Source organism: Streptomyces sp. NPDC104831, from assembly GCF_055583025.1.
Genome location: NZ_JBVJOT010000028.1, coordinates 5,605 through 61,873, shown reverse-complemented (window position 1 = coordinate 61,873; position 56,269 = coordinate 5,605). Strand labels below are relative to the sequence as shown.

At 73.8% G+C, this 56,269-nt stretch carries 49 protein-coding genes, 1 pseudogene and 1 riboswitch (1 of these 51 cut by a window edge); of the genes and pseudogenes, 25 read left to right on the top strand and 25 right to left on the bottom strand.

Annotated elements, in window-relative coordinates; all coding sequences use genetic code 11:
- The 3 genes from ACZ63H_RS20365 to ACZ63H_RS20355 form a co-directional block, all read left to right on the top strand.
- Positions 1–143, top strand: partial view of an alpha/beta fold hydrolase gene (locus tag ACZ63H_RS20365; RefSeq protein ID WP_469866900.1) — the end only. 925 nt of this gene lie to the left of the window's left edge; only the last 143 of its 1,068 coding nucleotides appear in the window; its start codon lies beyond the left edge, outside the window; it ends in the stop codon at positions 141–143.
- A gap of 347 nt (positions 144–490) precedes the next feature.
- On the top strand, positions 491–1,357 hold the full coding sequence (locus ACZ63H_RS20360) for a helix-turn-helix domain-containing protein (protein ID WP_469866898.1): 867 nt from the start codon (positions 491–493) through the stop codon (positions 1,355–1,357).
- Between the two features lie 382 nt (positions 1,358–1,739).
- Complete coding sequence (locus ACZ63H_RS20355) at positions 1,740–2,270, top strand: hypothetical protein (protein WP_469866896.1); 531 nt, start codon at positions 1,740–1,742, stop codon at positions 2,268–2,270.
- A gap of 213 nt (positions 2,271–2,483) precedes the next feature.
- Here the strand turns inward: ACZ63H_RS20355 and ACZ63H_RS20350 are convergent, their stop codons facing one another.
- Complete coding sequence (locus tag ACZ63H_RS20350; protein WP_469866894.1) at positions 2,484–3,428, bottom strand: alpha/beta hydrolase; 945 nt, start codon at positions 3,426–3,428, stop codon at positions 2,484–2,486.
- Between the two features lie 434 nt (positions 3,429–3,862).
- Here ACZ63H_RS20350 and ACZ63H_RS20345 point away from each other — a divergent pair, with 434 nt between their 5' ends.
- The 4 genes from ACZ63H_RS20345 (at position 3,863) to ACZ63H_RS20330 (ending at position 8,609) form a co-directional block, all read left to right on the top strand.
- Positions 3,863–6,655, top strand: a complete 2,793-nt coding sequence (locus ACZ63H_RS20345) for a helix-turn-helix transcriptional regulator (RefSeq protein ID WP_469866892.1) — start codon at positions 3,863–3,865, stop codon at positions 6,653–6,655.
- Positions 6,656–6,816: 161 nt separating this feature from the next.
- Positions 6,817–7,290, top strand: coding sequence for an SRPBCC family protein (locus tag ACZ63H_RS20340; RefSeq protein ID WP_469866890.1), 474 nt, complete (start codon positions 6,817–6,819; stop codon positions 7,288–7,290).
- Positions 7,291–7,508: 218 nt separating this feature from the next.
- Positions 7,509–7,997 carry a TetR/AcrR family transcriptional regulator gene (locus ACZ63H_RS20335; protein ID WP_469866971.1) on the top strand — a complete coding sequence of 163 codons (489 nt, stop codon included), beginning with the start codon at positions 7,509–7,511 and terminating at the stop codon, positions 7,995–7,997.
- Between the two features lie 138 nt (positions 7,998–8,135).
- Positions 8,136–8,609: an SsgA family sporulation/cell division regulator gene (locus tag ACZ63H_RS20330; protein ID WP_469866889.1), complete on the top strand. Its 474-nt coding sequence runs from the start codon at positions 8,136–8,138 to the stop codon at positions 8,607–8,609.
- A gap of 99 nt (positions 8,610–8,708) precedes the next feature.
- Here the strand turns inward: ACZ63H_RS20330 and ACZ63H_RS20325 are convergent, their stop codons facing one another.
- Together ACZ63H_RS20325 and ACZ63H_RS20320 are read right to left on the bottom strand one after the other, a co-directional pair.
- Positions 8,709–9,089, bottom strand: a complete 381-nt coding sequence (locus tag ACZ63H_RS20325; RefSeq protein ID WP_469866887.1) for a (2Fe-2S) ferredoxin domain-containing protein — start codon at positions 9,087–9,089, stop codon at positions 8,709–8,711.
- A gap of 64 nt (positions 9,090–9,153) precedes the next feature.
- A riboswitch (cobalamin riboswitch) is annotated at positions 9,154–9,341 on the bottom strand.
- Positions 9,342–9,579: 238 nt separating this feature from the next.
- Positions 9,580–10,278 carry a haloacid dehalogenase type II gene (locus tag ACZ63H_RS20320; RefSeq protein ID WP_469866885.1) on the bottom strand — a complete coding sequence of 233 codons (699 nt, stop codon included), beginning with the start codon at positions 10,276–10,278 and terminating at the stop codon, positions 9,580–9,582.
- Positions 10,279–10,556: 278 nt separating this feature from the next.
- Here ACZ63H_RS20320 and ACZ63H_RS20315 point away from each other — a divergent pair, with 278 nt between their 5' ends.
- Complete coding sequence (locus tag ACZ63H_RS20315) at positions 10,557–11,180, top strand: TetR/AcrR family transcriptional regulator (RefSeq protein ID WP_469866883.1); 624 nt, start codon at positions 10,557–10,559, stop codon at positions 11,178–11,180.
- A gap of 118 nt (positions 11,181–11,298) precedes the next feature.
- On the opposite strand, the gene ACZ63H_RS20310 is transcribed toward ACZ63H_RS20315, so the two are convergent.
- From ACZ63H_RS20310 to ACZ63H_RS20300, 3 genes are all read right to left on the bottom strand, one after another.
- Complete coding sequence (locus ACZ63H_RS20310; protein ID WP_469866881.1) at positions 11,299–12,624, bottom strand: helix-turn-helix domain-containing protein; 1,326 nt, start codon at positions 12,622–12,624, stop codon at positions 11,299–11,301.
- Positions 12,625–12,865: 241 nt separating this feature from the next.
- Positions 12,866–13,423 (bottom strand): cupin, encoded by a 558-nt coding sequence (locus ACZ63H_RS20305; protein WP_469866879.1) that lies wholly within the window; start codon positions 13,421–13,423, stop codon positions 12,866–12,868.
- Positions 13,420–14,061, bottom strand: coding sequence for a class II aldolase/adducin family protein (locus ACZ63H_RS20300; RefSeq protein WP_469866877.1), 642 nt, complete (start codon positions 14,059–14,061; stop codon positions 13,420–13,422). Before ACZ63H_RS20300 ends, ACZ63H_RS20305 begins: the two co-directional genes overlap by 4 nt.
- Positions 14,062–14,636: 575 nt before the next feature.
- Between ACZ63H_RS20300 and ACZ63H_RS20295 the strand changes: the two genes are divergently transcribed.
- The 6 genes from ACZ63H_RS20295 (at position 14,637) to ACZ63H_RS20270 (ending at position 20,895) form a co-directional block, all read left to right on the top strand.
- Positions 14,637–15,623: a class I SAM-dependent methyltransferase gene (locus ACZ63H_RS20295; RefSeq protein WP_469866875.1), complete on the top strand. Its 987-nt coding sequence runs from the start codon at positions 14,637–14,639 to the stop codon at positions 15,621–15,623.
- Between the two features lie 100 nt (positions 15,624–15,723).
- On the top strand, positions 15,724–16,716 hold the full coding sequence (locus ACZ63H_RS20290) for a PLP-dependent cysteine synthase family protein (protein ID WP_469866873.1): 993 nt from the start codon (positions 15,724–15,726) through the stop codon (positions 16,714–16,716).
- The gene (locus ACZ63H_RS20285) at positions 16,716–17,708 is read left to right on the top strand and encodes a DMT family transporter (protein WP_469866871.1); all 993 of its coding nucleotides are present in this window, start codon (positions 16,716–16,718) and stop codon (positions 17,706–17,708) included. Before ACZ63H_RS20290 ends, ACZ63H_RS20285 begins: the two co-directional genes overlap by 1 nt.
- 71 nt (positions 17,709–17,779) lie before the next feature.
- Positions 17,780–18,421, top strand: coding sequence for a class I SAM-dependent DNA methyltransferase (locus tag ACZ63H_RS20280; RefSeq protein ID WP_469866869.1), 642 nt, complete (start codon positions 17,780–17,782; stop codon positions 18,419–18,421).
- A 157-nt stretch (positions 18,422–18,578) separates the two neighbouring features.
- The gene (gene metK / locus ACZ63H_RS20275) at positions 18,579–19,802 is read left to right on the top strand and encodes a methionine adenosyltransferase (RefSeq protein WP_469866867.1); all 1,224 of its coding nucleotides are present in this window, start codon (positions 18,579–18,581) and stop codon (positions 19,800–19,802) included.
- Between the two features lie 109 nt (positions 19,803–19,911).
- Complete coding sequence (locus tag ACZ63H_RS20270) at positions 19,912–20,895, top strand: carbohydrate kinase family protein (RefSeq protein WP_469866865.1); 984 nt, start codon at positions 19,912–19,914, stop codon at positions 20,893–20,895.
- Between the two features lie 113 nt (positions 20,896–21,008).
- Here ACZ63H_RS20270 and lanL read toward each other — a convergent pair whose 3' ends face one another.
- Both lanL and ACZ63H_RS20260 read right to left on the bottom strand, forming a co-directional pair.
- The gene (lanL, locus tag ACZ63H_RS20265) at positions 21,009–23,552 is read right to left on the bottom strand and encodes a class IV lanthionine synthetase LanL (RefSeq protein ID WP_469866863.1); all 2,544 of its coding nucleotides are present in this window, start codon (positions 23,550–23,552) and stop codon (positions 21,009–21,011) included.
- A gap of 2 nt (positions 23,553–23,554) precedes the next feature.
- On the bottom strand, positions 23,555–23,725 hold the full coding sequence (locus ACZ63H_RS20260) for an SflA family class IV lanthipeptide (protein ID WP_469866861.1): 171 nt from the start codon (positions 23,723–23,725) through the stop codon (positions 23,555–23,557).
- Between the two features lie 388 nt (positions 23,726–24,113).
- On the opposite strand from ACZ63H_RS20260, the gene ACZ63H_RS20255 reads away from it, so the two are divergent.
- On the top strand, positions 24,114–25,568 hold the full coding sequence (locus tag ACZ63H_RS20255) for an alpha/beta hydrolase family protein (protein ID WP_469866859.1): 1,455 nt from the start codon (positions 24,114–24,116) through the stop codon (positions 25,566–25,568).
- A gap of 14 nt (positions 25,569–25,582) precedes the next feature.
- Here the strand turns inward: ACZ63H_RS20255 and ACZ63H_RS20250 are convergent, their stop codons facing one another.
- The 3 genes from ACZ63H_RS20250 to ACZ63H_RS20240 form a co-directional block, all read right to left on the bottom strand.
- Positions 25,583–26,491: a glyoxalase gene (locus tag ACZ63H_RS20250; RefSeq protein ID WP_469866857.1), complete on the bottom strand. Its 909-nt coding sequence runs from the start codon at positions 26,489–26,491 to the stop codon at positions 25,583–25,585.
- A 227-nt stretch (positions 26,492–26,718) separates the two neighbouring features.
- A complete protein-coding gene (locus ACZ63H_RS20245; RefSeq protein ID WP_469866855.1) occupies positions 26,719–27,792 on the bottom strand; it encodes a fatty acid desaturase family protein in 1,074 nt (357 codons plus the stop codon).
- A gap of 316 nt (positions 27,793–28,108) precedes the next feature.
- Positions 28,109–28,867: a DeoR/GlpR family DNA-binding transcription regulator gene (locus ACZ63H_RS20240; protein WP_469866853.1), complete on the bottom strand. Its 759-nt coding sequence runs from the start codon at positions 28,865–28,867 to the stop codon at positions 28,109–28,111.
- Between the two features lie 48 nt (positions 28,868–28,915).
- On the opposite strand from ACZ63H_RS20240, the gene ACZ63H_RS20235 reads away from it, so the two are divergent.
- Positions 28,916–29,299 carry a DUF4406 domain-containing protein gene (locus ACZ63H_RS20235; RefSeq protein ID WP_469866851.1) on the top strand — a complete coding sequence of 128 codons (384 nt, stop codon included), beginning with the start codon at positions 28,916–28,918 and terminating at the stop codon, positions 29,297–29,299.
- The gene (locus tag ACZ63H_RS20230) at positions 29,296–29,976 is read left to right on the top strand and encodes an NUDIX domain-containing protein (RefSeq protein WP_469866849.1); all 681 of its coding nucleotides are present in this window, start codon (positions 29,296–29,298) and stop codon (positions 29,974–29,976) included. Before ACZ63H_RS20235 ends, ACZ63H_RS20230 begins: the two co-directional genes overlap by 4 nt.
- Positions 29,977–30,135: 159 nt before the next feature.
- Here the strand turns inward: ACZ63H_RS20230 and ACZ63H_RS20225 are convergent, their stop codons facing one another.
- The 4 genes from ACZ63H_RS20225 to ACZ63H_RS20210 all read right to left on the bottom strand — a co-directional run bounded on the left by ACZ63H_RS20225 (position 30,136) and on the right by ACZ63H_RS20210 (position 33,895).
- Complete coding sequence (locus ACZ63H_RS20225; protein ID WP_469866847.1) at positions 30,136–30,684, bottom strand: cysteine hydrolase family protein; 549 nt, start codon at positions 30,682–30,684, stop codon at positions 30,136–30,138.
- 66 nt (positions 30,685–30,750) lie between these two features.
- Positions 30,751–31,143 (bottom strand): STAS domain-containing protein, encoded by a 393-nt coding sequence (locus tag ACZ63H_RS20220; protein ID WP_469866845.1) that lies wholly within the window; start codon positions 31,141–31,143, stop codon positions 30,751–30,753.
- Complete coding sequence (locus tag ACZ63H_RS20215; RefSeq protein ID WP_469866843.1) at positions 31,140–32,222, bottom strand: cobalamin B12-binding domain-containing protein; 1,083 nt, start codon at positions 32,220–32,222, stop codon at positions 31,140–31,142. The genes ACZ63H_RS20220 and ACZ63H_RS20215 overlap by 4 nt, the downstream gene beginning before the upstream one ends.
- Entirely contained in the window at positions 32,219–33,895 is a 1,677-nt protein-coding gene (locus ACZ63H_RS20210) for a PP2C family protein-serine/threonine phosphatase (protein ID WP_469866841.1), read from the bottom strand. Before ACZ63H_RS20210 ends, ACZ63H_RS20215 begins: the two co-directional genes overlap by 4 nt.
- Positions 33,896–34,111: 216 nt before the next feature.
- On the opposite strand from ACZ63H_RS20210, the gene ACZ63H_RS20205 reads away from it, so the two are divergent.
- Positions 34,112–34,441, top strand: coding sequence for an STAS domain-containing protein (locus ACZ63H_RS20205; protein WP_469866839.1), 330 nt, complete (start codon positions 34,112–34,114; stop codon positions 34,439–34,441).
- 68 nt (positions 34,442–34,509) lie between these two features.
- Here ACZ63H_RS20205 and ACZ63H_RS20200 read toward each other — a convergent pair whose 3' ends face one another.
- Positions 34,510–34,908, bottom strand: coding sequence for an STAS domain-containing protein (locus ACZ63H_RS20200; protein ID WP_469866837.1), 399 nt, complete (start codon positions 34,906–34,908; stop codon positions 34,510–34,512).
- 440 nt (positions 34,909–35,348) lie between these two features.
- Here ACZ63H_RS20200 and ACZ63H_RS20195 point away from each other — a divergent pair, with 440 nt between their 5' ends.
- A complete protein-coding gene (locus ACZ63H_RS20195; protein WP_469866835.1) occupies positions 35,349–38,168 on the top strand; it encodes a M4 family metallopeptidase in 2,820 nt (939 codons plus the stop codon).
- A gap of 206 nt (positions 38,169–38,374) precedes the next feature.
- Positions 38,375–39,817 (top strand): eCIS core domain-containing protein, encoded by a 1,443-nt coding sequence (locus tag ACZ63H_RS20190; protein WP_469866833.1) that lies wholly within the window; start codon positions 38,375–38,377, stop codon positions 39,815–39,817.
- Between the two features lie 11 nt (positions 39,818–39,828).
- Here the strand turns inward: ACZ63H_RS20190 and ACZ63H_RS20185 are convergent, their stop codons facing one another.
- The 3 genes from ACZ63H_RS20185 to ACZ63H_RS20175 form a co-directional block, all read right to left on the bottom strand.
- Complete coding sequence (locus tag ACZ63H_RS20185; RefSeq protein ID WP_469866969.1) at positions 39,829–41,034, bottom strand: vWA domain-containing protein; 1,206 nt, start codon at positions 41,032–41,034, stop codon at positions 39,829–39,831.
- A 155-nt stretch (positions 41,035–41,189) separates the two neighbouring features.
- Positions 41,190–42,473 carry an AAA family ATPase gene (locus ACZ63H_RS20180; RefSeq protein WP_469866831.1) on the bottom strand — a complete coding sequence of 428 codons (1,284 nt, stop codon included), beginning with the start codon at positions 42,471–42,473 and terminating at the stop codon, positions 41,190–41,192.
- Positions 42,474–42,583: 110 nt separating this feature from the next.
- Entirely contained in the window at positions 42,584–44,077 is a 1,494-nt protein-coding gene (locus ACZ63H_RS20175) for a hypothetical protein (RefSeq protein WP_469866829.1), read from the bottom strand.
- Between the two features lie 233 nt (positions 44,078–44,310).
- Between ACZ63H_RS20175 and ACZ63H_RS20170 the strand changes: the two genes are divergently transcribed.
- From ACZ63H_RS20170 to ACZ63H_RS20155, 4 genes and pseudogenes are all read left to right on the top strand, one after another.
- Positions 44,311–45,636 carry a cytochrome P450 gene (locus tag ACZ63H_RS20170; RefSeq protein WP_469866828.1) on the top strand — a complete coding sequence of 442 codons (1,326 nt, stop codon included), beginning with the start codon at positions 44,311–44,313 and terminating at the stop codon, positions 45,634–45,636.
- A gap of 12 nt (positions 45,637–45,648) precedes the next feature.
- Positions 45,649–46,755, top strand: coding sequence for a hypothetical protein (locus ACZ63H_RS20165; protein WP_469866826.1), 1,107 nt, complete (start codon positions 45,649–45,651; stop codon positions 46,753–46,755).
- Between the two features lie 152 nt (positions 46,756–46,907).
- Positions 46,908–47,315: pseudogene (locus tag ACZ63H_RS20160) on the top strand (methyltransferase type 11); the annotation flags it as partial.
- 228 nt (positions 47,316–47,543) lie between these two features.
- Positions 47,544–48,506 carry a S1 family peptidase gene (locus ACZ63H_RS20155; RefSeq protein ID WP_469866824.1) on the top strand — a complete coding sequence of 321 codons (963 nt, stop codon included), beginning with the start codon at positions 47,544–47,546 and terminating at the stop codon, positions 48,504–48,506.
- Positions 48,507–48,631: 125 nt separating this feature from the next.
- Here ACZ63H_RS20155 and ACZ63H_RS20150 read toward each other — a convergent pair whose 3' ends face one another.
- The 6 genes from ACZ63H_RS20150 to ACZ63H_RS20125 form a co-directional block, all read right to left on the bottom strand.
- On the bottom strand, positions 48,632–49,933 hold the full coding sequence (locus ACZ63H_RS20150; protein WP_469866822.1) for an MFS transporter: 1,302 nt from the start codon (positions 49,931–49,933) through the stop codon (positions 48,632–48,634).
- Positions 49,930–51,072 carry a PLP-dependent cysteine synthase family protein gene (locus tag ACZ63H_RS20145; RefSeq protein WP_469866820.1) on the bottom strand — a complete coding sequence of 381 codons (1,143 nt, stop codon included), beginning with the start codon at positions 51,070–51,072 and terminating at the stop codon, positions 49,930–49,932. Before ACZ63H_RS20145 ends, ACZ63H_RS20150 begins: the two co-directional genes overlap by 4 nt.
- Positions 51,073–51,211: 139 nt before the next feature.
- Positions 51,212–51,643 carry a hypothetical protein gene (locus ACZ63H_RS20140; RefSeq protein ID WP_469866818.1) on the bottom strand — a complete coding sequence of 144 codons (432 nt, stop codon included), beginning with the start codon at positions 51,641–51,643 and terminating at the stop codon, positions 51,212–51,214.
- A 732-nt stretch (positions 51,644–52,375) separates the two neighbouring features.
- Positions 52,376–53,452 (bottom strand): DUF5995 family protein, encoded by a 1,077-nt coding sequence (locus ACZ63H_RS20135; protein WP_469866816.1) that lies wholly within the window; start codon positions 53,450–53,452, stop codon positions 52,376–52,378.
- A gap of 184 nt (positions 53,453–53,636) precedes the next feature.
- Positions 53,637–54,107, bottom strand: a complete 471-nt coding sequence (locus tag ACZ63H_RS20130) for an ATP-binding protein (protein WP_469866814.1) — start codon at positions 54,105–54,107, stop codon at positions 53,637–53,639.
- A 172-nt stretch (positions 54,108–54,279) separates the two neighbouring features.
- Entirely contained in the window at positions 54,280–54,933 is a 654-nt protein-coding gene (locus tag ACZ63H_RS20125) for a TetR/AcrR family transcriptional regulator (protein WP_469866812.1), read from the bottom strand.
- A gap of 128 nt (positions 54,934–55,061) precedes the next feature.
- Between ACZ63H_RS20125 and ACZ63H_RS20120 the strand changes: the two genes are divergently transcribed.
- Positions 55,062–56,024 (top strand): alpha/beta hydrolase, encoded by a 963-nt coding sequence (locus ACZ63H_RS20120; protein WP_469866810.1) that lies wholly within the window; start codon positions 55,062–55,064, stop codon positions 56,022–56,024.
- Positions 56,025–56,269 lie beyond the last annotated feature (245 nt).

Genomic DNA, 56,269 nt, shown 5'->3' with positions numbered 1-56,269 from the left:
CCCCGGCGGGCGACGGCACCGGCTACCGTGACCACTTCACCGGCAGGTACGAGCACCGCACCATCGCGGACATCGGCCACAACCTGCCGCAGGAGGCGCCCACGGTCTTCGCCCAGGCCGTCGTCGACGCCGACCACCTCTGAGCCGCGGGCGCGGCACACGCCACCCCGGGGCTCGACGTCCCAGCCGCCGTGCCCGCGCCCCACGGCCGACCGCGCCCACGCCCACACCACCGAGGTGGCCGCCTCCGCCCGGCACGACGAAGCCCGGAAGGCGATCCCACCGGTAACCGGCCCCCGCCGCTCCGGCGGTCGCCGACGGTCTCCGTCCACCCCTACCGGTGGCGATCAGAGGCATCGGACGAGGCGGGGTGAAGGGCCTAGACGGGCCGCGTGCCGCGCTGCGGGGCCCCGCCGGGACCGCCGCTGCGGCATCGCCGACGAGGCGAGAACCCCGCGGCATCCGCGTATCCGACCGACGAAGGGACGACATGGCCGCCCACTTCGGCCCGCGTGCACTGGGAGACTTCCTCAGGGCCCGTCGGGCACAGCTGACGCCACGGGAATGCGGCCTGCCCGGGACGGATGCCGCGCGCCGGGTCGTGGGGCTGCGCCGCGAGGAGGTCGCCCGGCTCGCCTCGATCAGCGTCGACTACTACACCCGCCTCGAACAGGGCCGCGTGCGGGCCTCGGCCGCCGTGCTCGCCACCCTGGCAGGTGCCCTGCGCCTCGACGACGACCAGCAGCACTACCTCTACGAGCTGGCCGGCCGCGGCGACGACCGACCGCGCCGCCGGACCGCCCAACGTCCGCGTCCCGCCATGCGCCGCCTGCTCGACCAGCTCGTCCACACCCCCGCGCTCGTGCTCGGCAAGCGCCTGGACATCCTCGCCTGGAACCCGGCCGCCGTCGCGCTCTACACCGACTTCGGTGCCGTGGCGGCCGACCGGCGCAACTACGTCCGCCTGCTGTTCACCGCCTCCCGGATCCGGGAGATGCACCCGGAGTGGAGACACGACGCCCGTGACGCCGTCGCCGCCCTGCGCATGGAGGCCGCGGCCGGCCCGGACGACCCCGCACTCACCCGCCTCGTGGGGGAACTGTCCTCCCAGGACCCGGACTTCCGCACCTGGTGGGCCGAACACCACGTCACCAACGCCGGCTCCGGCACCAAGCGCTACCACCACCCCGTGGTCGGCGACCTCACCCTCGACTGCGACACGTGGGCCGACCCCGAAGGCTCCGGACAGCGCCTGATGGTGCTGACCGCCGAACCGGGCACCCCCTCCCACGACGCCCTGCGCATCCTCACCTCCTGGGCGGCCGCGGAGCCCGGTACGCACCGGACGGAGCCCTGACCCGATGACCGCCCGGACACCCGAGCCGGGCACATCCGCCGCCGCCCCAGGACCACGCCCTCGTCCCGACCGCCGGCACCTCACTTCGGTGGCTGCACACCCCACGCCGTGATCAGCGGGCGGCACACTCACGGGGCGGTCTGTCCGCAGGGAGCCCCGTGCGGGCCGTGGTCACATGCCGGAGGCCACGGCGGGAAACCGCGCTCTCACATGCGCCGGCGGGAGGCACCCGCCGGAGGGCGAACATGTCCGGTGAACGGTCAGGCGTCCACACTTGTCTGCACGACGGCCCTCGGCGTGGGTAGCATGCGCGACATCATCCACATCGAGGGAGTGAACGGTTGTGACCAGCCAATCAGCCGCGACGCTCCGATCGCGGTACATGGAACAAGCCGCGTCGGACTTGGCGGAGAACCGTCGGCGACAGCAGGAGCTGGAGGAGGCGATCAGGGTGCTCAAGCAGGAGGAGGCCCTCCTGGCGGACATCCTGAGCCTCGCCGAGCGGTACGAAGGCTTCGCGGACCCGTCGCGCCTGCCCGAGCAGTTGCAGGACGAACCCGTCGCCGGGAAGACGAAGGCGGCTTCCGGATCCGTCTCCCGGCGTGCGGCACCAGCCGCGTCCGCCGCGAAGGGCGGGACGGCGAAGGGCGGCGCGAAGGGGAAGTCGCGTCGGCCCCTGCTCGGCGACCTGCTGACGGATCTGCTCGCCCGGCACGACGAGCCGCGCCTGGCGAAGGAGCTGCGGGACGAGCTGCTGGAGAGGTTCCCGGACCGCGACCCCACACCGCAGGTGGTGCGGAACACCCTCGAGGCGCTGGTCGCCAAGGGGCGCATCCGGCGGCACAAGCAGCAGCGCTCCGTCATGTACACCCTCGCGGAGGCGTCGCCGGACACGACGGGTGACGCGGGCTGACACCTGTCCCGCTCGTCCCCGTGGGTGCCGGCCCCGGACGCGGTCACCGGTACGTGTGACCGGCGGTGCGCGGTGCGGCCGGGAAGCGGGCCCCGTGCCGGGGAAGAGCACGGGACCCGCGGTCGAGGGAATCGGACGACGCGCAGGGCCGAAAGCCCGGAAGGCGACCGCCACGGACACGTGTGTTCCCGGCCGCCGCCCGATCCCGCCGGATCACCGTGCCGTCTCCGGGTGGGCCGTGGCGGTGAGGTGGGTGGTGAAGAAGTCGGTGAGTTTGTCGACGGCGGGGTCGACGTATTGCCTCCTGTCGTAGAGGTCGACGTGGCTGGCACCCTTGATGCGGTGCAGTTCCCTGGGGCCGGTGGCACGCTGGTGCGCTTCGACGGCCATCCAGGCGGTGACGGCGCGTTCGCCGATGATCTGGAGCATCGGGCGGGGAGCGATGAGGGGGACGGCGAAGAAGGCGTCGTACGAGGCGAGACTGTCGATGCTCTGCCAGGCGAGGAACTTCGCGGAACGCTCGTGTGCGCCGCGCGGGGTGCAGTAGTACTCGTAGCCCTCGGCGCCGTGTTCGCCACCGAGCGCGCCCGCCTCCTCGGCCGTCCGCGGGAACATGGTCATCACCCCGGGATCCAGGCCGCGAGCGGCGGCGGTGCGGGCCCGGGCGGCGGCGTCCAGCAGCCTCCGGAACACGGCGGGGTCCTGGGTGCCGTCGGCGCCGAGGCGGAACTGGCGGGAGGGGTCGGCCGTGCACACGGTGGCCACGGCCCTGACCCGCGGGTCGCCGCCGGTGGCGGCCAGTGAGTAACCGCCGGAGGCGCAGATGCCGAGCAGACCGATCCGACCGGGATCGACCTCCTCCCGGGTGGTCAGGTAGGAGACGGCGGCCTTGAAATCCTCCACGCGCTGCGCGGGGTCCTCCAGACCACGCGGCAGACCGCCGGAGGCGCCCTGGTGGGCGGCGTCGAAGGCGAGGCTTACGAAACCGCGTTCGGCCATCCGCCGCGCGTAGGTGCCGGCCGTCTGCTCCTTCACCCCCGTCCCCGGATGACCGACCACCAGTGCCGGGCGGAGAGCCGGTGCCGGGGCGTCGGGAGTGTGGAGGTGGGCGGCGATCTCGATGCCGGCGCTGTCGAAGGTCACGGTGGTCCGGGCCATGGGGGCACTCCTGCCAAGACGGGTCGAACGGGGTGGCTGACGCACCGGACGGCCGGTCCTGTAGGCCGTGTCCCGCCGGGCACACCACCACACTCCGCCGGGTCGCGCGGCGGCGGAAGGGGCAGGTTCCTGCCTGGGAAGGAACCTTCCCCCCTTTCGTTCCGTCGGGCGTGCCCGGCGCGGGAGTTCGCGGGCGCGGGGACATCACGGCCCGTGCACTCCAAAAGACCGGGCGGGGGCTCCCCCGGGCCCGGTGCCGCGGCCCGGCGCGCCGTCCGGACCGCGCGCTCCCGGGTGAACGTTCTCCGCAACTGCCGCCTGGGCACGTCCTTTAGACTGCCGTGATCGCATGGGTCGCACGGAACCGGGGCCAGGCACCACCACACCAACAGGGGATACCGGGCATCCAGACGTCGGCCGTTGGAGGCAGCCCGATGAAAGACCTGGATTCGACCGTCCACCCGGCCTCGACAGGTCTGGTCGGACGCGACGCGGAACTCTCGTTCATCGAGTCCTTCTTCGGCAACCACGAGGTCCACGGCGCGGCTCTGCTGCTGTCGGGCGAGGCCGGAGTGGGCAAGAGCGCGCTGCTCGACGCGGTGGCGAAGGGCGCCGCGCACAACGGCGTCCGGGTCCTGCGCGCGGCCGGCGTGCAGTTCGAGGCGGACATCGGCTACGCGGGTCTCAACCAGCTCCTCGTCCCCCTCTTCGACGAGTTCGACGCCTTGGACAACCCGCACCGCGACGCCCTGCGGGTCGCGGTGGGCATCGGCGGCGGGCCGGCTCCCGACCGTCTGCTGACCTCCACCGCGGTACTGCTGTTGCTGCGTCGGATATCCGTCGAACAGCCGGTCCTGCTCGTCGTCGACGACCTGCCGTGGCTGGACCGGGCGACCAACGCCGTGCTCGGTTTCGTGGCCCGGCGGCTGGTCGGCAGCCGTATCGGCTTCCTGGCGGCCTTCCGGGAGGGCTCCGAGAGCTTCTTCGAGTCGAGCGGCCTGACCGAGTACCGGCTCAAGCCGCTGGACGACGCGTCGTCGGCGGAGTTGCTGGACCTGGCCCACCCCGACGTCTCACCCGCGGTACGACGCCGTATCCGCGCCGAGGCACGCGGCAACCCGCTGGCGCTGGTGGAGTTGCCGGTGGCGCTCTCCAGCGAGCAGCGCGCGACCCTGGCGGCGGTACCCACCGTGCTGCCCCTGACGGAGCGCCTGCAGGGCTTGTTCGCCTCGCGCGTGGCCGAGCTGCCCGACAGCAGCCGGGAACTCCTTCTGATCGCCGCCCTCGACGGCACCGGCGACCTGGCCTCGGTCACGGCGGCGGCGGCCGGCCGGGCCACCATCGACGACCTCGCTCCCGCCGAACGCGCCCGGCTGGTGACGATCTCCGCGGACAACCGGCGGCTGGCCTTCCGGCACCCGCTGATCGGCTCCGCGGTGGTGGAGCCGGCGACCGCCGCGGAGCGCAGACGGGCCCACCAAGCGCTCGCCGGCGTCCTCGGCGGCGAGTTGGAGCGCCGCGCCTGGCACCTCGGTGAGGCTGCCGTGGGTCCGGACGAGACCGTCGCGGCCCTCCTGGAGGAGGCCGCGCGGCGTCGGCTGCGGCGCGGGGACGCGCTCGGCGCGGTGACGGCGCTGACCCGGGCCGCCGGGCTCAGCCCGGCCGCGGCCGACGAGAGCCGGCGGCTGGCCGAGGCGGCCTACGTCGGCGTGGACTCCGGCGGTGAACTGGAGGACGCCTCGCGGCTCCTCGCCGGGGCCCGGCTCGTCCATCCCGGCACGGAGCGGCACTCCCTGCACGCGGCGGCGGCGTCCGCGTTCCTGCTGATCAACAGGGACGGTGACATCCAGACCGCGTACCGGCTGCTGGTCGGGGCGATCGAAGCAGGAGAGCACGGCTACGACGCCTCCGACGCCGCTCTCGTCGAGGCCCTGCACCTTCTGGTGCTGCTGTGCTGGTACGGCGGCGCCCCCGAGCTGTGGCAGCCGCTGTTCGCGTTCCTGGACCGGCTGACACCCGAACCTCCCGAGCTGCTGTGGGTCATCGCCCGGACCTTCGCCGACCCGGCGCGCACCGGTCCGTCGGCGCTGCCCCGCCTGACGAAGCTGATCTCCTCCGTGGGTGAGGACCCCACCCGCGTGGTACGCGTCGGCACCGCCTCGGTGTTCCCCGATCTGCTCGGGGAGTTCCGGGGCGCGACGCGCCGGCTGATCGAGCAGGGCCGCGCCGGGGCCGCGCCCGTCCGCCGGCACCTGGGGGCGCTGATGCACCTGGGCCTGGACTACTACCACCTGGGCCGCTGGGACGACGCGGCGGAACTGGCCGCCGAGGGGCTCCTGCTGTGTGCCAACCACGACTACCGCTTCTTCGCCTGGTACTTCCAGTACGTGCGGGCGGCCGTGGCCGCGGCGCGGGGCGACGCGGAGACCGCTGCCGCGCTGACCGAGGAGATCGTCCGGTGGGCAACGCCCCGCGGAGCCCACGGCGCGCGGTTCTTCGCCTGCCACGCGAGAACGCTGGCCGCGCTCGGCGCCGGCGACTTCGAGACCGCCTACCGGCACGCCCGCACGCTCAGCCCGCCCGGAACCGTGGCCCCCTACGTACCGATCGCCATGTGGGGCACGATGGACCTGGTCGAGGCGGCCCTGCGAACCGGCCGGGAGGAGGAGGCCGCGGCCCACTCGGCGGCGATGCGCGCGTCGGCGATGGCCGAGCTGTCGCCCCGGCTGAAGCTGCTGGTCCTGGCCTGCGAGGCACTGACCACGCCCGGCGAGGCATCCGTCGCCCTGTTCGACCGGGCCCTGTCGCTGCCCGGAGCGGAACGCTGGCCCTTCGACGCCGCGCGCGTGCGCCTCTTCCACGGTGAACGCCTCAGACGCCTGCGTGCCACGACAGAGGCCAGGGAGCAGCTGACCTTGGCGCTGGAGGTCTTCCAGCGGCTGGGCGCCGCGCCCTGGACGGCGCGTACGACGGCCGAGCTGCGCGCGAGCGGCCTGTCCACGCCGACCGCCGCGGGGCCGGGAAGCGTGACGCTGACCGCTCAGGAACTGCAGATCGCCCGGCTGGCGGCGACGGGGCTGACCAACAAGCAGATCGCCGAGCGGCTCTTCCTGTCCCATCGCACCATCGGTACGCACCTGTACCAGATCTATCCGAAACTGGGCATCGCTTCGCGTACCGCGCTCAGGGAGGCACTGTCCGGGCTCGGCCTCGACCGGGACGGCTGAGCCGGCCGGCACGGGCCGGCCACCGGCCCCGTCCGCTCAGTCATTTGACGTATGCGGGGCCGCGGAGCCCCGCGCACAGTGGACGCGGGAACGGCCCTGGCGGGGCCTTTCCCTCCGGCGGCCGTGCGTGAGGGCGTCGGGGCCACTGAGAGGGGAGCCGGATGCGCGGTGCCTCGGACAGCCATCCGGACATGCACTGGCCCTCGGGCTTCTCGCCCGACCAGGCCCACGGTTACTGCCAGGCACAGGCCGTCGTGCACGCCTCGCCCGGCACGGTGTTCGCCCTGCTCACCGATGTGGCGCGGTGGCCGCAGTGGGTGCCGGGCATCACCGAGGTGCGGGCCGCGCCGATCACGAGGGCCTTCGAAGTACTGTTCCTCGGGCAGCGTTTCGAGATTTTCATGGGAGAGCACATCCCGCCCCGCCGGCTCGGCTGGTCGGGTGTCGGCACCGGTGTGCAGTCGTACCAGGCCTGGCTGTTCACCGCGGTCGCGGGCGGCACCCACGTGGTGACCGCGACCGTCGCCCGCGGTCCCGCCGCCCGGTCCCTGGACGCCTCGTGTCCCCTGTGGGCCCGGCACCTGACGACCCTGTGGATCGCGCAGCTCGGGCGGCTCTCCGAGAGCGCCCCGTGAGAGGGGTGCGCGCGGCCGGTGCGGTGCGGTGCGGGACGGCCGCCCGGCCGGAGCCGCCATGAGGCGTATTCGCCTCTTTGGCGTGGCAGTTGATTGCAATTCCTACTCGCTACAGAGACAGAAGACCTCTTATCCAGCACAGTCGGTCCGCTAGACTCGGTGCGGTGAGAGCCGACGCAGCACGCAACCTGGAAGCCGTCCTGACCACCGGAGCGCGCATGCTCGCCGCCGACCCCGGTGCGAGCATCGCGAGCATCGCGGCCGAGGCGGGCGTGGACCGGCGCACCGTCTACCGGCGCTTCGCCGGCCGTGAGGAACTCCTCGCCGCCATCTACGCCTGCCGGCTCTCGGCCATCGAAGAGGCCATCGAGGACGCCCGGCTGCGCGAGGCACCCGTCGCCGTCGCCCTGCACCGCTACGTCGAGAACATCATCACCGTCAACCGGACCTGGCCCGTCGACCTGGCCCGCATGCTCGCCGACGAGGCCGTCCGCGCGCGCCGTGACGCGTCCGTCCGCGAGGTCGACGCCTTCCTCGAACGCGCGATCGACGAGGGCTTGTTGCGCCCCGGCCTCCCGCGGGGGTGGGCGAGCGCGTTGCTGCCCCAGCTCATGCACCTGGTGTCCCGGCAACTGCCCGAGCTGAGTCCCGGGCAGGCGGCGGACGTGGTCGTCGACACCCTGCTCAACGGCCTCGGTGCCACCTGATACTCCGGCGAGGCCCCGACCAGGCCGAGCACTGTCGCGGCAGCCGGCGTCCGACGGTCAAGTTACTTATGTACGGCGAGCACCGAAGAGCAAGAGTAGGTCGTGTCAGCTTCCGCCTCAGGGAAGGATCCCTCCGTCATGAGCGGCTACCAGCCAGGTGTGGACGCCGGCCGAACGGCACCGCGCGGTCGTCCTGAGCTGACCTTGGACATCGAGCGCGTGCTGGACCTCTCGGCACGGCAGACGATCCGGGCCGCGTTCCGGTACGACCCCGAACTGCCCTTGACCGTGTGCGTGGAGTTCCTCATCGAGGGCGGCGGCTCGCGTGTCGTGTGGCGGATCGGGCGGGATCTGCTGCACCAGGGGCTGTACTCGGCGAGCGGCGCCGGCGACGTCCGGATGTGGCCCTCGCACCCGGAGGAACGGGACACCGCATGGCTCCAACTGGCCTCCGGTGACATGGCCGCGCTGTTCGAACTGCCCATACCACCGCTCGCGGAGTGGCTGGAGCACACCTACGCACTCGTTCCCGCCGGTGGCGAGTTCGCCGCGGTGGACTGGGACGCCACGACCGAGGAGCTGCTCCGCGGGCCCGGGAAGGAGTCCGACTGACCCCGCGGCGCCGCTTCGGCGGGGTTCGCACACGGCTCCGCCGCGCCCGCACCGTCCGCCCTCCCTCGCCGCATGTCCGGCCGTGGCGGTCCCCGCCGCTCAGGAAGCCGTGCGGCGGCCCCGTGGGGTGAACGCGTACAGGTCGAGGATCTCCGGCCGGGGGGCGATGCCGGGGCCGCCCGCCCGTATCCAGGCGGCGATGTCCTCCGTCGCGGCCGGGTCGTTGACCAGCCCCAGCCACACCGGCCGGGCTCCGGCCGCCCGCCCGGCGGCGGAGGGCTGCACGACGACCACGTTGGCCTGGTCGCACACGTCGAGGCAGGCGGAGATGCGTACGGGCGCCTCGGCACGCAGGCGCGCGGCCTGTGCGGCGTGGTCGACACCGGTCACCTTCGGACTGCCGCAGCAGCAGTCCCGGCACACGACGACCCGGCACGGCGCGCCACCGGCCGGTCGCGCGGCCACCTCCGCGCCGGACACTTCCCCGTCCCTTGTCCCGGACACGCCCCACACCCCTGTCTCCGGGGAGATCCGCCCCGGGGTCCTTCGAGGAGGCGACGACGTGAGTCTCCTGGCTCTCGGGTCACGGTTCGTCCCGGCCTTCCCACCCGTCGGGGGCAGTGGCCGTACGGGACTCACTCACCGATCACAGTGGCGGGACCGCGCCGGATTCACACCGGCTTCCTCGTTCCGCCGTCGCCCTGTCGCCGGTCATCATGCCACCCTGCGAGGGGATCCGCCGACCCCGCCGGAACCGGGCCCGCCCCGCCGGATGCCAGCCGGTTCGGGTGGTGCGGTGCTCCCCCGCACTCCACTGCCGCCGGGCGCGGGCAACAGCGACCGCGCCCAGGAGCCCTTCACTTGGGAGGGGACGCCGGCCTTCCCCGCAGCCGCGGCGCTCGGCCGGACCCGCGCCCGTGGAGGGCGGCACCGTGTCACCGAGGCAGCGCGGCCTGCGGGCCGCGGTCGGTCAGGAGTGGGGCGCGGGGAGCGCGTCGGCCAGTTCCGCCAGGCTCTCCACCCGCCAGTCGAAGGTGTCGCCGTCGGCGGGCGGGTCCCCCACCGGACGGCGCACGTAGGCGGTCCGCATGCCCACCGCCTGGGCCCCGCGCAGGTCCCAGGCGTGGGCGGCGACCATCAGCACCTGTTCGGGCGGGCAGCCCGCCGCGTCGAGCGCGAGCCGGTACACGTCCGGCGCGGGCTTGTAGGCGCGGGCGTCCTCGGCGGACAGGACCTGGTGCCAGCGCAGTCCGGCGTGGGCGTTGAGACGCAGCAACGCCGTCCGGGCGGCGTTGCTCAGTCCGAGGACGGGGCGGCGTCCGGCGCAGCGCGCCAGACCGGCGGGCGCGTCCTCCCACGGGCTCAGGCGACGGCCGGCCGTCGCCAGTCGTGCCACGGCCGCCGGGTCGCCGATCCCGGCGAGAGCGGCCACCCGCTCGGCCGCCTCCCGGTCGATCACCTCGGAGTTGGCATAGGGGCGCCGCTGCTCGGTGACGCGACGCTGTTCGTGTTCGACGTGCCGCTGCCACTCGGTCAGCAGGCGTCCGGCGAGGGCGTCGTCGGCCGCGGGCACCGCCTCACGCAGCGCGGCCCGCAGTCCGCCGGGCTCGTCGACCATCGTGCCGAGCACGTCGAAGACGACGACCTCGATGCCGCTCGCCCCGGCCATCGCGTCCTCCCCTCACCGGCGTTCGGGTACCGGCCCCGAAACGGTTGCCTGTACGGGCGGGTGGCCGATCGCGTGGGGAGGTCCGTCGCACCGTCCGTTCCCGGCTCGATCGCCGTCACCCGGGACAGCGTGGCCCGGGGGCAGGGCCCGGCACCCCTTCTGCGCCGACGGTGGGCGTGTCGAGCCCGCCCGGAGCGGGCACCGCACTCGACACGGCGGAACGATGACGTCCGATTGTGAACCTTCTCTAACCATACCGATGGGTGTAGTGTCGGGGCGTGACTGTCAAGGACGAGACGATCACCGGCCGCAGCCGCAGGTCGCGTGGGGGGCGGCACCTGACCCCGGCCGGAGTGAAGATCCTCGAGACCGCGTCCCGGCTCTTCTACGAGCAGGGCATCCGCGCCGTCGGCGTGGAGGCGATCGCCGAGGCGGCGGAGGTCACCAAGAAGACCCTCTACGACCGCTTCGGCTCGAAGGACGATCTGATCGTCGCCTATCTGCGGGCCCGTGACGGTCTGTGGCGTTCGACTCTGGTGAAGCACGTGAACAGCCACGACGGTCCGCCCGGCGAGAAGATCCTGGCCACGTTCGGCGCGCTGCGCGACTGGATGCGCGAGCGCAGTCAGCTCAGGGGCTGTGCGTTCATCAACGCCGCCGTGGAACTGCCCGAGAACCACCCGGGCCGCGAGGTGGCCCGCGATCAGAAGGCGTGGCTCCTCGCGTACCTGGAGGACCTGGCGACCGAGGCCGACGTCGAGGACCCTGCGGCACTGGCCGCACAGGTCCTGATCCTGCACGAGGGCGCGTGCGTCACCCAGTCCATGCGGTCGGTGGAACAGGCGATCGACCGCGCCGAACAGGTGGCCGCCGTCCTGCTGGAGCGATCGCTCACCCGGTGACGCCCCCTGGCGGGCGGTGACGGCTCGGCCCGCCCGGACCGGGTGCTCCCGGCCCGGTGAAACGGCAGGACCGGCTCCTCTTCGCCGCTGGTCGTTCCGGTCGCGTCCCGGGGCGGGCTCAGGCGACCAGCGACGAGAAGGAGCGCGTGGACGGCGCCGGGCGGGGGCCGTCCACCGCGCACGGCACCGTGCGCTCCGGCTCCCCGTCCAGTCTCCGCGACAGGTCGGCGGCGTAGGCGCGCAGCAGGCCGGGCAGGTGGTAGTGGCGCTCGTCGCGGTGCCGGATGAGGTGCGCGCCGGCGAGGCCGCGCAGCACGCGCATGGCCTCGTCCTTGCTGACGCCCGCCGTCGCCGCGGTGTCCGCCGCGTCGAACCGGCCGGCGGGGAGACGGCCGAGCAGCCGGAACACCCGCGCACTCGACTCGTCCAGCGCCCGGTACGAGGCGTCGAACGCGTCCCGCAGTGTCATGTCACCGGCGGCCAGGTTCAACCGGGCACGCTCGGACTCCAGTTCGGCGGCGAGGGCGCGGGCGCTCGCGTCCTGCCGGCTGACGACGTGTTCGGTGGCCAGCGCGAGCGCCAGGGGCAGGTGCCCGCAACGCTCGGCCAGGACGTCCACCGCGTCGGGGGCCGCGTCGGCACGCACCTCGCCGATGGCCGACCGGATCAGCGAGGCGGACTCGGCCGGGCGCAACTCCGTCACGGGCAGGGAGACGGCGTCCACCCGGGACATGAGGCCGGGCAGGGCCGACCGGCTGGTCACCACCACGGCGCACCCCGGGGAGGCGGGGAGCAGGGGGAGCACCTGCCGGGCGTCCGCGGCGTTGTCCAGCACCAGCAGCATCGAGCGGCCGTGCAGGTAGGAACGGAAGGTGGCGGCTCGCTGGCTCAGACCCGCCGGTATGCGCTCGGCGGGCACGCCGACGGCCAGGAGCAGGTCTCCGAGGACGTCGACGGGAGCGGCCGCGGTACCGGACCCGATGCCCTGGAGGTCGGCGAAGAGCTGTCCGTCCGCGAAGTGGCCGTCGCTGACCGCCTGGTGTGCCCAGTGGACCGCCAGCGTGCTCTTGCCCACGCCCGGCGGGCCGTGGACCACCGCGACGGGTACCGCGAGGGACCGTTCGTGGCCCCGACGCAGTTCGTCCAGCCGGTCCATGAGGTCCCGGCGGCCCACGAAGATCCGCTTGGCCACCGGGAGCTGGGCGGGCCGGACCCAGCCCTGCCGCTGGCGGGCGGCCGCTTCGAGGGCCGACGCGATGGTGGTGAACGTGTCGCCCGTGCCGAGCGCCCGGTCGCAGGCCTCGGCGAAACCCACCGAGGGCGGGCGTTTGCCGGTCTCGATCCGGCTGAGGTGGCCTCGGTGGAAGTGCACCCGCTCGGCCAGTTGGGCGAGTGACAGCCCGCGCCGCGTGCGGTGGCACCGGAGCAACTGCCCGAACGCCATGGGAGCGACGGCACCCGGAGCGCGGTCGGGTCCGTCGTGGGAGGAGTGGACGGCTGTCAAGCCCTGTGCTGGTTGCCGTAACACGGTCAAGCCCCCAGAAGAATTCACTCGGATCGTCTACGTGGCCTCGCGGAGGCGGGCCGGTGCGGGTGGCTCGGCACCGGCCGCCCGGCGGGCGTGGGCGCCGCGGCGGGCCGCTCCGCCTGTCGCCGCCGCCCGCGCTGCCGGGCGGCGGTACCGCTCACGGGGTGGCGAGGAGGTCGTCGAACGAAGGGAAGCGGGCGGCGATGCCGTCCGGGAGGAGGAAGGACTCGCCGCCGGTGCGGTCGGCGAGGAAGCGGATCGCGGTGTAGTGCGGGCGGGTCCCGGCGTCGAACCAGTGGGCGGTGCGGGCGGGTACGGACAACAGGTCCCCGGCGGTGCACAGCACCGCGTGCACCAGACCCGCGACGTGGAGGTAGAAGCAGCCGGCGCCCGCCACGACGAAGCGCACCAGGTCCTCGTCGTGGCGGTGCTCCGCGCGCGGTGTCACGTCCGGGGCCGCGTCCGCCGAGGACGCGGTCATGCGTGCGACGTCGACGGCCCAGCGGCCGCCTTCCGCCCTGATGTGGGCGATGTGGTGCCGGTAGGCGTGCAGGATGGCGGCGTCCGCGGCGTCGGCCGGCACCCGGCGGGCGGCGTGCCAGCGGGCGAGGCGGACGCCGATCCCGAGCAGTCGGGCGCGGATGACGTCGGCGTCGTCGGTGCGCAGGCGCACGGTCTCCGGGTGGTCCTCCGGCATGATCTGCAACAGCGTCATGACGTGCCCCTCCGGGCGGGCCCGGGGGTGCCGCCGAGTGCCGCGACCCGCTCCAGCCGCTCGCGGGCCTCGGCGACGTCCCGGCCCCAGACGATTACGCCGCCCCGCTCGACGAGCAGCGCCGGCGGAGCGTCGGCGCGGGGCACGTCGAGCACGCCCATCACGTCGTCGGCCGTGTGTGCGGCGCTGGACCGGTGCGGGAGGACGGGCGGCACGGCCGGCGTGGCGCGGTCCCCGCGGAGCACGTCGTCACCGGGGACCATGCGGCCGGCACGCTCCCGGTCAGGGCCCCTGGCCGGGCCGCCCGGGGCCGTGGCGCACGGTGCCGGGGCGTGGATCACCGCCCCGCAGCCGGGCAGTCGCCGGTAGACCGCGAGGTGCACCGGTGTCCCGGCGGATGGCCATGCCGTCTCCCCGAGCAGCGGCAGTCCCCGGAAGGGGTCGACGAGAACCGTGTCGTGACGGGACGTCGTCTCCGTGCAGGCCCGGTCCGTCGTGATCAGGACCGCCTCGTCCGAGGCCACCGAGACGCTGCCGGACGTCCCCGGCAGCCGGCCGTCGCGGCTCAGTGACCGGACGGCCGCCGCGAGCAGGTCGCGTAGCGCCTCGACGTCCGTGCCGGTGCGGACCGGCCTCACGACCCGGCTCCCCGCCCGGGGGGCGGGGAGCTTCTCGCGTGCCCGGCGTCCCACGGGTGTTGCCGTAGCCCTTCGGCGCGTGCGGCGGGAGCACGGCGGGCACCGTCAACTGATGCGTCGGACGGACGGAGCGACACGCGGACATCTCCTTAGGGGGAGGGAGAGTCAACAAGGTATACCTACCGGTATAGATACATGCTAGGGAGCGGTTTTTCGGCATGTCAACGGCCGGGAGGCGAAAGGGACGCGTTCAAGCCATCCGGCCACCGAGCACCGGCACGGGAGAGGGCTCCTTGCGCCGTCGCCGTGCCCGGGCCGAGGACGGCTCGGCGGCCACTGTCGCCGCCGTTGCCTCACAGGTGACAACAGTGCACCCCTTGAACGGCTGCGCCGGAGGTGTCGATAGTGAAGGCACTTCCCCAGCAGGGCGCTGTTCCCCGCGAAGGACGCGGCCCGGTGCCGCCGTTCCCGCCACCGCGGTTCCCCACCACGGGGCCCGCCGGCCGCACGCCGGCGCGGCGCGAGCCGGGGGTTCCCGTAGCAGCAGCGCGCCACCACGCCGAAGGAGATCCGTGATGGGTGTACACGTCGACCAGGCCGAACTGGTGGTTTCGCCGCGCGAGTTCTTCCAGCTCGCGCGGACGGACCGCATCAGCTCGTCGATCGGACTCGGGCTCTCGGACCACTCGTACCTCCCGAAGGCGGACGACCCGCGCGCCGACTGGGTCGCGAGCGTCGCCGTGCCCGCGTTCAAGACACTGGCGCACATGGGCTTCCTCGCCCCGCGGTTCTGCACCATAGGTACGGGTGCCGGCCTGGACGTCCTGGCGGCCGTGGAGATCCTGCGCTCCCGGACCGTCGGTTTCACGGACCTCCACGAGGACGTGCTCGGCCACGCGCGGGACAACATCCGCCGCAATCTGCTGGACCAGGACGTCGAGTTGGTCGGGGGCGCCGGCGACCTCCTCGCCCCGGTGGCCGGAAGGCTGTCGGAGGTCGACGTGATCTACGAGAACCTCCCCAACATCCCGATGGGCGGCGTCGGTGACCTCGCCGACGGCCAGACCAGTTCGACCTTCATCACCGAGCGCAACGAGGAGATCCCCGGTTTCGCCGAGAAGAACCTCGTCACCCTGCACTACCTGGCGCTGCAACAGGCGCACGCGCTGCTGCGGGTCGGGGGACGCACGCTGTCCTCGATCGGCGCGCGCGTCCCGCTCTCCGAGATCCTCGCCCTCTCCGGGGCGGCCGGTTACAACGGCAGCATCCTGACCTACACCTGGAAGGTGCAGTCCGAGCCGCACGAGGTCGTCGGCGGGTACGCCCGTTGGGAGCGGGAGGGCCTGGGGCCGTTCCACTTCTACCCGGTGGGCGTGCTGCGCGAGGCCTTCGACGGTGTGTCGGCCGCGGCGGCCGGTGCGCGGGCGCTGCGGATGGAGCGGGAGCTGGCGCCCCACGAGATCTCCGCCCGGGACGCCCTGGCGCTCGTCGAGAAGGGCGAGAGGGTCGGGCACACGGTGGCGGTCCTCGACTCGGTCAAGATCCCCGACTCCGCCCTCTGACGCCGGTCCGCGGGCCGGGACGCCGGGTCGCTCCCCGGTCCGCCCCGGACCCGCGTCCGGTCCCGTTCCGCAGTACCCCGGTTAAGGAGCCGGCATGAACATGCATGCGTTCGTTGGCACGACCCCCCTCGTCGAACTGCAGACCTTCGACGTGCCGGCCGATGTTCGGATCTTCGCCAAGGTCGAGTACATGAATCCCGGGGGGAGCATCAAGGACCGGATCGTCCGGTACATCCTGGACGACGCGGAGCGGCGCGGCCTGCTCCGGCCGGGCGCGACGATCGTCGAGAACACCTCCGGCAACACGGGGGCGGCCATCGCGATGATCGCGGCCGCGCGCGGCTACCGGGCGGTCCTGACGATGCCGGACAAGGTGAGCAAGGAGAAGCAGGACACCCTGCGCGCGATGGGGGCCGAGGTCCACGTCTGCCCGACCTCGGCGCCGCCCGACTCGCCGAAGCACTACGTGGCGTACGCCAGGCGCATCCACGCCGAGACGCCGGGCTCCTTCATGCTCGACCAGTACGACAACCCGCTCAACGCGGAGGCGCACTACCGGTCGACCGGCCCGGAGATCTGGGAGGCGCTCGGGCCGTCGGTGACGGCGTTCGTCGCGTCCGGCAGCACCGGTGGCACCATCTCCGGGACCTCACGGTTCCTCAAGCGGCACAACCCGTCCGTGACCTCCGTCCTGCTGGACCCGGTCGGCTCCGTCTACCACCGGTACTTCCACGAAGGGGTCGTCGATCACGGGCAGATCGCGCCGTACTTCGTGGAGGGGGCGGGCGAGGACCACCTGGCGAAGTGCATGGACTTCTCGGTCGTCGACGACGTCCTGCGGTTCACCGACGCCGACGCCTTCGCCACCTGCCACCACCTGGCGCGGCGCGAGGGGCTCCTGTGCGGCGGCACCTCCGGGGCGAACGTGTGGGGCGCCGTGCAGGTGGCCCGCTCGCTCACGGGGCCGGCCACGGTCGTCACCGTCCTGCCGGACAGCGGCACGAGGTACATCTCGAAGATCTACAACCCGGACTGGCTGGCGCAGAACGGTTTCGGCGGCGGTGCGGTCCGCACACGGGAACGGGCACGCTGATGGGCAGCACACAGAAGAACGTCGCCGCCGCGCTGACGGCCGCGCTGCTGTGGGCGTTCGCCTTCGTCGCCCCGGCCGCCGTCCGGCCCGCGAGCGAACTCCTCCTGGTGACCGGCCGCTACTCCCTGTTCGGCCTGTGCGGTCTCTACGTCCTGTGCCGCGGCCGGCGCAAGCTGAAGCTCATGCCCCTGCGCAGGATCCTGTTCGGCCTGTACATCGGCTTCGTCGGGTACTTCGTCTTCTACATCTGCGTCTCGTACTCCGCGACCACGGGCAGCGGCTTCATCACCGCGGTCGTCGTGGGCTCGTCGCCCATCACGATCGCGGTGGCCGGGAACTTCGCCGAGAAACGCATGTCCTGGGGAGAACTCGTCGCACCGGTCGTCCTCATCCTCACCGGCATCACCCTGCTGAGCGTGTCCGACCTCATCGAGGGGAAGGGCGCCGGCACCGCCGCCGACTCCGTCCTCGGCATCGGCCTGGCCCTCGGCGCCATGCTCACCTGGTCGTACTTCGTGGTGCGCAACGCCCAGTCGCAGCGCACCTGGGAGCGGAAGCCCGACCCCACCATCTGGGCGGCCCTGGTGGCGATGGGCGCGGGCGGCGCCTCGATGGTGCTGCTCCCCTTCGCCATCGCCACCACACCGGAGGAGACCTTCGCCCCGTACCCACTGTTCAAGATCATCGCCTGGTGCGTGTTCCTCGGGGTCATCGGTTCCTGGTGGGGCACCTACATCTGGGTCAAGGCGGCGCAGGGCATCCCGGTACCGCTGGTCGGTCCGCTGCTCGCCACGGAGACGATCTTCGGGGCGATCCTGAGCCTGCCGGTGGAGCGGCGGGTGCCCACCTGGACGGAGGTCGGCGGGGCCATGTTCATCCTCGTCGGCATCACCGTCTACCTGGTCTTCGACGTCAGGAACGCCCGGCTGCGCGTCGGCCGCGACCGGCCCGGCCAGGACGCCTCGGACGTTCCCGCGGTGTCCCGGCAGTGAGCCGGCGGTGAGCCGGCGAGGCGCAGAAGCACGGTCATGATCACTGGTTCCGTCCGACAGGAGGCACTTCCATGAGCAACTCCTTCACCAACGTCAAGCAGTCCCACGTCTTCTTCGACGACGCGCCCGGACTCAAGAACTACTACGAGGACTGGGCGTCCCGGTACGACGTGGACCTGGCCGACCAGCAGTGGGTGGCACCGCGGATCGCGGCCAACCTCGTACACCTGCTCGCCTCCGCCTACGGCGCACCGGAGACGACCGTGTTCGACGCCGGCTGCGGCACCGGCCTGGTCGGCGCGTTCCTGAGCCGGCTCGGCACCTACGTCGTCGACGGCGTCGACCTGTCGGAGAACATGGCCGCCGAGGCCGTCAGGACCCGCGCGTACCGGAAGGTGTACGGCGGCGTGGACCTCTCGGTGCCGCGGCGCGACGACCGCCTGGGCCAGTACGACATCGTGGTCAGCAGCGGTGTCTTCACCCTCGGGCACGTGCGTCCGACGGCACTGCTCACGCTCCTCGAGTACGCCCGGCCCGGCGGGCTGATCGTGGTCACCACCCGCGCCAGTTACGCCGAGGAGACGGGCTTCGCGGACTTCGCCCTGTCCCCCGAGATCCGGGAACGGGCCCACCTGGACTTCCGGCTGGCGAACGCCCACTACATCGCCGAAGAGCCCGCCGACTACTGGGTCTTCCGCACGACGGCGCGCTGACCGGGCCACCGGCCCGGCACCCCACGGGCGGGGCGCACCCGCCGTCACCGGACACGCCCCGCCCGGCGCGCCACACGCCCCACCCGTTCCGCCCGAAGGACGCACCGCTCCGTCACGGCACGCCCGCCGCGCGCCCACCCACCAGACCTGGAGTGCCATGTCCCGCACCCTGTTCACCTCGGAGTCCGTGACCGAGGGACACCCCGACAAGATCGCCGACCAGATCAGCGACACCATCCTCGACGCGCTGCTGCGCGAGGACCCCGCCTCGCGCGTCGCCGTCGAGACGCTGATCACGACCGGCCAGGTACACATCGCCGGCGAGGTGACCACCTCCGCCTACGCCGACATCGCCTCCCTGGTGCGCCACAAGATCCTCGACATCGGCTACGACTCCTCGGCCAAGGGGTTCGACGGCGCCTCCTGCGGCGTCTCGGTGTCCATCGGCGCCCAGTCCCCGGACATCGCCCAGGGCGTCGACCGGGCCTGGGAGACCCGGCTCCGGGACGCGGGCGGGACACCGGCCGACGAACTGGACCTGCAGGGCGCGGGCGACCAGGGCCTGATGTTCGGTTACGCGACGACCGAGACGCCCGGCCTGATGCCGTTGCCGATCGAACTGGCCCACCGCCTGTCGCGACGGCTCACCGAGGTCCGCAAGAACGGCACCGTGCCCTACCTGCGTCCCGACGGCAAGACCCAGGTCACCATCGAGTACCTCGGCAGCCAGCCGGTGCGCCTGGACACGGTCGTCGTGTCCACCCAGCATGCCGGGGACGTCGACCTGGACGGGCTGCTCACCCCCGACATCCGGCTGCACGTCGTCGAGCACGTCCTCGCGGGGCTCGCCGACGACGGGATCAAGCTGGACACCGGGGGCCACCGGCTGCTCGTGAACCCCACCGGCCGCTTCGAGATCGGCGGCCCGATGGGCGACGCCGGCCTGACCGGCCGCAAGATCATCATCGACACGTACGGCGGCATGGCCCGCCACGGTGGCGGCGCCTTCTCGGGCAAGGACCCCTCCAAGGTGGACCGCTCGGCCGCGTACGCGATGCGCTGGGTCGCCAAGAACGTCGTGGCGGCCGAACTCGCCCAGCGCTGCGAGGTCCAGGTGGCGTACGCCATCGGCAAGGCCGAGCCGGTGGGCCTGCTCGTCGAGACCTTCGGCACCCACGCGGTCGCCGTCGAGCGGATCGAGGCCGCCATCACCCGGGTGTTCGACCTCCGTCCGGCCGCGATCGTCCGGGACCTCGACCTGCTCAGGCCAATCTACGCCCAGACCGCGGCCTACGGCCACTTCGGCCGCGAGCTGCCGGACTTCACCTGGGAGCGCACCGACCGGGCCGACGCCCTGCGCAAGGCGGTGGCGGCGGGCTGACGGCCGAGCGCCGGCCCGCCCCCGGCACCACGGCCGGCGGCGCGCGCCGCGCGCCGCCGGCCGTCCCCTTCTTCCACGTCCCGGGCCCCGGGTCCAAGGAGTGCTGCCCATGCGTATCGCCGTGACCGGCTCGATAGCCACCGACCACCTCATGGAGTTCCCCGGCCGCTTCGCCGAGCAGTTGCTGACCGAGCAGTTGGAACACGTCTCCCTGTCCTTCCTCGCCGACCGGCTGGAGGTGCGCCGGGGCGGCGTCGGCGCCAACATCGCCTTCGGCCTCGGGCTGCTGGGCCTCCACCCGCTGCTCGTCGGCGCGGCCGGTGCCGACTTCGCCGAGTACGGCGCCTGGCTGCGGACCCACGGCGTCGACACGTCCGGGGTCCGCATCGACGAACGGGCACACACCGCGCGCTTCGTGTGCACCACCGACCGGGACCAGAACCAGATCGCCACCTTCTACGCCGGCGCCATGGCCACCGCCGCCCGCATCGACCTCGCCGCCGTCGCCGAACGCGCCGGCCGGCCCGACCTGGTCCTGGTCGGCGCCGACGACCCCGAAGCCATGCTCCGGCACACCGCCACGGCGCACCGGCTCGGCATCCCGGTCGCCGCCGACCCCTCGCAGCAGCTCGCGCGCCTCGACGGGGAGCAGGCGCGCCGGCTCGTCGACGGCGCGCGCTGGCTGTTCACCAACGAGTACGAGGCCGCCCTGCTCCAGGAACGTACCGGTTGGACCGAGCGGGAGGTGCTCGGCCGGGTCGGCACCTGGATCACCACCCTGGGCGCGGACGGCGTGTCCCTGGCCGGGGCGGGAGCACCGGCCGTGCGGATACCGGCCGTGGCCACGCACCACATCGCCGATCCCACGGGGGCGGGAGACGCCTTCCGCTGCGGATTCCTCGCCGGCACGGCGTGGCGGTGGCCCCGGGAGCAGGCCGCCCGGCTCGGCTGCGCCCTGGCCACCACCGTGCTCGAGTCGGTCGGCACCCAGGAGTACAAGCTGATCCCGTCCGACCTGGTCGCCCGCATCGACCGGGCCTACGGCAGCGAGGCGGCCCGCGCGGCCGAGCCGCGCCTCGTCCCGGTGCCGTGAGCACGACGTCGCGGACCGGCGGGTGAGCGGCCGTCCGCCGGGCCCGACTCGCCCCACCGGCCACGGCCGGCGCCGGGAACAGTCCGGGTCGGCCGTGCCGGCGGTGGCAGCGGTCAGGCGGCGAGGCCGAGCCGCGGACCGCCCCGGTCGCGCAGTCGTCTGAAGAAGGCCAGCACGCCCGCGGAACCGCCGGCCCAGGTGGCACTCGGCCGGGCGAGAGTCGTGTCCGGGAACACGGGCCGGGACCAGGTGCCGCCGCTGCGGGCCAGGATGAGCAGGGCGACGGTCTCGGCCGCGTCCCGGAACTCCTCGGACGCGCTCGCCTCCGCGACGTCCACCATCAGCTCGCCCACCCCGGCCAGTCCGCAGCACTGCGTGACCAGCGGCATCCGCGGTGCCAGTGCGGCGCAGGCGCGGGCGGCCCGCTGGGCGAGGTCGAGGTACCCGGGTTCGTCGAGGCGTTCGGCGGCCCGGACGAGTACGGTCCCGATACCGGCGAGGCCCCGGCACCAGGAGCCGTAGCGGCGTGTCGCCCCCGGCTCGGCGGCCGCCGCGATGACGTCCGGTGTCACGGCCGCCAGGCGCGCGGCGGCCTTCGCCGAGCGGCTGATCGCGTCCGGGTCCCCGGTCACGCCGCCGTATGCGAGCAAGAAGCAGGCGACACCCGCCTCACCGTGCGCGATGCCCTCGCGGAGCGCGGCGTCGCCGGCCCTGTCCGAACCGGTCGGGGCCAGCCGGGCGGTGCCCGACGCCAGCATCCGGTCACAGCCGGCGGCGACGGCGAGGTGCCGGTCCGCCGCGTGCCGGTGACCGGCCCGAAGGGCGTGCCGGGCGAGCAGCAACCGGCCGAGGCCGATTCCGGCGGCGCCCGCGATCAGCTCCGCCTCCGGTGGTCCGCCGTCCGGTGCGCGGTCCGGCAGGCCGGGGTGGGCGGACCACGCGTCCGAGGCCGCGCCCGTCGTCACCCCCGCCTCCGTGAGGAAGAGTTCGACGCCGGTGCGCCCCGTGTAGAAGCCGGGCGGCAGGTTCCTGGACTGATCCGCCGTCCACCGCGCCAACGCGGTGACGGCCGAACGCACCGGGGGCCGGTGCGCGTGGTGGAGGAGTTCCAGTCCGAGTCCCGAACTGCCGCCGTAGACGTCGATCGAGGTGGGGACGTTCAGCCGCGCGGCCCGTACCGGGTCCACGATCGCGTGCGCCTCACGGACGCAGAACGCGGTCGTGTGCTCGATGATCTCGTCCAGCAGGTCGTCGTCGATCCGGGGGCGCGCGGGCCGGTGCGCGGTTCCGGCCGTGCCGGTGCGCAGCCGGTGGGCGGCGGCGGTCCGTACGGCCGGGTCGAAGCTCAGGAGGCCCGTGACCGACGACCGGATCCTCCGGTGGGCGCGCCCGGGCAGTGCCCGTGCCAGGCAGGCCAGGGTCCGGTCCCGGTTGACCCCGTGGTCGGCGTCGACGATCACCGGGTCCATGCCGGTGGCGGCGAAGTAGAGGGTCGCCCCGAGGGCGTAGTAGTCGTCGGCGGGAGCGGCCGGTCCGGTCGCGCGCAGCACCGGCTCGCTGTACCCGGGGGTCGCCCCTCCGGGGCCGGTGCCGTTCCATTCGCTGATCCCGAAGTCGATGACGTGGCAGCGGCCGGGGTCCGAGTCGTCGAGCACGACGTTGTCGGGCTTGAGGTCGCGGACGACGACGTGCCGGCCGTGGATCGCGTCCAGGACGCGCAAGAGCCGGGCGGCGAGGACGGACAGGGCGCGCGCCGGCCGGGTGCCGTCGTCCCGGTAGGGGCCGTTCCGCAGGACGTCCCCGCGCAGGTTCCGGTCGCCGCAGCCGCTCATCACCAGGTACTCGTCCGTCTGGTGGGCGAAGTAGTCCAGTGCGCGGGGCACGCCCGTGACGCCGTCGAGGGCGGTGAGGACCGTACGTTCGTTGCGCAGCCGGTGGCGGGCGTCCGTTCCGGATTCGTCCTCGCCCACGAAGGCCCTCGCCTGTTTGACCACCACCGGCCGCCCGCACGTGCGGTCGACCGCGCGGTAGACGTTGCCGCGGGGTGCGCGCGCGATGCCCGCGGTGATCGTGTAGCGTCCGCCGCCGAAGCCGGGCGGGGACGGCTCGGGTCCGGGTCCGGAGCGGACCGCGAAGGGGTCCTCGGCCCAGGGCGGGCATCGGTAGCGGCCGACGGCCAGGCCGTCGAAGACGCGGCCGTCCGGTCCGGTCATGACGGATTCGAGCCGACCGCCCCGGCCGGTCCGGTAGTCGCCCGTGAAGGGGCCGTAACGGTAGTAGACCGGAGCCCGCGGATCGACCCGCCGGTCGCTGACGACCCGCGGACCCTCCCGGTCACGCAGTACGGCGGCGAGTTCCCGGGCGACCTCCACCACGGTGCCGGCCGCGGGATAGACGGTGATCGCCTTGCCGACGGCTCCGGCGCCCGCCTCCCCGGAGTTCAGGCGGCGCAGCGTGTCCGGGTCCCGGGCGAACTTAGCGTGGCAGACGTGCCGGGACAGCACCGGCAGGACGAGCCGTATCACGGCGTCGAGGTCGCCGGGACGCGCCGAGACGTGCAGCTTCCAGCCGTGTTCCATCGCCGGCATGCGCGGATCGTTCAGGTACGACCACGTGTCGTCGGACCCACCGCTGCGGCCGGCGACGGAGACGGCCACCGCTACGAGTTCAGGTCACAGGCGAAGCGGGTGGTGGCGGTCACCCAGGGGTCGGCGAGACACGCCGTGGGGTCGAGGTGGTCGCGGTCGTCGTCCTCGAACACGATCGCCTCGTCGTCGATCTCCAGTGGGCCCGCGTCGCGTATTCCGTCGGCTTGCACGGCTGTGGGCATGTGGCGCCTCCATGGTGTGTCGTGCGCTCGGGAGCAGGCAATGACCGACGTGGGCCGGTGGGCCCCCTGGCCAAGGACTCGCTGCACAAAGGTAGGCAGGGGCGCACTTACTGACAAGGGGTCGGGAGAACCGCTCGCCAGGCCGCCGCCGGGACGTGCCGCCCTCGCCCGGGCCACCCCGCAGCCCGCGAGGAGTCCCGCCGCCACCGTCCGCGCGCTGAGCGGCCGTTCACGTGACGTGCCCGGTTGCGACTCCGGTCGCACCGGCGAGCCGCCCGCATGCGACTCCGGTCGTACAGCGGGCACGCCCCGGATTGCGACTCCGGTCGGATGCGAGGGCGACCCTGGGCCGATGCGGTGCCGCGTTCCCCGCCCCGAGGATGGCCGGGTGACCGAGATCATCGCGGGGCTGTACGTGTCCCCTCTGGAAATCCTCGCCTTGCTGGGCGCCGTCGCGCTGGTGACGGCACGCTGGCTTCCCCCCGGCGCCCGCCCGCGCGTCACGATCGCGGCGGGGGCGGTGCTCGTGCTGTCCGCGATCGGGCTGAGCGCGGTGGGACTCCGCTGGCAGATGCTCCCGGTACTGGCAGGCGGCGCCGTCGCGTTGCCGTTCGCGCTCTCTCCCCTGCTGCGGCGCCGTACCGGCCGGCCGGCGTGGCGGGCCCGATGGTGGCTGGCGCTGCCCGGGTCGGTGGCCTGCGCGGGACTGATCGCCACGGGTCCGGTGGCCGCCTGGGCCTTTCCCGTGCCCGTGTTCCCCGAGCCGTCGGGCCGTTTCGCGGTCGGCACCCGCGTGGTGCAGTGGACCGATGCGCGCCGCCCCGAGAGCTTCACCGCCGACCCGCACGACCGGCGCACGGTCGTGGTCCAGCTCTGGTACCCCGCGCAGCAGAGCCCCGCCGGCGCGCGGCGGGCCCAGTACCTCGGCCGTACGGAACACGAGGCGCGCACCGTTGCCGGTGCCCTCGCCCGCGCGGTCGGTCTGCCCGGCTTCCTGGTGGACGGCGTGCCGCGTGCCCGCACTCGTGCGGTCTTCAACGCCCCGGTGGCCGGTGGGGGCGGGCGGTTCCCCGTCGTGCTGTTCTCTCCCGGGTCGGGCGGGGTGCGCACCCAGAACACCGCGTGGGCGGAGGAACTGGCCAGTCACGGCTATGTGGTCGCCGCCCTCGACCACCCGTACGACTCCGCCGCCGTCGTCCTCGCCGACGGCCGGACGGTCCGCTCCAGGACCTCCTCCACCGGGGACCGGGACGAGGACGACAAGCTGGCGGTCGGCTGGACGGCTGTCCGGGCCGCCGACCTCCGGTTCGTCCTCACCCAGTTGGAGCGTCTGGACCGAGGCGGGATCGCCGGGCCGCTGACCGGGCGCCTGGACACCGGTCGGGTCGCGGTCACCGGCCACTCCATGGGCGGTGCCGCCGCCCTGCAGGCGGCCCGGCAGGACCGCCGGTTCGACGCCGTCGTCGATCTGGACGGCTTCCCCCACGGCCCCGTCTCCCCCTCGCTGCGCCGGCCGGCGCTCGCGCTCACCGCGGCCATCACCCCCGATACCGACCCGCGTTACCTACCCCGGCTCGACAAGGCACTCGAGTCCGGCACCGCGACGAGCTACCGGCTCACCATCCCCGGTGCCGCACACCTCACCTTCATGGACGGCCCCCTGTACCTGCCGCCCGTGCCCTCGATAACCGGCTCCCTGGGCCGCACCGGAAGCCCGCGTGTCGTCGCCGCGGCCACGCTCGCCTTCCTGGACACCACCCTGCGGCACGCACCCGGTGACCTGCCCAGCGTACTGGCGGCCTACGGCGACCTCGGCGTCCACCACCCGGACGCCGGCCGCTGACCGGCGGGCCGGTGTCAGCGGGTCGCGTGCAGTTCGGCGACGTATCCACCCGGGAACCGCACCGTCGCGGTGGAGCGGCCCTCGGCGGAGTAGGGCCCCCACAGCACCTTCGCGCCCGCCGCCTCGGCCCTGCGCAGGGTGGCCGCGAGGTCGTGCACCGCGTAGCCGGTGGTCTCCCGGCCGAACGGATAGGGAAGGTGACCGTCGGTGACGCTGACGACGGTGCTGCCGAACGGGGAACGCAGGGCGATGCGCCGGTACGTCCGCCCGGGCAGCCCGATGTCGCCGGCGTCCGCCGACCGCCGGTCGGAGACGATCCGGCCCCCGGTGAACCGGAGGTAGGAGCCGAGGAACCCGTCCACCGAGTCGGGCGTCAGGTAGACGCGATTGTCCGGCACGGTCTCCAACGGCGCGTACGACGGGGCTTTGGTGTGCCAGTACAGCTGGGCGTCGACACCGCCGGGGAACTGCACGACCGCGTCCCGCCCGATGGGATCGTCGAAGGGTGCCACGACGACGTGCGCCCCGCTCTCACGGGCCCGCCGGACGCCCAGGTCGAGGTCGCGCACGAGCCAGCCCGTCCGCTCGGTGCCGAACGGATACGGCACGGGCGTCTTGAAGTCGAAGACGGACAGGGTGCCGACGGGCGAGAGAACCAGCTCGGACTCGGTACTGCTGGGCGTGGGGGTGACGGTCGTGACGACCTTCGCGGTGTGGGTGCCGCCGAAGGTCGCGACCCAGCTCGCGACGAACCCGTCCACGTCGCCCGGGGTGACGTAGACGTGCGTGGTGTCGTACTGGGGGCCGACCGCCGTGGTCGCGGCCGCCCGCTCGTTCCGGGCCGCGGACGGCGCCCCGGAACCCACCACGCTCACTGCCACCAGTAACGCGGGAATCACCCATGCCATCGCCTTGCGCTTCATTGCCGTCCCTTTCCGTCGAGGCAGGTGAACCGAACGGTAAGGAACGGGGCCGGGGCGGAGTGTGCCGGCAGCGCCACAGGTGTTGCGCGTCAGCGAACGGGCCCCGCCCCGGAAGCGGGGACGCCGCGGTCGGCCGTGGGGCCTCGTCCGCGTCCCGGGTGCGGGCGGTGGGGCCCGGTGATCACGACTCCCGGTCGGGTCGTCCTGACCGTGGCACGGTGCCACGGTCAGGGGGCCGTCCGGCGCTGCCGCCTGATCGGTTCTCCCACGCGGTGCAGGTGTGCGAGGGCCTCGCGGTAGGAGCGGATCAGACCGGTCTCGTGGTACGGCACACCGAGCTCGGCGCAGTAGGCGCGCACGATGACCTGGGCCCGGCGCAGATGCGGGGTGGGCATGCCCGGGAAGAGGTGGTGCTCGATCTGGTAGTTGAGTCCGCCGAGCAGCACGTCGACGAGCCGGCCCCCGCGGACGTTGCGGGAGGTGAGGACCTGGCGGCGCAGGAAGTCGGGCCGCTCGCCGCCGCGGAACGTGGGCATGCCCTTGTGGTTCGGGGCGAAGGTGCAGCCCAGGTAGACGCCGAAGAGGCACTGGTGCACGGCGAGGAACGCGACCGCCTTGCCGGGCGGCAGCACCAGGAACAGCGCCGAGGCATAGGCCGCGAGGTGCAGGAGGAGCAGTCCGGCCTCCAGCCCGCGGTGCTTCATGGACGGTGAGCGCAGTGCCCGCACGCTCGCGACGTGCAGGTTGAAGCCCTCCAGCGTCAGCAGCGGGAAGAACAGCCACGCCTGGTGGCCGCCGATGAGACGGGCCAGGCCCCGGCTGTCGCGGGCCTGGGCGGTGGACCACACCAGGATGTCCGGGGCGACGTCCGGGTCCAGTTCCTCGTGGTTGGGGTTGGCGTGGTGGCGGGTGTGCTTGTTCATCCACCAGCCGTAGCTCATGCCGATCCCCAGGTTGCCGAAGAGCCGGCCCCATGTCCGGCTCGGCCGGCCGCGCCGGAACACCTGACGGTGCGCCAGATCGTGTGCGACGAGGGCGGTCTGGCCGTACATCAGCGCGAGGAAGGCGGCCACCGTCAGCTGCCACCAGGTGTCCCCGAGCGCGAGGAAGGCGCCCCAGCCGGCCGCCGTCAGTGTGACGACCAGTCCGAGCCGTGCCGCGTAGTAGCCGGGGCGGCGCCGCATCAGTCCCGCCTCGGCGATGCGCCGGGACAGCCGGGCGAAGTCACTCCCGGCTCCGGTAAGAAGGGAAGGACCGGCAGGTGTGGTGGTCGGGTCCGCGATCTGCGGGGAAGTCGTCATACCGTCGAGTCTCGGCAAGCCCGCCCGCGCGGGACAGCCTGCCAGGTACCGCATCGGGGCGGGGGATTCCCCCAGGTCCGCCCGGGGTGGTGTCACCCCCTTGCCCCTCCGGCCTGCGCGTTCACCGCAGACGGCGGGGCGGCGCCCGGCGAGGGGTCCGAGCGCGTCGCTCACACGTGAGGCGGCGCACGACCCGGCAACGGAGCCGCCGGCCCAGTGGGCGGCGGGCTGCCGGGCGCACACCGGGCAGGCTCCGGTGCGGCGCGGCCGGTGACGCTCCGCCGTGTGCACGCCGGACCGCGCCCCGGTCCGGCCGTCAGCCGGCTGCCAGGACCTCCACGCCGAGCACTCGGAGCTGCTCGATGACCGTGTCGTGGGGATCCGCGTCGGTGATCAGTCCGCTGATCTTCTCCCAGGGCAGGACCCGGAACCGCGAGGCCGTGCCGATCTTCTCCGAGGAGGCGAGGACGTAGGTGTCCGCGGCCCGCGCGGACAGGGCCCGCTTCATCGCCGCTTCCTCGGCGTCTCCCGTGGTCAGTCCGGCCTCGGGGTGCACGCCGGTGACGCCGAGCAGGCACAGGTCGGCGGAGACGTTCTGCGCGGCCTCGACCGCGGTGGCACCGCACGCGACCGCCGAGTGCTTGAAGACGCGCCCACCGAGCATGTGAAGCTCCGCCCGCGGGTGGTCGAGCAGTGCCACGGCGACCGTCGGACTGTGGGTGATCACGGTGCAGGCCAGATCCTTCGGGAGGGCACGGGCGACGGCGAGGGCGGTGGTGCCACCGTCGAGAATCAGGGTTCCGCCCGGCCGCACCAGTCCGGCCGCCGCCGAAGCGACCCGCTGTTTGCTGTCCGGGGCCACGGTCTGCCGTGCGTCGTAGTCCACCACCGCCGGGGAGACGGGCAGCGCGCCGCCGTAGACCCGCTGGCACAGGCCCTCGGCGGCGAGGTCGCGCAGATCGCGGCGCACGCTGTCCTCGGAGATTCCCAGGTCGGCGGCGACGTCCTTGGCCACGATCTTTCCCTTGCGGGCGAGCAGACCGAGCAGGTGATCGCGTCGTTCCGCAGGCAGCATCCACGTTCCTTCCCATTGTTGCACGTTCTTGCATGTATCTTAGCGCCCATGACCACCCCTCCCCTGCTCGTCCTGATCGCAGGCCCCTACCGCTCCGGCACCAACGGCGATCCGCGGGTCATGGCCGCCAACCTCGCCCGCCTCGAAGCCGCCGCCTGGCCCGTCTTCGCCGCGGGCCACCTCCCCGTGATCGGGGAGTGGATCGCCCTGCCCGTCCTCCGATCCGCCGGTGCGGGTCCCACCGATCCCCTCGCCGACCGCGTGCTCTATCCGGCCGCCGACCGCCTGCTCGCCCACTGCGACGCCGTGCTGCGCCTGCCCGGCGATTCCGCCGGCGCCGACCAGGACGTCGCCACCGCCCGCCGCCGCGGCCTGCCCGTCTACCACGACGTGACCGGGATTCCCCGCCGCACCCCGCGGGGGACCGCGTGACGGGCCGCCCCGGCATCGACGCCCCCGACCACCGCGGCCGCACCGGTCTCGACCAGGCCGGGCGCGGCCTGGACCGCAACCCCGGCGTCCGGGTTCGCGACGTGGAACTCACTTCCCGGGGCTGGCACGTCCTGCGTCGCACCACCTTCGACTACCGGCGCCGCGACGGACGGTGGGAGACCCAGCAGCGCGAGACCTACGACCGCGGCGACGGCGCGGTCGTCCTGCCCTACGACACCGGACGCGGCCGCGTCCTGCTCACCCGCCAGTTCCGCTACCCGGCCTACGTCAACGACCACCCCGACGGCATGCTCGTCGAAGCCGCGGCGGGACTGCTCGACGCCGACGATCCGCCCGCCGCGGTCCGCCGCGAGAGCGCCGAGGAACTCGGCGTCACCCTCGGCCCGCTCACCCACGTCCTCGATGCCTACATGAGCCCCGGCTCCGTCACCGAGCGCCTCCACTTCTTCGCGGCCCCCTACACCCCGGCCGACCGGACCGGCGCCGGAGGCGGACTCGAGGAGGACGGCGAGGACATCGAGGTCCTCGAACTCCCCTTCGCCGAGGCCCTCGCCATGACCCGCGACGGACGCATCATCGACGGCAAGACCATCCTGCTCCTGCAATGGGCGGCCCTGCACGGCCCCTTCGCCCCCGGCGGAACCCGCGCGGGGTAGGGAACACCGCACGGTGCACCGGGTAGCGCGGTTCAGAGTTCGTCGGCCGCTCCACCGACGTGTTCCGGGGGTCGCCCCGGGGTGCCGGGCCGGGGGGATGCCCCCCGGCTTCGCCGCTCGGGTTCCGCGATCACCCCGGGGCCCGGCCGCCCCGAAGGGTCACGGGTCCGGCCGGCTCCACAGGTCCGCGCTCGTGCACACCCGTGCGCCCATGTTGCGCTCCATCATCCGCAGCGCGGCCTGCGCGAGGTCCTCGTGGATGTGCGCCACGGCGTCCTTGGGAACGATCACCTCGAAGTGGCGGATGTGGGCGTCGAGCGCCGAGTAGAGCACACACTGCTCGGTCACCTGGCCGGTGAGGACCAGTTGCTCGATGTCCTGTTGCCGCAACAGGTATTCGAGGGGGGTCTCGAAGAAGACGGAATGGCGGGCCTTGAGGACGAAGAGGGAGTCCTCGTCGGGCCTCAGGGGGTCCACCAGGCAGCCGTGCGGACCGTTCAGGGCCTCCTCCAGCAACTCACCGTGATGCGAGCGCCACTCGCCGAAGTTGTCGTTCACATAGATCACCGGTGCCGAGAGGTCCCGCGCGCGCCGCAAGAGGTCCGCAACGGCCGGAACCACCGTCCGGGCCGAGGGAAGCAGCAGGTCGGCGTCCTTGTGGTCGTAGGTGTTGATCATGTCGATGACCAGCAGTGCAGTTTTACTCACGACCACCGGGTTCCCAGATTGCACGCGTGTCCCCGCCGTTCGTCCGGGTCGGCGGCGGGAACCTGCTCAGGTGATGCCCGCCTCGGTGCGACCGCCGCCCTCGGCCCGCGTGTCCTGGGCGTGGTCCGGCGGGGCGGTGAGGTGGTCGAGGACGTCGGTGAGGTCGAGCATGCGCTCGAGGAAGTCCGGCCGGTTGTCCAGGTGCAGGGTCGCGCCGAGCGCGCCGACGCGGCGGTGGATCATCAGCAGGGCGGACAGCCCGGAGGAGTCGATGTAGGTCAGGGCCGCGAAGTCGAGTCGGACGTGGCGCGGCGGCGTCCGCCGCGTCGCCAGGTAGGCGGTCACCGTGTCGATCAGGCGGTCGCTGGTGTGGTGGTCCAGCTCGCCGGCCGTGTGCACGGTCGGGGTGGAGTGCTCGTGGTGGACCGTGGCGCTGAATTCGGTGGGCGGCTGGGTCATGCGCGGGCTCCGGGGCCGGGGGCCGGGCGGGCGGAGTGCCGGTGCAGGGCCGCGGTGCCCTGACGGATCAGCCGGGTGGCGCGGGGGAAGTCGCGCAGCTGATCGGCCAGGATGTCCAGTCCCGCCACGAGGGAGCGGGCGGGGACGTGCCGGGCGGTGAGGATGTCGGCGGTCCAGGTGAGGAATGCGGTGAACAGGTCGGGGTCGTCGATGTAAAGGGAGGTGGCGAGGAAGTCGATGATGTGGGCGAGGTCCTCCGCGGTGCGTTCGCGTTGGGCGTCGCTGTATCCGCGCGCAGGGGGGAATCGGTTCTCCAGGTCGCGCAGGGTCTGTTTGACGAGCTGGTGCCGGGACTGGACGACCATGGTGTATTCCTGATCGGCCAGGTGCGGCAGGTCGTCCACCGCCTGCCGGATCGCCGAGGGGTCCGGCCGCGTCGGTCCCTCGGCCAGGATGGCCACCGCGCCCCGGGCGTCGGGCGCCCACCGGTCGGCGCCCAGAAGGCGGGCGTAGCGGCCGTCCCGGCCGAAGGCGCCGCCGCCGGCCAGGACGGGGACGCCTATGGCCTGGCAGGCGGTGATGGCGGCGTGAGCGGCCGGGAGGTGGGTCGGGATCGAACCGGAGAGCAGGACGGCGCGGGGGTTGGTGCGATGCAGGTGGGCGACCAGGTGCGGAGTGGGCGTCTGAGCGCCGAGGTAGTCGATCCGCCAGCCGTGCAGGGACAGGACCTCGGCGACGAGCCTGGCGGGGAAGGCGTGCCACTCGCCGTCGACGCAGGCGACGGTCACCCGGCCCCGGTGAGGCGTGCCGCGTCCGTCGCGTCGGTGGGCGAGCGAGGCGATGATCCGCTCGTTGATGGCGGTGGCGGCGTGCTCCTGGGCGACGGTGATGCGGTCGGCGGCCCATTCGGCACCGATCCTCTCCTGCACCGGTGCGACCACGTCGAGGAGCAGGCTCTCCTCCCCCACGCCGTCGGTCAGGGCCGCGTGGACGACCGCGGCGGCCGTGCGCTCGTCCCCGTCGGCCACGGCCTGCCACAGCCGCTCGGCGCAATCGGCTGCCGCACCGGCATGACTCACTGCTGCTTCCTCCTGGTGTCCGTGCCGTCGGCGCGGTCGTTGACGATGGCCAAGGGGCCGTGTCTGGGGGCGCTGATGGCGACCACGGCCATGTCGTCGTGTCCTGTGCTGCCCAGCCACTGGGCGGCCAGCATCCGCACCCGCTCCACGACCGCCTCCGCCGGCAGTCCCGCGCATTCGGCGAGCGCGCGTTTGAGGCGGGCCTCGCCGAAGAGGTCGTCGCCCAGCGGGCCGCCGCGGGCCTCCGTGATGCCGTCGGTGTACAGCAGGCACGTCTCCCCGGGGCCGAGCACGGTGGTGACCGTCCGTGCGGTGACGTTCGGCAGCGCACCGATCAGGGTGCCGCGGGTGGCCGTCTCCTCGACCGTGCCGTCGGCCCGGACGATCAGCGGCGGCAGGTGTCCCGCACTGGTCAGGCGCAGCTGCGCCCGGCTGCCCCGGCGGCGGACGGAGGCGAGTACGAGCGTGGCGAAACGCGTGTGGTGGGAGGAGAGCAGAGCGCCGTTGAGCAGGCCGAGCACGCGCTGGTGGTCCTCGGCCAGCGGGAGCAGGGCGTGCAGGGTGTTGCGGATCTTTCCGGTGAGGACCGCCGCCTCCAGGCCCTTGCCGGCGACGTCACCGAGCACGACCAGCGTCTCCTGCGACGGGTCGGCGCCGGGGTGCACGTCGTAGAAGTCGCCGCCGACCCGCTCGTGGTCTTCCGCGGCCCGGTAGCCGCCGGCGTAGTCGACGCCGTGCACGGTGGTCAGCGCCGGCGGGAGCAGATCGTTCATCAGCGTGGCGGTGATGGTCGCCTGCTCGGCGTACAGGCGGGCCGCGGACAGGGCGGCACCGGCCCGGGCGGCGAACAAGCGGGCGAAGACCTCCTCACCGTCCGTGAAGGCGCGCTCGGTGCCGGAGCGCAGCAGGATCAGCGCACCCGCGGGCACTCCATGGCCGGGCAGGGGGGTGACGATCACCGAGCCGACGGCGCCGGTGAAACCGTCCGGCACCACCCAGCCCGGCAGGCCGGCGGGGTCTATCCACCGGGCCGGCACGGGCGGGAAGCCCTGCAACGCCTCGCTGAGCCCGGGCACACCCGACACGTCGATCGCCCGCGTGGTCTGGTCGACGGACCCGCCCCGGCAGGCATGCGTCAGCAGGTACTGGTTGCCCCGGGGCGGGGCGATGACCACCGCGGCCTCGGCGAGGTGCCGTGCGGCCAGGGAGGAGGCGACTTCCATGCAGCGCGGCACGTTGAGCGTGGACAGCAACGCGTCGGAGACCTCCGCGAGAACCGCGGAGCGGGTCTGCGCGTCGCTCAACGCGGTCTCGGCCAGCCGGCGGTCGGTGCCGTCGACCAGCCACCACACCACATGGTCCTCCCCCGCCACGGTCGGATGCGCCTCGAAGAACCGGCCGTTGACGGAACCTGTCAGTGGGCCGGCCCCGCCGGTGCGGGGTACGCCGTCGCACAGCCGCCGGTGGGCGTCCGAGAGCCAGGACGGTACCCGCTCGTGCAGCCGGTCGCCGTCCCCGGCGTCGTGCAGCAGCAGCCGGGCGGCCTCGTTGATCCGTACCAGGCCGCCGTGCCGATCGGCGACGAGCACGGGGAAGGGAGCATCGGCCCACGTCACACCGATCGTCGGATCGACGTCGGGGGGCCGGGCGGCAGAACCGCGGGAAGCAGTCACAATCGGAAGGCACGCGCCGTGCGCACCTCACCACCTTCCTGTCACAAGGAAATAGATGTCCTCCGGCAACCGTCCCTCATCGACCCCCGTCGTTGCAACCTTGCCGGGAAAGCCATGCGTAAACGCCGCATTCGGCATGTCCGCACCGGTAACCTGACCATCCGGCCCGGCGCTCCGTCGCGCGCCACCCCGGCCGGTGCTGCGAAAGGTACAGCGGTGCTCCCCATCGTCCGACGCACCGGCGACCGCGTCACCGTCGTCCTCCCCGAAGCCTTCGACCTGCACTCCGTCCCCGCCCTGCGCGCCGTGGTCGACCGGATCATCGACGAAGGCTGCCGCCACTTGACGCTGGACGCCTCGCACACCGTGTACCTGGACTCCACGGGTCTGACCGCGCTCGTCATCTGGTACCGACGTCTCGACGCGCTGGAGGGCTCCTCGGCTCTCTCGGGCGTCGACAGCCGGATCCACCGCCTGCTGACCCGCATGGGACTGAACACCGCCATCGACATCACCCGGCGCCCGGACAGCGACGCACCGGACTGACACGCGGGCGCCGGCCGGCCCTGTGCCCGGCCGGGAGCGGGGCGGTCGGCCCCCGGGCGGCCGGCGGGTCAGGCGATCTCGATGCCCGTTCCGGTGTGCGGATGGTGCCGGCCCTGGTAGGCGCGCAGCCGACGAGCCTGGACGACGGCTTCGTCGAGCGTCGTCGTGATGGTGAAGACCAGGTCCAGGCCGAGAACGTCCAGGCGCCTGCGCAGGTGCTTGTCGGGCACGGTGAGGACCAGGGCGCCGCCCGTGCGGGCGAGGCGCTGCCAGAAGGACACGAGGACCGTGATGCCCGTGGAGTCGATGCAGGTGACGGGTGCGGTGTCGAGGACGAGGTAGCGGCAGCCGCTGTCCACGAGTGCCTCACCCGCAGCGCGGACGCCCGCGCTGGTGAAGAGATCGACCACATCGGGAAGGGCCACCACGGACAGATTCGCATCCTGGTCGATGATCTGGAACGTCATCTACCGTCCTTCCTCGCGCCGTGTGCAGCACCTTAGCCGTAATTGGACTCGCCCCGACCCCGGAACACCTCACAGCCACGCATACCCGGGTCGGCCCGCGTGCAGGCGTGGTCATCCGCGGGGCGACCGGGCACGGCTCCCCGGCCCCGGCGGAGGACCGGCCGGTGCCGCGCGGCCCGGGCGGCGGCGGGCGTGCTCGCGAGGCCCCCGGCCGGCGCCGTCCGGGCGCGCTTCGCTCGTCGGCCGGATCTCGACGTCCGCCGCCCCGTCCTCATTGCCGTCCCGTCCCGTCCCCGTTTCGATGACGTACTGCCGGGGGCGTCGGGCTTCCGGCGCCACCGACGAGTGGGGGGTTGGAAACGGTGCGTCACCACGCGGGAGCGGGGAGCAGAGCAGGGCGAAGAGAGCGCGAGGGCGGCCGCGGAGCGCGGCTGCGGGGCATGACCGGTGCGGCGGCGCTGACGGGCGTCGCCGCACTCGTCGTAGCGGCGATGCCCGCCGTAGCCGTGACCGGGACGGCGCCCCCGCGGGCGCCGGAGCAGGTGGTCGCCGCATCGGACACGGACACCCCGGCCCTGGTGCGGGGCATCCGGGAGCCGGCACCCGCCGCGGGCGGCGCCGCGGACGCCGCCCGCGCCTACCTGGACGGCAAGCGCGAGCGGTACCGGATATCCCACGCGGCGCGCGACCTGGTGCCGGGGGGCGTCACCACGTCGAGGGGGCGGGAGACCGTCCGGCTCCAGCAGCGTCACCGCGGCGTGCCGGTGCTGGGCGGCCAGTACGTCGTCCGGATGGAACGGCGGGACGGCGAACGGGTCGTCACCGGCACCTCGGGCAAGTACTTCATCGGCCTGACCACCGGGACGACGGCCGAGATCGACGGGGAGCTCGCCGTCGAGCGGGCCGTCTCCCGGGTCCTCGACGACCTCGACGGACGGCGTCTCGCCAAGGCGCCGCGCGAGGGCGAGGAGGAGGAGTCCCCGCTGCGCGGCACCGACCACGGACTGGTCGTCGTCCCCAGGGGCACCGGCGTGCTCACCCGGCACGTCACCGTCCACGGTGCCGACCCCGCCGACGGGACCCCCGTGCTGCAGGAGGTGTACGTGGACGCCCACGCGGGCTACCCGCTCCTGCAGTACGGCGGTATCAAGACGTTCGGTGCCCCGGACCGGCTCGAGGCACGGACCCCCGCCCGGGACGCCGCGGCGGCGGACCCGGGCCAGCCGTCGGCCCCGCTGCGCGGGGAACAGGGCAGCGGGGTCAGGCTCGACGGCACGACGGTCGGCCTGGGCATCGTCCGCGACGAGGAACGCGGCCTCTACCTGCTGCGCGACGACGACCGCATTCCCGACGAGGAAGACACCGCCCGCTTCCTGGCGACCTACGACGCACGGGACCTGACGGTCGGCGACGTGAGCGGCCAGTGGCCCCAGGGACTGGCGGAATTCTCCTCCCCGGCCAAGGAGTTCGGTGCCGAGGTCACCGAGAGCGGCGGCGTCGACGCGCACTGGGCGGCCGCGCGGGTGTTCGACTATTACCGGGACCGGCACGGCAGGAACAGCCTCGACGGCCGCGGCATGAGCATCAACTCGCTGGTGGGCGTCACCCAGTACGGGCAGCCGTACGTCAACGCCTTCTGGGACGGGCAGAAGATGGTCTACGGCGGTGGCGACGAGGAGTACCTGCCGCTGTCCGCCGCCCTGGACGTCGTCGGGCACGAGATGACGCACGGGGTGATCGAGCACTCGGCGAACCTGGTCTACGCCGGCCAGTCCGGGGCGATGAACGAGGCCATCGCCGACTACTTCGGCAATGCCATCGAGGCGGACGTGTACGGCCTCCCCGCCGACGACCCGGACTCCGGCCTGGTCGGTGAACGCCTGTGCCGGACCAGGAGCCCGCGTGACTGCGCCGTGCGCGACCTCGGGGACGGACGCACCACCGCCGGCTCGTTCCTCGGCCTGGACTTCCTCAACGACAACGGCGGCGTCCACCACAACGCGACGATCTTCGGCGGCGCCCTCTGGGACGCGAGGGAAGGCCTGGGCGCCGATCTCGCCGACCGGATCGTCTACCGGGCGCTGACCGAGTACCTCACCCCGCTCGACGGCTTCACCGAGGGCCGGGCCGCCGTCCTCGCCGCCGCCAAGGACATGGGCGCCACGGCGAACGAACTCAGGACACTGCGCCGCGCCTTCACGGCCCACGGCATCGTGCCCGGCTGGGAACTGGCGCTCGGCGCGGACTCCGAGCCGCTCCTCGACCGGATCAACACCACCGGCACCGGCCTGGGCGCCGGCGGCGGCTGGTGGACGGCCGCCAAGTCCAACGAGGACGGCACCGAGGCGTACTCCGTGTGGGCCGGACGCGCGGACGGCAGGTCCCAGCCCAGACTGATGAGTCCCAACGACGGCCGCTACCACGTCAATCCCGCCACCGACGGCAAGACGGTGGTGTGGCAGGCGTACGGCCCCGGCGGTGTGGAGGTCCTCGCCAGGCCCCTCGCGGGCGGCCCGGTGAAGAAGCTGTGGTCCGGCCGCAGCGGGGGAAGCGTCACGGACGTCGACGGCGACGTGGTCACCTTCAGTTTCGCGAACGTGGGCGGACGGTCGGCGGTGGCCTACCTGAGCCTGAGGAACCCGGCGGAGGTCGTCACGTTCGGCGGCGGCACCTACCGGCGGGCGTACGCGCCCTCGGTCAGCGACGGCAAGGTCTTCTTCCGCGTGTGGCAGCGCGTGGCGCTCACGCGCGCCGTGTACGAGTGGCGGATGACCGTCGTCGACGTGGCCACGGGCCGGTCCACGGTGGTCCAGGAGTACCCGAACACGGTGAGCCTCGGCCCGACGGCGGTCAACGGCACGCACCTCTTCTGGCTGCTGTCCGGCACGGACGAGGAGACGGGGGCCAGGACGGCCCTGCGGCGCGCCGCCCTCGACGGCTCCGACGCGGTCGACCTCAGCCCGGAGTCCGGCCCGGACGCCTTGTACGCCTACGACCTGACCGTCTCGGAGGACAGCGCCACGGTCCTCGCCTACGATCCGGACGGCGGCCTCACCAACGAGGCGTCTCCCAAGCTGCACCAGTTCGCGAGCGCCGGTGTCCCCGGCGCGCCGGGGACCTACAAGGGCCGTGTCTCGTGCAACCGCGGCGCGCAGACCCACCCCGCGGCGGTCGCCGGCAGCCGGACGGTCTGGCTGGACTCCACGACGGGCACCATGGACGTGGTCACCCGCGACCGGCCGGCCGGCCGCTGCGGCTGACCGGCCGGGGGCGGGGCGGGGAAACCGCCCCGCCCCCGTAACGGCCGGCCCCGCGCGGGGCGCGGGCAACCGGACGCCGAAGGGGCCGCGCCGGAAGTCTGCCCTTACGGGCACCGCATCGTGCCCGTACGCCCCTCACCCACGACCCTCCGCACCGGGTATGCAGGAGACCACAGCGAAACGGCCGGCCCGACGATCGGAACCTCATGCGCGCGCAAGAGCCGATGAAGAGCGAGAAGCAGCCGCACAGCCCCGCCCAGAGCGCGGCCGCGCGGCCCAAGGGGCGGGTGCCCGGTGCGCTGCTCAAGCTGCAGCGCACCGCCGGCAACGCCGCCGTCGTCCGCATGCTCCAGCAGGACGGGCACCGGCACGACGCGGACTGCGGCCACCGGCAGCCCACGGCGGAGCCGGTGCAACGCTCCGCCGTGCACGACGTGTTGCGCGCGCCGGGAAAGCCGCTGGACGAGCCGCTGCGCCGGGAGATGGAGTCCCGTCTCGGCGCCGACTTCTCCGACGTCCGCCTGCACACCGGCTCCGCGGCGCGTGCCTCCGCCGCCGAGGTGGGGGCACGGGCGTACACCTCCGGCAGCCATGTCGTGATCGGCGACGGAGGCGGCGACAAGCACACCCTCGCCCATGAGCTGACGCACGTCATCCAGCAGCGCCAGGGCCCGGTGGCCGGTACGGACAACGGGGCGGGGCTGAGCGTCTCCGACCCCGGCGACCGCTTCGAGCGCGCGGCCGAGGCCAACGCGGTACGGGTGATGAGGCGGTCCCCCGAGCAGACCGCCGGGAACCATCCGGGCGCCCAGGGCGCCCCCGTGCAGCGGGAAGCCGGCGCCGTCGCCCGGCACACCGCGCACGGCGCCGACGCGACGGCCCTCCAACGCTTCACCGAGGTCACCACCGTGGAGCTGGGGCGCGCACGGTTCTCGGAGAACCGGCTGTATCTCATGACCGTCACTCCGGGGGCGGACGCCACCGTCCTCTGGGTCGCGGAGGGTGCCCCCGCGCCCCGGTACTGCAGGCCGACCGGGGAAAGCGGGGAGATCGAGGGGCGCGTGTACACGGAGTACGAACCGCAGACGTCCTTCCTCGCGGACTGCGCCCACACCGCCGAGGAGATCATGCACCAGCAGCGGCTGGCCCTGGGGCAGGACGCCAGTGAATTCGTCCTGGGGGGAAACCAGTTCGGCCTGGGCGACAGGGAGAACGCGGAGGGCGCCACGGCGTACGCGAACGCCAGGCCGGGCGGCCCCCACGCCAACGGCGAGGAGCGGCCGGCCCCCGGCCAGGCGTTCGCCATCGTGGAGACCGCGTGGCACGGGGACTACGAGCGGCCCGCCAACGCCAGCGGGTGGCCGTACCACGTGGCGGCCGTGGTCGCCGAGGACGGTGACGACCGCATCACCGTGGAGCAGGCCGCGGACGGCAACGACGCACGGGCCCGCCAGGGGCACGAGGGTATCGTCGACATGTATACGTCGGGCACGGACCCGACCAACGGACAGGCGCTGCCGCACAGCTTCCACGGGCGGAACACCGGCGGTCCGGTGCGGCACTTCTCGGTCGGCGCGATCACCGTCATCCTCCAGCCGATCAACGTGGGCGCACTGCGAGGGGAAACCGGCCGCCGGAAGCTCGTGTAACCGGTCCTGCCTCAGCCGATGACCACGACCCGGGCCCAGGGCGGTGGAGTCTCCGGGACGTAGTCCGGGTCCTCCTCGTCCACGGCACCGGCGGGGCGGGGGAAGAGACCGACGACGGTGCGGCAGGGCGGCTGCGCGGAGGGCCATGCCGTCTGGCCGTCCGTCAGGGCGACGATCACGTCGGGGCGCGGCCGGGAGCGGAGCGCCCGGGTGAAGCCGGAGCGCAGGTCGGTGCCCCCGCCGCCGACCAGTTCGATGTTCTCGGCGCGGCAGAGCGGTACGGCGATCCCGGCCGCCGCGTCGCAGGAGATCACGGAGACCAGGTCGCGCCGCCCGCCCACCGCCCGGGAGATCGCCGCCACCTCCAGCAGCGCGCTGCCCAGCTCGGCGTCGCTCACCGACCCGGAGGTGTCGATCACGACGCACACCCGGGGCGGCGTACGGCGCAGGCTCGGCAGCACCACCCCGGGGACGGACGCCGAGCGCCGGGACGGACGCCGGTAGCTGTGGTCCTCCCCCGCCCTCGGTGCGCTCGCCGCCGAGCGCACCGCCGCGCCGAGCAACTGCCGCCACGGCTGCGGCGGATGGAACGCCTCGTCGGCCCACCGGCGCCAGCCCTCCGGTGCGTCGCCCGGCTTGCCCTTGATCCCCTCCGCCACCCGGAAGCGGACCGCGTCGCGCTGCTGCCCGGTCAGCCCGTGGGCCCCGTCGGGCCCCGCCTCCCACGGCCGCTCCTCGCCGTCGGCACCGCTGCCGCAGTCCAGCCAGGCCAGGTCCGCGGCGAGGGAGGACATCGACGCCGTCCGCAGGTACTCCTCCATCAGCAGTCCGTCGGGCAGCCGCAGCAGGGACGGCAGGACCGCTCCCGCGGGCAGCGGCAGGCCGTCGCCGTAGATGTCGTCGTTGATCTCGAAGTCCGCGGCGATGTTCCGCCGCAGCCGCTCGCCCGGCCCGTACTCCTCGTGCTCCCGCGCGTACCGCTCGCCCCGCCCGTGGTGGTCGCGGAGCAGATGGGAGACCTCGTGCACCCAGACGCCCGCCAGTTCCTCCACCGGGGTGCGCGCCACGAAGCCGGGCGAGACGTAGCAGCGCCAGTGGGCGTCCACCGCCATCGTGGGGACCGACCGGTCCGCCACGATGTGCAGCGCGAAGAGCGCGTCGGCGAGATAGGGACGGACCCTGACCGCGTGCAGCCTCGCGGTCAGCAACTTCCCCATGTCCAGCGGGAGCCCGGACGGGCCTTCGGAGACGCCCGGCCGGGCTCCCGCGGCCGGCGGCTCCGGCAGGGTGGCCCGCACCGGGCGCGGCGCCGGGGGCGGGGACATGGGGCGCGGCAGCGGGGCCGCGGACGCGGAGCCCCGCTCGGCCCCCGTCATCGGCGCTCCCGCGTCGCGTGCCCGGCCTCGGCCGCCCTGGCCCTTCCCACCGACCGGTCCGCGCGCCGGGCGAGCCCGACGACCGCGGCCAGCCGCTCCACCGCCTCCGGCACCTCCCAGTCGTCGCGCCGCAGCGCGGCCAGCGTCCTGGCCGGAGCGACCAGCAGGTCGGGAGTGCCGGTCTCCAGGGCCCGGACGAGCACCGCCCAGGCCGCCTCCCACCGCTCCCGTTCCGGGCGTGCGCCGACGGCGGCGACCACCGCCTCCAGCGCCGCCTGGCGCAGATCGCCCCGCTCGGGGAGTTCGGCGGAGGCCGGGTCGGCGAGCAGCGTCTCCGGATCCGGCAGGTCCATGCGGTCCAGGTGGGCGAGGAGTTCCAGCCCCGGGCCGTCTCCCACCGCGCCCCGCACCAGCAGCGCCAGCACCTCGCGGGATGCGGAGGCCGCCGTGCCGAAGGCCAGCAGGGTCAGCGCCGCCTCCCAGCTGCGGGGCGAGGGCCAGGCGCCGCCGCGCCGCGTCTCGGTGCTCGGCAGCCGGTGGATCAGTGTCGGCCGGACCTCCAGGAAGCCGCAGACCGCGCGCCGGGCGAAGGCCACCGCCTCCGGCAGCCCCTCGGGCACCAGCCGGGGCAGCCGAGCCCGGGGCCAGACTCCGCCCAGCCCGCGCACCACCACGTCCCGGTCGTGCACCCAGTGCAGATGCACGAACCGGTTGGCCAGCGGCGGGCTCAGTTCCCATCCGTCCGCCGCCGACGCCCGCGGGTTGGCGGCAGCCACGATCCGTACGCCGGGCGGCAGTCGCAGTGTCCCGACCCTCCGCTCCAGGACCACCCGGAGCAGGGCCGCCTGGACGGCCGGCGTGGCGGTGGACAACTCGTCCAGGAAGAGCAGCCCCCGCCCGGCCCGCACCAGTTCCACCGCCCACTGCGGCGGCGCCATCGGCACTCCCCGCACCGCCGGGTCGTCGCCCACGACGGGCAGCCCGGAGAAGTCGGACGGCTCGTGGACGCTGGCGATCACGGTCGTCAGGGGCAGGTCGAGGGAGGCGGCGAGCTGGGTCAGGGCGGCGGTCTTGCCGATGCCCGGCTCGCCCCAGAGGAGCACGGGCAGGTCGGCCGCGACGGCCAGGGTGAGAGCGTCGAGTTGTTCGTCGGGGCGCGGCTCGGTGGTGGTGGTCCGCAGGAGGGTGAGGAGGTCGTCGGCGAGGGCCAGCTGGGCACCGGTTCCGGACGCGTCGGCGGCCGTGGGAGCGGGCGCGGACGGGAGGGTGCTGAGGGTCATGGGCATCACCTGGGTGGGAGAAGGGAGCGGGAACGGGGTCGGCCCGCTCCGGAGGTCACGGTGCGTACGGCGCCGAAGGCGCGGCACGGACATGGGACTCGTGTCGGTGGTCAGCGGGTCAGGCCGGTACGGGGACGGCCCCGGCCGGCGCGCTTGCGGCGCATCTCGAGAGGCGCACGGCGGCCGAGCCGGGGACGGCGGTCCGCCTCCGCGTGCTCCCCGCCCGGAGCGGTCCCGCCGTCCGCCGCACCGGCGGCGGGGTGCACGGCGACCAGGCCCGAGCGGAAGAGCCCGTGGTCGACGCGGCGCTCCGCGGCCGACTCCAGCTCCGCCCGGAGCGGCCCGTCACGCAGCACGGCGGCCGGACCGAGCAGACCCTCGACCACGGCCAGCGCCCCGGTGACGTCACCGTGGCGGAGCCGCTCCCGGACCGCGGGCAGTGCCTCCGGGGTGCGGTGCGCCGCGTCGATCGCCCGCAGACAGGGCAGCGCCGGCCCGCCGAGCGCCACCAGCAGTTCCTCCCGGCGCAGTTCGACCGGGTCGTGATCGACCGCCGTGAGCACCCCGTCGCGCGGCGCGATCCGGTGGACCTCGCCCCGGCAGTCCACCCGGTGGGGGTCACCGAGCTCGGTGGCCGGGGCGGCGGCCGCCGTGGGAGCGGGCACCGGCAGCGCGGCGGCGACGAGCGGGTGCAGTCGCTCGGCGGCGATCAGCCCGGCCCGCAGCAGTTCGAGGTCCGGCAGGACCCGGGCCGCCGCTTCCGGCAGTACCGGAAGGGCCGCGGCCTCGTGCGGTGGCAACGTCTCCCGCAGCGGCCGGAACACCGGGGCGTGGCTGTCGTCGGGGGCGGCGAGTTCGAGGACGGCGCGGCCGCGGGCGCCGAGCCGCACGGTGAACGCCCCGCGCGGACGTCTCTCGGCCCGCAGCAGCAGTTCGGCCTCGGCGGCCCAACGTCCCACCGCCCAGGGGGCGCCGGACACGGCGGGCGGCTCCGGCGGAACGGACCGCACGTGTCCGCCGGGCAGGCCGGGCAGGTCCGGCGGTGCCGCGGGCGGCGTTCCGAACGCCCCGCACCGCCACGCCAGTTCACCGCTGCGCCCGGCGTCCCAGAGGTGCCGGTGCAGGTCGAGCCGGAACCGCCGGTCGGGATGCGGGTGCGGGTGGTGCCGCGGTGCGCCGTGGGCCGACCCCTCCCACAGGGCCAGGGACATCCGCTGTCCGGCGTCCGCCCAGGCCGGCGGTGTCCGCACCACCAGTTCGAGCGGCAGGGCGCCGGGAGCGTGGTAGCGGGCGAGCGAGAGGGTGAGACCGGGTCTGAGCAGCCCGTCGGGCGCGATCCGGGGCATGTGCCAGCGGAGCAGATCCGGCGACAGCCGCCGCAGATCCGCGCGGAGGCGGTGGGCGAAATCGGTGCCGTGGCGGTCGCGCACGGCGCGCAGATCGAGATCGACGTCGACCCGGGCGGCGGCGCAGGCTCCCGCCCAGTCGCCGACCGCACGTCGCGCGGTCGCGGTCTCGATCATGGACGGTGGCACGGCGTACTGGCGTACGCGCTGCCACATCAACAGGCGGGGCGGAAACTCGTTCGCGAAGTGATGTGCCATCAGCCATCACCTTGCGCGGACGATTCCCCCAATCCGTACGAGGAGAAGTTCATCATCGCGGACATCGTAACCACCCCGGCGACGATCTGTCTCTCCCCGCCGGCGACGCCCGGCGGTCACCGGGGTCATGGCGCCGGTGATCGGCCGAATCGTCTGTTCTCCGGAGCACGCGTCGCCGCTAGGGTGCTCGTACGTTCCTCGGACGGGGAGGGCTCGGGTTGGAGGGGGCAGGGGTGGACGCGGTTCCTCTGGCCCCCGGCGGGCTGCCGCTGGTGGGGCACCTGCCCGGGCTGGCGCGGGGACGGGTGGCTTTCCTGCAGGCGCTGCGGGGGTGCGGTGACGTCGTGGAGATGCGGTTGGGGCGGCGTCCGTTCTACGTGCTGAACGCCCCCGAGGCCATCCACGACGTGCTGGTGACCCAGAGTGGGAAATTCAGTAAGGGCATGCTGTTCGACCAGGTCCGCCCCTACATCGGCAACGGGTTGGCGTCGTCCGACGGGCCGTTCCACCTCCGGCAGCGGCGCGCCGTGCAGCCGGCGTTCCACCGGGAGCGGATCGCGCGGTACTCGAAGACGTTCGCCGAGGTCGCCGGAGCGCGGGTGGGTGGCTGGCCGCAGGGCAGGGTCGTCGCGATGGGGCGGGAGATGCGCGAACTGGCCGTCGCGATGCTCGTACCGGCGCTCTTCCCCTTCGCCGAGGGGTCGACGACCAGGCGGGCGATCGAGGATCTCGGCGCGCGTGTCAGCCGTGACCTCGAGATCCTCGTGCGCGGTGTGCTCCGGGCCACCATCCTGCCGCCGTCACTGGCCGTCGTACCGACTCCGGGGCGGCGTGCGTTCCTGGCCTCGGCGGCGGCCCTGCGCCGGCTCGCGGAGGAGGCCGTACGGCACGCCCGTGACAGCCCCGAGGGCCATGGTGTCCTCGCGCTCATGCTCGCGCACGAGAACGGCATGTCGGACGGGGAGGCCTGCGACGAGGTGCTCACCCTCCTCGTCGCCGGTGTCGAGACCACGGCCACCACCCTGTCGTGGGCCCTGCACGCGCTCGCCCGCGATCCGCGGATGGCGGACCGGATGAGCGACGAGGCACGGGCGGCCGGACCTGGCGTCGTCACCCCCGCCGCCCTGCCGTACACCACGCGGTTCGTCCAGGAAGTGCTGCGCCTGTACCAGCCGCTGTGGTTCATGGGGCGGCGTGCCCTGGAGACCGTGCGCGTCGGGCGGTACGAGATCCCGCGCGGGGCCGAAGTGGTCTACAGCGCCGCGACGCTGCACCGTGATCCCGCCTGCTTCCCCCACCCGCTGCGTTTCGACCCCGACCGGTGGCTGGCCAGGCCGGAGAAGAGCCTGCCCCGCGCCGTCTACCTGCCCTTCGGCGCCGGCAACAGGCGCTGCATCGGGGACGGTTTCGCGTTGGCCGAGATGCTCGCCGTGCTCTCCGCCGTCACCGTGCGCTGGCACCTGCGCCCCGCCCCGGGGCACAGGGTCCGGGCGGTGGCGGACGCGCAGATCCACCCCGACGCCCTGCCGATGTCCGTCACCGCGCGGGCAGCGGGCTGACCGGGAGAGCCGATGCTGGACTTCCACCTGCGCGAGATCGGCCTGTTCGGCACCGCCCGGGCGTGGGACCCCGAGGTACGGGGGCTGACCCGGTTCCTCCCGGACACCGAGCCGGAACCGCTCGACGGGGCGGAACTGCTGCGGATCGAGGACGAGTGCCGCCGGGACCGGCTCGCGCTGCTCGAAGCCACCGACGAGGCCTACCGGGGCAGTGCGGAGGGACGGGCTTTCGCCGCGTGGCTGGCCACGGCCCGGCCGCCGGAGCTGATCTGCACGCGCAAGGGCGACACCTCACTGGAGGACGTGCACCGGTACATCGTCCGGGACGCCGTGCAGTGGCTCGCCCTGTGGCTGGCCGGGTACCGCGCGGACCCGCTGTGGCACGCGATCGCCAAGGCGGTGGCGTTGACGGCCGCCCTGGACGACATCGTCGTTCCGCCGCGGGACGTGGCCGACGGGGTGCACCGGATCGGGGACGAGAGCCTGGCAGAGGTGCTGGACCGGGTGAAAGGGCTGGGCGGTGACCGGGACGCCCGGTGGCTCGCCCACGCCTATGAGGAGACGCTGTTCAGCGCGCGCGTCCAGTTCCACGAGAAGTGGTCCACCGCCGGGCCGGGCATGGCGCCGCCGGGCCACCTCAGCGCCATCCGGGCGTACGTCGGGGAGCCGGACATCCTGCGCGCGAGCGTGGTGCGGACCTACGCGGCGGAGACCCTGCCCGTCCTGCACCTCATCGCCTACTACTTCCGCCTCCCCTATGACGACCGCGACCGGGCGGCCTTCCTCTCGGCCGCCGTGGCCCAGACCCTGGGCATGGACATCTCCAAGGACCAGTACGGCGTCGGCGTCAAGGAACCCACCAACTTCGGCGTCCGCCCCGGCCGGCCCGAGCAGGACGCCGTACGGCGCCGCACCGCAATCCACGGCGCCTTCCTGCGCCTGACCTCCCGCTTCCAGGACATCACCGACTTCGCCACCACGGTCTACGACCGCTACTCCCGCGTCTCCCTCTCCTACGCCAGACTCGTGGACCGGTACATCGAGCGCCGTCGCATGACCCGCCTGCCCATGAACGACACCCTGTCCACGGTCGTGGACGACATCCTCACGGCCCGGTAGAGGGCCGCGGCGGATCCGGGAACCTGGGTGGGGAACAGCCCACTCGGCCGGTATCCGTAGACTGCCGACGTGGCATTCACGAGCACCCCGCACTGCTGCTTCCTGTGACCGGAAGGCGTTGAGGGCGACGCGGGACGACATCGCCCTCCTCGGTGTGCCGTCTCTTCCCGCTGGCCGACGGGGTGGCCGATGTCGTGCTGGACGTGTTCGCGCCGCGCAATCCGGCCGAGTTCCGCCGCGTGCTGCGCCCGACCGGCCGGCTGATCGTGGTCCGTCCCACCGGGCGGCACCCGACCGAGCTGCGCGGCCGGTTGCCCGCGATGGTCGCGGTCGACCCCGCCGAGGAGCAGCGCCTGCGCCGGGCGCTCGCCCCCTTCTTCGAAGCCGCCGTCACCGGACCGGTGGAGTACCCGGTGACGTTGACCGGGCCGGCGGCCGTGGACCTGGTCGCGATGACGCCGAGCGCACGCCACATGGGCGCCGCGGGCCCGACCGGTGACGGCTTTCTGCCCGATCGGGTCACCGTCTCCGTGCCGGCCACCGCCTGCCTGCCTCGGTGACCACCAGCGGCACGTGCGCCGGCTGACCGCCGGGCGATGCGCGTGTCCGGCGCCCTGCCGTCACCGCGGCACCGGCACCGGGAGCCGCGGCACCGTGCGACGACGCCCTCGGGTGCGCGTGCGGGGGCTGGCCACACCTCCGACCGGCCTGCTGCCCGGATGGTCCGGCAGGTCACGGACGAGAAGGCTGAACGCAGTACGGATCCACCGAGCAAAAGGGAACCCTCTGTGTTCAGCTTCAAGCCGCCGCGCCGCCGCATCGCCCGCACCGCCGCAATCGGCGCCCTCGCCGTCGCGGCCTGTGCCACCGTCATGACCGGCAGCGCCGGAGCCATCGTCAACGGGTCGGACGCCACCGGCAGTTATCCGTTCATGGCGGTGATCCCGGCGTCGGCCCCGGACCAGGGCCTGCGCGACGGGAACTGCGGTGCGTCGCTGATCGACCGGCAGTGGGTGCTGACGGCGGCCCACTGCGTGCGGGTCGAGGGCCTCCGGCTGGACGGCATCGTGCGGATCGGCAGCGCCCACCGCAAGTCCGGCGGCACCGTGCGGAAGATCGACCGCACCTTCGTGCACCCCGGTTATGTGAACGGCGACGACAAGGCCGCGAACAAGAACGACATCGCGCTCATACGCCTGGACCGGCCGGTCGCCCAGCGGCCCATCGAGATCGCCGAGCAGGCGGGGCCGCCCGGTGCGCGGACCCGGCTCCTGGGCTTCGGCACCACCGCCGACACCGGGTTCGAGTTCCCGGACCGGTTGCAGGAGCTGGACACCCGCAGGGGTGCCGTGTCGGAGTGCGCACCCGGTTACGCGGACCGGACCCGGCTGTGCACGATCAGCACCGTGCCCGACGCCATGGCGTGCTTCGGCGACTCCGGCGGACCGCAGGTGCGACAGGGCCTGAACGGCCGCTGGGAGCTGATCGGCGTCACCTCGGGGCCCGGCGCCCCGAACGTGCCGTGCTCGAAGGGCCCCGGCCTCTACACCAGCGCGCCCGCCTACGCCGGCTGGATCGGCAAGACCATGAAGGCCAACAGCGCGCCGTCGAGCGCCGCCAAGGGCTCCGGCCTCGCCGAGACCGGCACGCACGACGGCACCGCGGCGATCGCCGGCGTGGCCGGCGGGCTGATCGCCGCCGGTGGCGGCACGGCCCTCGCGGTACGGCGCCGCAGCCGCCGCACCACCTGAGCCGAACCGCCCCGGTCCCGGGCCGGCCCCTGGCCGGCAGGCATCGGGACGGCCGGACGACGGCGGGGCCGCCCGGGGGCGGGGCACCTCGGCGTGCCCCGCCCCCGGGCGGGTGGACCGGTGGGTCAGGCGGTCGCGGGCAGCGGTTCGGACCCGGGCCGTGCCGCCAGTCGGCCGGTGCGGTGCAGGCCGTGGAGGGCGGCGGCGCACGCCAGGCCGAGCGCTAGCAGGGTGATCCACGGCAGCGCGGGCATCCCGGCGGCGCGGGCGGCGTCCAGGGCGGCGCCCGTGCCCAGGTTCCCGACGGTGATGCCGATACCGCAGATCGTGTTGTACAGCCCGTAGTGCGTGGCGACGAGGCGGTCACCGCAGAGGCGGACGATGGTGTCCATCTCGAAGGGGTAGGCGATCATCGTGCCGACGGCCAGCAGCAGCGCGGCGAGTGTCGGCGGGACCGCCGAGAGCAGCCACAGCCCGATCCCGGACTCCGGCACGGTCACGGCGGTGGCCGGCAGCAGGGGGACGAACGCCAGGCCCATGACCGCCAGCCCGCGCACGAGCGCCTGCCCGGGCTCGTACCGCGCCTTGCACCACGCCGTCACCCGCGTCTGGCCGAGGATCGTGCCGAGCCCCGAGACGGCGAAGAGGACCGCCACCGCCGCGGTGCCGAAGCCCCCGTCGCCGCCCAGCCGTCGCACCTCCAGTGGCAGCGCGAGGTAGACCTGGAAGGACAGGATGTAGGAGCCGATCATGGCGACGGAGAAGAGCAGGAACGGACGGTTGGCGAGGATGCCCCGCCACTGGGCGAGGACGCCCGGACCGCCGTGGCCGCGCCGGTGCCCGGCGCCGTCGGCCCGCCGGGCGGGCAGGGCCCGGATCTGTACGGCGCTCAGCAGGGCGAAGATCCCCGCCGCCACCAGGCAGGTGACACGGAAGTCCACCCCGGTGAGGACCATGCCCACCAGCGGGCCGAGCAGGACCCCGGCCTGGTAGAAGACGTTGAAGAGGGCGAACGCCTCCACCCTGCGCTCCCCCGCGTCAGCCGCCAGGTAGGCCCGTACGGCGGGATTGAACAGCGCTCCGGCCAGTCCGGTGGCCGCGGAGGCGGCGAGCAGCGCGGGCAGCGAGTCGACCAGCCCGAGCGTCGCGAAGCCGAGGGTGCGCAGCACACACCCGGCGATGATCATCGGCTTGTAGCCGAGCCGGTCGGCGAGCGTGCCGCCGACCAGGAACATGCCCTGTTGACTGAAATTGCGCACGCCGAGGACGAGTCCGACGATCCAGCCGGCCAGTCCGAGCGTTCCGGACAGGTGGGCGGCCAGGTAGGGCATCAGCATGTAGAAGCCGAGGTTGATGGTGAACTGGTTGACCATCAACAGCCGGACGCTGCGTTCGTACGACCGGACCTGGACGAGCAGCCCCTTCACCGGTCCTCCTCCGACGGGCCGGGCACGACGCCCGGAGCGTCCCCGCCGGCCCCGCTCCCCGCGCCGTGCGGGGCGAGCGGGTCGACCACGGTGGTGCACCGGGTCCAGTGGGTGACCTCCTTCTCGTCCGGCCGGCCGATCAGCTCCGGCTCGGGGGCCGGCGGGCAGTCCAGCAGGCCGTGGGCGGCGCAGTAGTCGTCGTCGTAGACCGTCCCGAGATACCGCTGCGGTCCGTCGGGGAAGACCGCGGCGATCCTGGTGTCCGCCGGCGTCGTCCGCGCCAGCCAGCCGGCCACCAGCGCGACCGCGCCGACGCTCCACCCGCCGGTGGCGTAGTGCGAGGCGGCCAGTCGGCGGCAGGTCCACACGGCCTCGTGCGGGGCGACCCAGTGCACTTCGGAGAACTGTTCGTAGGCGACGTTGCGGGGGTAGATGCTGGATCCGAGTCCGCGCATCAGACGGGGGCGGGCGGGCTGCCCGAAGATCGTCGAGCCGGTCGTGTCCACGCCGACCACGGTCAGCTCCGGGTAGAGCTGCCGCAGGACGCGGGAGGTGCCCGCCGAGTGGCCGCCGGTGCCGACGCTGCACACCAGCACGTCGATGTGGCCCAGCCCGGTGGCGAGTTCGTGGGCCAGCGGGGTGTAGGCGGCGACGTTGTCCGGGTTGTTGTACTGGTCCGAGCACCAGGAGCCGGGGTCCCGCTCCAGCAGTCGCTCCACGCGTTCACGGCGGGCCTGCTGCCAGCCGCCCGTGGGATGGGGCTCGCGGACGACGTCGACCCGGGCACCGTAGGCGGTCAGCAGCCGGGTCATGGACGGTTCCAGCCCCGGGTCGGTGACCAGGGTGACCGGGTGGCCGTACGCCATGCCGGCCAGCGCCAGTCCCAGGCCCAGGGTCCCGCTGGTGGACTCGATGATCCGTCCGCCGGGCCGCAGGTCGCCGCGGGAGCGGGCCCGCTCGACCATGTGCAGGCCCGGACGGTCCTTGATGCCGCCGGGGTTGAACCCTTCGAGTTTCGCCCAGAAGCCGCGCCCCGCCGGGGCCAGTGGCTCGGAGACCCGCAGCAGCGGGGTGTTGCCCACCAGGCCGGACAGTGCGGAGCGGCCCGGGGTGACCGTGGCCTTGGTCAGTGCCTGCATGTGTGTGGTGTCACTCTCGCTCGATGGATGCACGATGCGGTTCCGTTCGCGCCCCGGGGCGACAGGCGGGCCGTGGGCCCGCGGCCGAGGCCGTGGGTGCGCGGCAGCCGGAGGGATGGGCCGGCTGCGAGCGAGTGGTCTAGATCCGCCACCGGGCCGTACGGGCGAGCGCCGCGCGGCCGGTGCGCGCGTCGCGCCGTCTTCGGAACCCGTGCGGCAGGAGGGGTCCTGCCACCGGCAGGGACACGGTGACGAGTACGGCCAGGGCCATGGCGACGGGGCAAGGGCCCTGCGCCGGCTGCTCCGCCGCACGGGCGATCACGGCCGCCGCGCAGTCCTCCGCCTGGTGCGGGACGCCCGGCCCATGAGGGTCCTCGCCCATGGCCGACGCGGGGACGGTGGCGGATGCCGGGACCGTCCCGGGCGCTTCCCGCGGCACGTGGTGGACGACGGCGCACAGCATGACCGCCACCGCGAGGACGCCGCGGGCCGCCGAGACGAGCCGGCGCCACCGGGCCGAGCTGCCGGGAGCCCGTGGGGCGTGTGCGGGTGGGCGGGAAGGGGTCGGCACGGGTCCTCCGCGTGCTGCTGCCGCGTCTCCGGGCGAAAGGGGCGGAGCGGGGCGCGGGCATGGGTGAGGGGCAGGCAGGGGCAGGACGAGGTGCGCGGACGAACGCCCCGGCCGGGCACGGGATACGACGCTCGTCGCGCGGACCGGACGCACCGGTGACAACCGGTGGTCCGGCCGGAGGACTCCGTACTCCTAGACCTGTCGCACCACGGAGGCTGACCTGAGGGCCAGGGAGTACGCCCCGTCTATGGCCCCGTCCGCCGCCGGGGCCCGGGGCGCCGAGGCGGCGTCGGCATCAGCGGATTCACGCATCGGCGCCGCGGAGCAGGGCGGTCCCGGAACGGAGGCCTGCTGGGGCTGACCCGGTACGCACTGTTCACCCGGGTGCGAAGGATCGTGGCCGCCCTGACGGTGGCCGGGCTGCGCGGCGAACGGCGACACGGGCTCCATGGTCGCGTCGCGAAGGCCGTCCGCGGGCAGTGCCACACCGGTCGCGGTGCCCACGGAGAAGTGGCCTCCGACGCCGTCCCCGTGCACTCCGTGCGACACGAGGATGCCGAACAGGAGCACGGCCAAGGCCAGTACGCGCGGCAGCGGACCCGCACACGAGGGGGTCCGGGCCATGCGCCGGGGCGACCGAGCCGTAACCATGCCGTGATCCTAGCGACTCGTCGGCGGTGCTCGTCCACCGATCGGGGAACACCGGGTGGACGCGGCGGGCACATGGCTTGTTCACTGCGGGGGTGGTGCCGAAACGGCGTGTCCGGGCGCGCGCCTTCCCGTGTGCGCGCCCGGGTCCGCGGCGGCTCCCGCACCGCCCCCGCCCGGCACGGCTGCTGCGAGGAGTTCCGCACCCGGGCGTCCCCGCCGGTCCTCGGCCTCCTCGATGCGGTCGCGGCCGGCGCCTGGTCCCGTCGCCGCATGGGGCACCGCCCTCGGCGCAGGCTCGCCGCCGGTACGCGTCCGGCAGTGGCCGTCGCGGATCTTCCGGTAGCCGGGGACCCCGACCGTGCCCAGGAGCTGTGCCCATCGCGCGGCGTTGGTCTCGATCCCGCGGGCGACCCGGTCGCGGGCGGCCTGGTCGGGGGCGTCGGCGAGCTGCCGCGCGTGCTCCCACGCCCCCGCTCGCCAGGTGCGGAACAACTGGCCGGCGGTGAGGCCGGCGATGGGGTTCCAGCGGTCGTCGGCGAGGGCGACGAGCGGGTCGTAGCGGCCGGCGACGTCCCGGACGGCGGGGCCGTAGGCGCGGTCCAGGACCGTCTGGAAGCGGTCGTAGTCGGGCTTGCGCGTGTCTCCTCCGGGACGGGTGAGGCCGAGGGCGGCCAGGACGTACGGCATGTCGCGCTGGATGTGCGCGTTGGCTCCCAGGAGCACGTCCTGCCCGGCGTTGGCATCGGCCGTACGCGCGGCCGCGAACGCCGCGTGCCAGGCGGCCGGGACGGGGCGTCCCGCGCGGTCGGCCTCGTAGGCGTCCAGGTACAGGTTGACGAAGCCGGTGTTGAGGCTCCCCGCCAGCCATGACGGCTCGTCGAAGGCGTCGCCGCCGGCGACCGCCGCCTCCAGCGAGCGCTCGAGGTGGACGTAGATGGCGGGGAAGGGCGCGCGGTGGTCGCAGCCCAGCCGGTCCCGGATCCCCTCCAGCGTGCGGCGCGCGTCCTGCACGCAACGGATGACCGCACCCCGGCACACCAGGTGCCCGGTCGGGACCGCGGCCGGCGCGGCGGCGGAGGCGGTGCCGCCGCCCAGGGCGACGACGCCCGCCATGGCGACGGCGACGAACGTACGGACTGTGCGCGGCCGACGGCCCATGGCCCGCTCCTCCTCGTGCTCCCCGGTGGCAGAGACGCCATCTGCCGAAACGAGGCCCGAGGACGGGAGGTTACGGCCGACGAGGTGACGGAGCCGGGTGCGCGACGGGGAGGGCCGCGCGGCGGAACCGAAGGAACGGCACCGAGACGGAGGAGACCCGGGGCCGAGCCCTTCGGCCGGTGCCTCAGCCGACCCGGCGGCCGGCCGGCTCCCCGCCCGGGTCGTCGGCCAGCACGACGACCGCCTTGATCCGTTTGCCCACCGGCTCGCGATGCACCTCGAAGCTCCGGCAGACGGCCATGACGATCTCCAGCCCGTGCTGCCCCACCCGTCCCGGATCGGCGGCCCGGGCGACCGGCAGCACGGGGTCGCTGTCCCATACCGTCACGTCCACGGCGCCGTCGCCGACGTCCAGCGTCAGCAGACACGGGCCCGGGGCGTGTCTGAGGGCGTTGGTCACCAACTCGCTGACCACCAGCTGGACCACGCCCAGCACACGGTCCGACACCGGCAACCCGTGCACGGCCTGGACGTCCTCGAGGAAGGACCGGGCCAGCTCGCGCGCCCCGGCGATCTCCTCGCTGCCCACGAACGCCGCGGACACCCCCGCCGAGGCCAGGGAGTCGTGGCCCTCGCCCTCTTCCGCCTGCACCATATGGCCGCCTCGCCTGAGCATCTCGACCCGGACCGTCTGCCCCAACGGTCCGACTACAGACACGACGAACAGATGACCCGGGAAGTTGCCCGGGGACGCCGCCCACTTCCGGTCGGGCGGGGCTGCGGTAGCGGCACGGGCCGGCCCCACGGCGCTCGCACGATCCGCCACGTCACGGTATCCGGGTCTCCAGGTGGGCGAGTTGGGCGGCGAGGATCTCTTCGAACGCGACGCGCCGGTCCGCTCCGAGAGGGCGGATGTCGCGGGCGAAGTGGGCCAGGGCGGGGAAGCGTCCGGGGTCGGCGCCGAGCACCGCGACGCGGAACTGCTCCATGCCCTGTTCGTACTCCTGGGCAGTGATGGCGCCGATGCCGGCCTCGGAGACGATCAGCGCGGCGAGGAGGATCACGATGCGGTGGTAGCGCACCGGGACCTCCTCGTCGGGCAGGCCGGACGCGCGCAGGGCCTGCAGCAGCTCCTCCATGACCATGCGGGAGCCGGTGCCGCCGGACCCGTAGCGCCCCCACACCACGGCGAGCTGGAGTTGCTCGCCGAAGGCCTCGCGCAGGCGCAGGCCCAGGGCGGTGACCCGCTGCTTCCAGTCGCCCTCGGGGTGGTAGCCCTCCATCGCGGCCAGCAGGACCCGGTCGGCGACCGCGCGCAGCAGTTCCGTCTTGTTGCGGAAGTGCCGGTAGAGGCTGGAGGAGTCGGTCCCGAGCGCCAGGGCGAGTTTGCGCACGCTGAACGACTCGGCGTCGCTCGTGCGCAGCAGTTCCGCCGCCGTGTCCAGGATCTCCTCGGTCGACCATCGCCTGCGGCCAGTCATCTCGCCCCTCTCGTCCGCACGCATCCTATCTGTGCACTTGGCTATGCACGCACCGCGTGCATAATGAGGGCAACGCACTGTCCGGCCACAACGGCACCCGGCGTCCGGCCGGGAGGGGAGAAGGACACATGAGCGAGACCACTACCGCGATACGACCGCCCGAGCCCGACTTCTCGGCGATCACGACCGAGGAACTCATCGCCTACCGCGACGCGGAGAACCGCTTCCGGGCCTCCGGCGCGGCGCGGAGGATCCTCGGCGAGCCGCACACCGGCGCCGCGATCGTCTGGCAGCGGATCGCACTGCCCGGCCGCGACCTACCGGTCCGGGTCTACCGGCCGGCCCCGGCGGAAGAGGACGGAACCGCGGCTCCGGCCGGCCTGCCGCTCGTGGTCCATGTCCACGGAGGCGGCTTCGTGGGCACGGCGGTGCAGTGCGACTGGACCAACAGCCACCTGGCCGCGGAACTGCCCGCCCTCGTCGTCTCGGTCGAGCACCGCCTCCTCGCCCCCGGCAGCCCCCTCGCGGACGCCGCCGACGACGGATGGGAGGCGCTCCGGCACGTGGTACGGAACGCCGCGCGGTGGGGCGCCGACCCGGCGCGCGCGGCCGTCTTCGGTGAGAGCTGCGGCGCCTTGATCAGCGCGCTGACGGCCATCCGGGCCAGGGAAGCCGGCCTGGAACTCGCGGCGCAGGTGCTGGTCAACCCCGTGGCCGACGTGACCGGGACGATGTTCGACCACCCCTCGATCACGGAGTACGCGCACAGTCCGACCCCGGCCCTGCCGCTGCTGCGGTTCGTCCAGCGGCTCGCCGTCCCGGCGGGAGCCGACGCCGGCGCCTTGTCGCCCCTGCACGCGGACGACCTGAGCGGACTCGCCCCGGCGCTCGTGGTGGTGCCCACCCGCGACGCGGTCGCCGACCACGGCCGCCGCTACGCCGAGCGACTGCGCGAGGCGGGGACGCCCGTGCGGCTTTCCGAATACCCGGGAGCGCAACACGCGTTCCTCAGCATGCCGGGCGTGGAACCCCGGGCCGAGGCCGCCCGGGCGGAGATCCTCGCGTTCCTCCGCGCCGCCCTGGCGCGGTGACGCGGGACCGGGGCACCCGCTTGGCGGACCTCGGGAGCACCCGCCGGACTCTCACGCCCCGGCGGACCGGGACGCGAGAGGCGGCCCGGCCGTTCGGCGCCGGGCCGCCTCTGTCACGGCCGGGACGGAATGTGAACCCGTGGCCCGCGGGTGGGGGGGGGGGGGGGGGGACCGGGGGTGCCCCCGGGAGGCGAGGGAGAGGAGGGTTTTCCCCCGGGGGGAGCCCTTGTCCCTTGGGAGCCTCC

Bases quoted from the DNA above. Each gene is read 5' to 3' on its own strand.
- ACZ63H_RS20360 (WP_469866898.1), top strand. From the start codon at position 491: ATGGCCGCCCACTTCGGCCCGCGTGCACTGGGAGACTTCCTCAGGGCC.
- ACZ63H_RS20355 (WP_469866896.1), top strand. From the start codon at position 1,740: ATGGAACAAGCCGCGTCGGACTTGGCGGAGAACCGTCGGCGACAGCAG.
- ACZ63H_RS20350 (WP_469866894.1), bottom strand. From the start codon at position 3,428: ATGGCCCGGACCACCGTGACCTTCGACAGCGCCGGCATCGAGATCGCC.
- ACZ63H_RS20345 (WP_469866892.1), top strand. From the start codon at position 3,863: ATGAAAGACCTGGATTCGACCGTCCACCCGGCCTCGACAGGTCTGGTC.
- ACZ63H_RS20340 (WP_469866890.1), top strand. From the start codon at position 6,817: ATGCGCGGTGCCTCGGACAGCCATCCGGACATGCACTGGCCCTCGGGC.
- ACZ63H_RS20335 (WP_469866971.1), top strand. From the start codon at position 7,509: ATGCTCGCCGCCGACCCCGGTGCGAGCATCGCGAGCATCGCGGCCGAG.
- ACZ63H_RS20330 (WP_469866889.1), top strand. From the start codon at position 8,136: ATGAGCGGCTACCAGCCAGGTGTGGACGCCGGCCGAACGGCACCGCGC.
- ACZ63H_RS20320 (WP_469866885.1), bottom strand. From the start codon at position 10,278: ATGGCCGGGGCGAGCGGCATCGAGGTCGTCGTCTTCGACGTGCTCGGC.
- ACZ63H_RS20310 (WP_469866881.1), bottom strand. From the start codon at position 12,624: ATGGCGTTCGGGCAGTTGCTCCGGTGCCACCGCACGCGGCGCGGGCTG.
- ACZ63H_RS20305 (WP_469866879.1), bottom strand. From the start codon at position 13,423: ATGACGCTGTTGCAGATCATGCCGGAGGACCACCCGGAGACCGTGCGC.
- ACZ63H_RS20295 (WP_469866875.1), top strand. From the start codon at position 14,637: ATGGGTGTACACGTCGACCAGGCCGAACTGGTGGTTTCGCCGCGCGAG.
- ACZ63H_RS20290 (WP_469866873.1), top strand. From the start codon at position 15,724: ATGCATGCGTTCGTTGGCACGACCCCCCTCGTCGAACTGCAGACCTTC.
- ACZ63H_RS20285 (WP_469866871.1), top strand. From the start codon at position 16,716: ATGGGCAGCACACAGAAGAACGTCGCCGCCGCGCTGACGGCCGCGCTG.
- ACZ63H_RS20280 (WP_469866869.1), top strand. From the start codon at position 17,780: ATGAGCAACTCCTTCACCAACGTCAAGCAGTCCCACGTCTTCTTCGAC.
- metK (WP_469866867.1), top strand. From the start codon at position 18,579: ATGTCCCGCACCCTGTTCACCTCGGAGTCCGTGACCGAGGGACACCCC.
- ACZ63H_RS20270 (WP_469866865.1), top strand. From the start codon at position 19,912: ATGCGTATCGCCGTGACCGGCTCGATAGCCACCGACCACCTCATGGAG.
- ACZ63H_RS20260 (WP_469866861.1), bottom strand. From the start codon at position 23,725: ATGCCCACAGCCGTGCAAGCCGACGGAATACGCGACGCGGGCCCACTG.
- ACZ63H_RS20250 (WP_469866857.1), bottom strand. From the start codon at position 26,491: ATGAAGCGCAAGGCGATGGCATGGGTGATTCCCGCGTTACTGGTGGCA.
- ACZ63H_RS20245 (WP_469866855.1), bottom strand. From the start codon at position 27,792: ATGACGACTTCCCCGCAGATCGCGGACCCGACCACCACACCTGCCGGT.
- ACZ63H_RS20240 (WP_469866853.1), bottom strand. From the start codon at position 28,867: ATGCTGCCTGCGGAACGACGCGATCACCTGCTCGGTCTGCTCGCCCGC.
- ACZ63H_RS20235 (WP_469866851.1), top strand. From the start codon at position 28,916: ATGACCACCCCTCCCCTGCTCGTCCTGATCGCAGGCCCCTACCGCTCC.
- ACZ63H_RS20220 (WP_469866845.1), bottom strand. From the start codon at position 31,143: ATGACCCAGCCGCCCACCGAATTCAGCGCCACGGTCCACCACGAGCAC.
- ACZ63H_RS20200 (WP_469866837.1), bottom strand. From the start codon at position 34,908: ATGACGTTCCAGATCATCGACCAGGATGCGAATCTGTCCGTGGTGGCC.
- ACZ63H_RS20195 (WP_469866835.1), top strand. From the start codon at position 35,349: ATGACCGGTGCGGCGGCGCTGACGGGCGTCGCCGCACTCGTCGTAGCG.
- ACZ63H_RS20190 (WP_469866833.1), top strand. From the start codon at position 38,375: ATGCGCGCGCAAGAGCCGATGAAGAGCGAGAAGCAGCCGCACAGCCCC.
- ACZ63H_RS20185 (WP_469866969.1), bottom strand. From the start codon at position 41,034: ATGGGGAAGTTGCTGACCGCGAGGCTGCACGCGGTCAGGGTCCGTCCC.
- ACZ63H_RS20180 (WP_469866831.1), bottom strand. From the start codon at position 42,473: ATGACCCTCAGCACCCTCCCGTCCGCGCCCGCTCCCACGGCCGCCGAC.
- ACZ63H_RS20175 (WP_469866829.1), bottom strand. From the start codon at position 44,077: ATGGCACATCACTTCGCGAACGAGTTTCCGCCCCGCCTGTTGATGTGG.
- ACZ63H_RS20165 (WP_469866826.1), top strand. From the start codon at position 45,649: ATGCTGGACTTCCACCTGCGCGAGATCGGCCTGTTCGGCACCGCCCGG.
- ACZ63H_RS20145 (WP_469866820.1), bottom strand. From the start codon at position 51,072: ATGCAGGCACTGACCAAGGCCACGGTCACCCCGGGCCGCTCCGCACTG.
- ACZ63H_RS20135 (WP_469866816.1), bottom strand. From the start codon at position 53,452: ATGGGCCGTCGGCCGCGCACAGTCCGTACGTTCGTCGCCGTCGCCATG.
- ACZ63H_RS20130 (WP_469866814.1), bottom strand. From the start codon at position 54,107: ATGGTGCAGGCGGAAGAGGGCGAGGGCCACGACTCCCTGGCCTCGGCG.
- ACZ63H_RS20125 (WP_469866812.1), bottom strand. From the start codon at position 54,933: ATGACTGGCCGCAGGCGATGGTCGACCGAGGAGATCCTGGACACGGCG.
- ACZ63H_RS20120 (WP_469866810.1), top strand. From the start codon at position 55,062: ATGAGCGAGACCACTACCGCGATACGACCGCCCGAGCCCGACTTCTCG.